51 protein-coding genes and 1 tRNA gene (1 of these 52 running past the window's edge) are annotated in these 56,818 nt (G+C 65.8%); 29 read left to right on the top strand and 23 right to left on the bottom strand.

The genetic code is table 11. From position 1 onward, the window contains the following. From atpD to ychF, 4 genes are all read left to right on the top strand, one after another. On the top strand, positions 1 to 673 hold the 3' portion of the coding sequence (atpD, locus tag BMX99_RS09800; RefSeq protein WP_093450660.1) for a F0F1 ATP synthase subunit beta. The gene continues 752 nt to the left of window position 1, outside the view; the window shows 673 of its 1,425 coding nt (coding positions 753–1,425); its start codon lies beyond the left edge, outside the window; its stop codon occupies positions 671 to 673. 11 nt (positions 674 to 684) lie between these two features. Next, the gene (locus BMX99_RS09805; RefSeq protein ID WP_093450662.1) at positions 685 to 1,104 is read left to right on the top strand and encodes a F0F1 ATP synthase subunit epsilon; all 420 of its coding nucleotides are present in this window, start codon (positions 685 to 687) and stop codon (positions 1,102 to 1,104) included. A 258-nt stretch (positions 1,105 to 1,362) separates the two neighbouring features. Further along, positions 1,363 to 1,710 (top strand): H-type lectin domain-containing protein, encoded by a 348-nt coding sequence (locus BMX99_RS09810; RefSeq protein ID WP_093450664.1) that lies wholly within the window; start codon positions 1,363 to 1,365, stop codon positions 1,708 to 1,710. A 69-nt stretch (positions 1,711 to 1,779) separates the two neighbouring features. After that, entirely contained in the window at positions 1,780 to 2,877 is a 1,098-nt protein-coding gene (gene ychF, locus BMX99_RS09815; protein ID WP_093450667.1) for a redox-regulated ATPase YchF, read from the top strand. 143 nt (positions 2,878 to 3,020) lie between these two features. Here ychF and BMX99_RS09820 read toward each other — a convergent pair whose 3' ends face one another. Beyond that, positions 3,021 to 3,749, bottom strand: coding sequence for a hypothetical protein (locus BMX99_RS09820; RefSeq protein WP_139199476.1), 729 nt, complete (start codon positions 3,747 to 3,749; stop codon positions 3,021 to 3,023). A gap of 194 nt (positions 3,750 to 3,943) precedes the next feature. Between BMX99_RS09820 and BMX99_RS09825 the strand changes: the two genes are divergently transcribed. The 3 genes from BMX99_RS09825 (at position 3,944) to BMX99_RS09835 (ending at position 7,471) form a co-directional block, all read left to right on the top strand. Further along, on the top strand, positions 3,944 to 4,633 hold the full coding sequence (locus BMX99_RS09825; protein WP_139199479.1) for a heme oxygenase-like domain-containing protein: 690 nt from the start codon (positions 3,944 to 3,946) through the stop codon (positions 4,631 to 4,633). Then, the gene (locus BMX99_RS09830) at positions 4,630 to 7,215 is read left to right on the top strand and encodes an HWE histidine kinase domain-containing protein (RefSeq protein ID WP_322788137.1); all 2,586 of its coding nucleotides are present in this window, start codon (positions 4,630 to 4,632) and stop codon (positions 7,213 to 7,215) included. Before BMX99_RS09825 ends, BMX99_RS09830 begins: the two co-directional genes overlap by 4 nt. 166 nt (positions 7,216 to 7,381) lie before the next feature. Further along, a tRNA-Ser gene (locus BMX99_RS09835) sits at positions 7,382 to 7,471 on the top strand. Between the two features lie 209 nt (positions 7,472 to 7,680). Here the strand turns inward: BMX99_RS09835 and BMX99_RS09840 are convergent. From BMX99_RS09840 to BMX99_RS09865, 6 genes are all read right to left on the bottom strand, one after another. Then, positions 7,681 to 10,746 (bottom strand): efflux RND transporter permease subunit, encoded by a 3,066-nt coding sequence (locus BMX99_RS09840; protein ID WP_093450671.1) that lies wholly within the window; start codon positions 10,744 to 10,746, stop codon positions 7,681 to 7,683. Positions 10,747 to 10,750: 4 nt separating this feature from the next. Next, entirely contained in the window at positions 10,751 to 11,794 is a 1,044-nt protein-coding gene (locus tag BMX99_RS09845; RefSeq protein WP_093450673.1) for an efflux RND transporter periplasmic adaptor subunit, read from the bottom strand. Positions 11,795 to 12,039: 245 nt separating this feature from the next. Further along, positions 12,040 to 12,705 carry a transaldolase family protein gene (locus BMX99_RS09850; RefSeq protein ID WP_093450675.1) on the bottom strand — a complete coding sequence of 222 codons (666 nt, stop codon included), beginning with the start codon at positions 12,703 to 12,705 and terminating at the stop codon, positions 12,040 to 12,042. A gap of 66 nt (positions 12,706 to 12,771) precedes the next feature. Next, the gene (locus BMX99_RS09855; protein WP_170848698.1) at positions 12,772 to 13,782 is read right to left on the bottom strand and encodes a carbohydrate kinase family protein; all 1,011 of its coding nucleotides are present in this window, start codon (positions 13,780 to 13,782) and stop codon (positions 12,772 to 12,774) included. Between the two features lie 4 nt (positions 13,783 to 13,786). Next, the gene (locus tag BMX99_RS09860; protein ID WP_093450680.1) at positions 13,787 to 15,349 is read right to left on the bottom strand and encodes an ABC transporter permease; all 1,563 of its coding nucleotides are present in this window, start codon (positions 15,347 to 15,349) and stop codon (positions 13,787 to 13,789) included. A gap of 141 nt (positions 15,350 to 15,490) precedes the next feature. Continuing rightward, positions 15,491 to 16,426, bottom strand: a complete 936-nt coding sequence (locus tag BMX99_RS09865; RefSeq protein ID WP_093450683.1) for a sugar ABC transporter substrate-binding protein — start codon at positions 16,424 to 16,426, stop codon at positions 15,491 to 15,493. A 182-nt stretch (positions 16,427 to 16,608) separates the two neighbouring features. Between BMX99_RS09865 and BMX99_RS09870 the strand changes: the two genes are divergently transcribed. The 7 genes from BMX99_RS09870 to BMX99_RS09900 all read left to right on the top strand — a co-directional run bounded on the left by BMX99_RS09870 (position 16,609) and on the right by BMX99_RS09900 (position 24,648). After that, positions 16,609 to 17,391, top strand: a complete 783-nt coding sequence (locus tag BMX99_RS09870) for an ATP-binding cassette domain-containing protein (RefSeq protein WP_093450685.1) — start codon at positions 16,609 to 16,611, stop codon at positions 17,389 to 17,391. A 190-nt stretch (positions 17,392 to 17,581) separates the two neighbouring features. Then, positions 17,582 to 18,760, top strand: a complete 1,179-nt coding sequence (locus tag BMX99_RS09875) for an ROK family transcriptional regulator (protein ID WP_093450688.1) — start codon at positions 17,582 to 17,584, stop codon at positions 18,758 to 18,760. A gap of 106 nt (positions 18,761 to 18,866) precedes the next feature. After that, positions 18,867 to 21,323 carry a heavy metal translocating P-type ATPase gene (locus BMX99_RS09880; RefSeq protein ID WP_093450691.1) on the top strand — a complete coding sequence of 819 codons (2,457 nt, stop codon included), beginning with the start codon at positions 18,867 to 18,869 and terminating at the stop codon, positions 21,321 to 21,323. A gap of 324 nt (positions 21,324 to 21,647) precedes the next feature. Next, entirely contained in the window at positions 21,648 to 22,055 is a 408-nt protein-coding gene (locus tag BMX99_RS09885; protein ID WP_093450694.1) for a MerR family transcriptional regulator, read from the top strand. Between the two features lie 9 nt (positions 22,056 to 22,064). After that, positions 22,065 to 22,385, top strand: a complete 321-nt coding sequence (locus BMX99_RS09890) for a hypothetical protein (protein ID WP_093450696.1) — start codon at positions 22,065 to 22,067, stop codon at positions 22,383 to 22,385. Positions 22,386 to 22,422: 37 nt separating this feature from the next. Beyond that, a complete protein-coding gene (locus BMX99_RS09895; RefSeq protein WP_254771998.1) occupies positions 22,423 to 22,905 on the top strand; it encodes a c-type cytochrome in 483 nt (160 codons plus the stop codon). A 144-nt stretch (positions 22,906 to 23,049) separates the two neighbouring features. After that, on the top strand, positions 23,050 to 24,648 hold the full coding sequence (locus BMX99_RS09900) for a class I adenylate-forming enzyme family protein (protein WP_093450699.1): 1,599 nt from the start codon (positions 23,050 to 23,052) through the stop codon (positions 24,646 to 24,648). Positions 24,649 to 24,685: 37 nt separating this feature from the next. Here BMX99_RS09900 and BMX99_RS09905 read toward each other — a convergent pair whose 3' ends face one another. Next, positions 24,686 to 25,318 (bottom strand): TetR/AcrR family transcriptional regulator, encoded by a 633-nt coding sequence (locus BMX99_RS09905; protein WP_093451319.1) that lies wholly within the window; start codon positions 25,316 to 25,318, stop codon positions 24,686 to 24,688. A gap of 302 nt (positions 25,319 to 25,620) precedes the next feature. Between BMX99_RS09905 and BMX99_RS09910 the strand changes: the two genes are divergently transcribed. From BMX99_RS09910 to BMX99_RS09935, 6 genes are all read left to right on the top strand, one after another. Further along, the gene (locus BMX99_RS09910) at positions 25,621 to 26,778 is read left to right on the top strand and encodes a C4-dicarboxylate TRAP transporter substrate-binding protein (RefSeq protein ID WP_093450702.1); all 1,158 of its coding nucleotides are present in this window, start codon (positions 25,621 to 25,623) and stop codon (positions 26,776 to 26,778) included. A 113-nt stretch (positions 26,779 to 26,891) separates the two neighbouring features. Further along, complete coding sequence (locus BMX99_RS09915) at positions 26,892 to 27,443, top strand: TRAP transporter small permease (protein ID WP_093450704.1); 552 nt, start codon at positions 26,892 to 26,894, stop codon at positions 27,441 to 27,443. After that, entirely contained in the window at positions 27,436 to 28,746 is a 1,311-nt protein-coding gene (locus tag BMX99_RS09920) for a TRAP transporter large permease (RefSeq protein ID WP_093450707.1), read from the top strand. Before BMX99_RS09915 ends, BMX99_RS09920 begins: the two co-directional genes overlap by 8 nt. Before the next feature lie 122 nt (positions 28,747 to 28,868). Beyond that, positions 28,869 to 29,507, top strand: coding sequence for a TetR/AcrR family transcriptional regulator (locus tag BMX99_RS09925; protein WP_093451322.1), 639 nt, complete (start codon positions 28,869 to 28,871; stop codon positions 29,505 to 29,507). Continuing rightward, positions 29,504 to 30,484, top strand: coding sequence for a zinc-binding dehydrogenase (locus BMX99_RS09930; protein WP_093450710.1), 981 nt, complete (start codon positions 29,504 to 29,506; stop codon positions 30,482 to 30,484). Before BMX99_RS09925 ends, BMX99_RS09930 begins: the two co-directional genes overlap by 4 nt. A gap of 106 nt (positions 30,485 to 30,590) precedes the next feature. After that, on the top strand, positions 30,591 to 31,235 hold the full coding sequence (locus BMX99_RS09935; protein ID WP_093450712.1) for a DsbA family oxidoreductase: 645 nt from the start codon (positions 30,591 to 30,593) through the stop codon (positions 31,233 to 31,235). 9 nt (positions 31,236 to 31,244) lie between these two features. Here BMX99_RS09935 and BMX99_RS09940 read toward each other — a convergent pair whose 3' ends face one another. Continuing rightward, positions 31,245 to 31,919 carry a TetR/AcrR family transcriptional regulator gene (locus tag BMX99_RS09940; RefSeq protein ID WP_170848699.1) on the bottom strand — a complete coding sequence of 225 codons (675 nt, stop codon included), beginning with the start codon at positions 31,917 to 31,919 and terminating at the stop codon, positions 31,245 to 31,247. Positions 31,920 to 32,129: 210 nt separating this feature from the next. After that, a complete protein-coding gene (locus BMX99_RS09945) occupies positions 32,130 to 33,752 on the bottom strand; it encodes a long-chain fatty acid--CoA ligase (RefSeq protein ID WP_093450716.1) in 1,623 nt (540 codons plus the stop codon). 428 nt (positions 33,753 to 34,180) lie between these two features. On the opposite strand from BMX99_RS09945, the gene BMX99_RS09950 reads away from it, so the two are divergent. Together BMX99_RS09950 and adh are read left to right on the top strand one after the other, a co-directional pair. After that, entirely contained in the window at positions 34,181 to 35,197 is a 1,017-nt protein-coding gene (locus BMX99_RS09950; protein ID WP_093450720.1) for a GAF domain-containing protein, read from the top strand. Between the two features lie 123 nt (positions 35,198 to 35,320). Then, positions 35,321 to 36,841: an aldehyde dehydrogenase gene (gene adh, locus BMX99_RS09955; protein ID WP_093450723.1), complete on the top strand. Its 1,521-nt coding sequence runs from the start codon at positions 35,321 to 35,323 to the stop codon at positions 36,839 to 36,841. A gap of 147 nt (positions 36,842 to 36,988) precedes the next feature. Here the strand turns inward: adh and BMX99_RS09960 are convergent, their stop codons facing one another. From BMX99_RS09960 to BMX99_RS09985, 6 genes are all read right to left on the bottom strand, one after another. Then, positions 36,989 to 38,437 carry an aldehyde dehydrogenase gene (locus BMX99_RS09960; protein ID WP_093450727.1) on the bottom strand — a complete coding sequence of 483 codons (1,449 nt, stop codon included), beginning with the start codon at positions 38,435 to 38,437 and terminating at the stop codon, positions 36,989 to 36,991. A gap of 11 nt (positions 38,438 to 38,448) precedes the next feature. Beyond that, on the bottom strand, positions 38,449 to 39,171 hold the full coding sequence (locus BMX99_RS09965) for an ABC transporter ATP-binding protein (RefSeq protein WP_093450729.1): 723 nt from the start codon (positions 39,169 to 39,171) through the stop codon (positions 38,449 to 38,451). Beyond that, the gene (locus BMX99_RS09970) at positions 39,164 to 39,892 is read right to left on the bottom strand and encodes an ABC transporter ATP-binding protein (RefSeq protein ID WP_093450731.1); all 729 of its coding nucleotides are present in this window, start codon (positions 39,890 to 39,892) and stop codon (positions 39,164 to 39,166) included. The genes BMX99_RS09965 and BMX99_RS09970 overlap by 8 nt, the downstream gene beginning before the upstream one ends. After that, entirely contained in the window at positions 39,889 to 40,815 is a 927-nt protein-coding gene (locus tag BMX99_RS09975) for a branched-chain amino acid ABC transporter permease (protein WP_093450733.1), read from the bottom strand. Before BMX99_RS09975 ends, BMX99_RS09970 begins: the two co-directional genes overlap by 4 nt. Next, positions 40,812 to 41,681, bottom strand: a complete 870-nt coding sequence (locus BMX99_RS09980) for a branched-chain amino acid ABC transporter permease (RefSeq protein WP_093450735.1) — start codon at positions 41,679 to 41,681, stop codon at positions 40,812 to 40,814. Before BMX99_RS09980 ends, BMX99_RS09975 begins: the two co-directional genes overlap by 4 nt. A 94-nt stretch (positions 41,682 to 41,775) precedes the next feature. Next, positions 41,776 to 42,993 carry an amino acid ABC transporter substrate-binding protein gene (locus tag BMX99_RS09985; protein WP_093450738.1) on the bottom strand — a complete coding sequence of 406 codons (1,218 nt, stop codon included), beginning with the start codon at positions 42,991 to 42,993 and terminating at the stop codon, positions 41,776 to 41,778. 184 nt (positions 42,994 to 43,177) lie between these two features. Between BMX99_RS09985 and BMX99_RS09990 the strand changes: the two genes are divergently transcribed. Further along, entirely contained in the window at positions 43,178 to 44,053 is an 876-nt protein-coding gene (locus BMX99_RS09990; RefSeq protein WP_139199481.1) for a helix-turn-helix domain-containing protein, read from the top strand. Positions 44,054 to 44,113: 60 nt separating this feature from the next. Here the strand turns inward: BMX99_RS09990 and BMX99_RS09995 are convergent, their stop codons facing one another. From BMX99_RS09995 to BMX99_RS10010, 4 genes are all read right to left on the bottom strand, one after another. Then, positions 44,114 to 45,094, bottom strand: coding sequence for a TRAP transporter substrate-binding protein (locus BMX99_RS09995; protein WP_093450743.1), 981 nt, complete (start codon positions 45,092 to 45,094; stop codon positions 44,114 to 44,116). A gap of 50 nt (positions 45,095 to 45,144) precedes the next feature. Next, positions 45,145 to 46,449: a TRAP transporter large permease gene (locus tag BMX99_RS10000; protein ID WP_093450746.1), complete on the bottom strand. Its 1,305-nt coding sequence runs from the start codon at positions 46,447 to 46,449 to the stop codon at positions 45,145 to 45,147. Then, complete coding sequence (locus tag BMX99_RS10005; RefSeq protein WP_093450749.1) at positions 46,449 to 46,955, bottom strand: TRAP transporter small permease; 507 nt, start codon at positions 46,953 to 46,955, stop codon at positions 46,449 to 46,451. Before BMX99_RS10005 ends, BMX99_RS10000 begins: the two co-directional genes overlap by 1 nt. Positions 46,956 to 47,122: 167 nt before the next feature. Next, complete coding sequence (locus tag BMX99_RS10010; RefSeq protein WP_093450753.1) at positions 47,123 to 48,304, bottom strand: LysR family transcriptional regulator; 1,182 nt, start codon at positions 48,302 to 48,304, stop codon at positions 47,123 to 47,125. Positions 48,305 to 48,548: 244 nt separating this feature from the next. Between BMX99_RS10010 and BMX99_RS10015 the strand changes: the two genes are divergently transcribed. Together BMX99_RS10015 and BMX99_RS10020 are read left to right on the top strand one after the other, a co-directional pair. Next, positions 48,549 to 49,508 carry a VOC family protein gene (locus BMX99_RS10015; RefSeq protein ID WP_170848700.1) on the top strand — a complete coding sequence of 320 codons (960 nt, stop codon included), beginning with the start codon at positions 48,549 to 48,551 and terminating at the stop codon, positions 49,506 to 49,508. A 61-nt stretch (positions 49,509 to 49,569) separates the two neighbouring features. After that, complete coding sequence (locus BMX99_RS10020) at positions 49,570 to 50,241, top strand: 4-carboxy-4-hydroxy-2-oxoadipate aldolase/oxaloacetate decarboxylase (protein ID WP_093450755.1); 672 nt, start codon at positions 49,570 to 49,572, stop codon at positions 50,239 to 50,241. 6 nt (positions 50,242 to 50,247) lie between these two features. Here BMX99_RS10020 and BMX99_RS10025 read toward each other — a convergent pair whose 3' ends face one another. The 3 genes from BMX99_RS10025 to BMX99_RS10035 form a co-directional block, all read right to left on the bottom strand. After that, positions 50,248 to 50,643 (bottom strand): GtrA family protein, encoded by a 396-nt coding sequence (locus BMX99_RS10025; protein WP_244525512.1) that lies wholly within the window; start codon positions 50,641 to 50,643, stop codon positions 50,248 to 50,250. Further along, a complete protein-coding gene (locus tag BMX99_RS10030; RefSeq protein ID WP_093450761.1) occupies positions 50,640 to 51,893 on the bottom strand; it encodes a UbiA family prenyltransferase in 1,254 nt (417 codons plus the stop codon). The genes BMX99_RS10025 and BMX99_RS10030 overlap by 4 nt, the downstream gene beginning before the upstream one ends. A 137-nt stretch (positions 51,894 to 52,030) precedes the next feature. Further along, positions 52,031 to 52,894 carry a MurR/RpiR family transcriptional regulator gene (locus tag BMX99_RS10035; protein WP_093450764.1) on the bottom strand — a complete coding sequence of 288 codons (864 nt, stop codon included), beginning with the start codon at positions 52,892 to 52,894 and terminating at the stop codon, positions 52,031 to 52,033. 127 nt (positions 52,895 to 53,021) lie between these two features. Between BMX99_RS10035 and BMX99_RS10040 the strand changes: the two genes are divergently transcribed. Genes BMX99_RS10040 through BMX99_RS10055 form a run of 4 tightly spaced genes read left to right on the top strand, consistent with a single transcriptional unit; the run spans position 53,022 to position 56,787 of the window. Then, positions 53,022 to 53,795 (top strand): N-formylglutamate amidohydrolase, encoded by a 774-nt coding sequence (locus BMX99_RS10040; protein ID WP_093450767.1) that lies wholly within the window; start codon positions 53,022 to 53,024, stop codon positions 53,793 to 53,795. Next, the gene (locus BMX99_RS10045; protein ID WP_093450770.1) at positions 53,792 to 54,376 is read left to right on the top strand and encodes a TRAP transporter small permease subunit; all 585 of its coding nucleotides are present in this window, start codon (positions 53,792 to 53,794) and stop codon (positions 54,374 to 54,376) included. Before BMX99_RS10040 ends, BMX99_RS10045 begins: the two co-directional genes overlap by 4 nt. Then, positions 54,366 to 55,694 (top strand): TRAP transporter large permease, encoded by a 1,329-nt coding sequence (locus BMX99_RS10050; RefSeq protein WP_093450773.1) that lies wholly within the window; start codon positions 54,366 to 54,368, stop codon positions 55,692 to 55,694. Before BMX99_RS10045 ends, BMX99_RS10050 begins: the two co-directional genes overlap by 11 nt. A gap of 55 nt (positions 55,695 to 55,749) precedes the next feature. Beyond that, positions 55,750 to 56,787, top strand: a complete 1,038-nt coding sequence (locus BMX99_RS10055; protein ID WP_093450775.1) for a TRAP transporter substrate-binding protein — start codon at positions 55,750 to 55,752, stop codon at positions 56,785 to 56,787. Positions 56,788 to 56,818: the final 31 nt, after the last annotated feature.

The following is a 56,818-nucleotide window of genomic DNA, read 5'->3' on the forward strand; positions in this document are numbered from 1 at the left end:
CGACAACATCTTCCGCTTTACCCAGGCGGGTTCGGAAATGTCGGCGCTTCTGGGTCGTATCCCCTCGGCCGTGGGCTACCAGCCGACGCTGGCCACCGACATGGGTGCGATGCAGGAACGGATCACCTCGACCAAGAACGGCTCGATCACCTCGATCCAGGCCGTCTACGTTCCCGCGGACGACCTTACCGACCCCGCACCGGCAACGACCTTTGCGCACCTTGACGCAACGACCGTTCTTAACCGTGCGATTTCGGAACTGGGCATCTACCCGGCTGTGGACCCGCTCGACTCTACCTCGCGTCTGATGGACCCGCAGGTGATCGGCGAAGAACACTACCAGGTGGCCCGTGACGTTCAGGGTATCCTTCAGCGCTACAAGTCGCTGCAGGACATCATCGCCATCCTCGGGATGGACGAACTGTCGGAAGAGGACAAGCTGACCGTTGCGCGTGCGCGTAAGATCCAGCGTTTCCTGTCCCAGCCGTTCGACGTTGCGAAGGTCTTCACCGGCTCTGACGGTGTTCAGGTTCCGCTGGAAGACACGATCTCGTCCTTCAAGGCGGTTGTGGCCGGCGAATACGACCACCTGCCCGAAGCGGCCTTCTACATGGTCGGCGGTATTGAGGACGTGAAAGCCAAGGCCGAAAAACTGGCCGCGGAAGCCGCGTAAGGGTCTGACTGATGGCAGAAACCCTCAACTTCAGCCTTGTTTCGCCGGAACGGAGCCTTGCTTCCGGTCCCGCGGCGCAGGTGCAGATCCCGGGCGCCGAAGGTGACCTGACGGCGATGGCAGGTCATGCCCCGCTGATCACGACCCTGCGTCCCGGCGTGCTGCACGTCTCGGGCCCGGACGGTGAAGACGATTACGTCGTCACCGGCGGCTTCGCCGAAATCTCGGCCGAGGGCGTTACCGTGCTGGCCGAACGTGCGCTGCACCAGAAGGAGATGACGCAAGACATCTTCAACGACTGGGTGAAAGAAGCCCGTGAGGCGCGTGATGCGGCCACGGGCGAGGCCTCGGACTCTGCCGCCAAGCTGCTGGCAGACATGGTGGCCGTGGGAACGCACATCGGGCTGGACCCGAACCAGGCGAACCTCTGATCCAGTCGTGATCCGATCTTGGAAAGGCCCCGGAGATGATCCGGGGCCTTTTCCTTTTGCGGCTTCCGGTTCCAAGGCGGGGGAGTGATCCAATAGCGCGACTGCGGCGCACGCGATCCATGGCCTGTCCACAGGACAGGCGCCGGCGCGAGAGGCGATTGTTGCGCCTGCCCGGATATTTCCCCGATTTATGTCGAATTGTTGCCGCCTTTTGGCGTCACCCTGAACCTCGGATAGAAATTGTTCAGGTTTGGTGTGATGCAGAAACTGATGAGCCATGCGGTCGGGATCGACCAGGGAGAGGCCGTATTGTTCCAGGATTTCCAGGACGGCGGGTCCATGTGGACCGGTGACGGCCACCGCGAACGGCGTCAGCGCATCCGCTTTTCCGAGAAATTCCGCAAGCGCCCCGTGGTGCATTGCTCCCTGACGCTCTGGGACGTGGACAGCAGCGCCAACGTCCGTGCCGATGTGCAAGCGGACCGGATCGGCGACGACGGGTTCGACATCGTCTTCCGCACCTGGGGCGACAGCCGGATCGCCCGCGCCCGTGTCGGCTGGATGGCCATCGGAGAGGTCGGCGCACCCGGCGACTGGGACGTGTAGCCCCCCATACTTGCGCCGCAGCCCCTTGCCGCGTATTGAGCGCGGGACACGCTAGATTTGGGGGGCCTCATGGGCTTCAAGATGGGTATCGTGGGTCTGCCGAACGTCGGCAAGTCGACCCTGTTCAACGCATTGACGAAAACCGCCGCAGCGCAGGCGGCGAACTTTCCGTTCTGCACGATCGAGCCGAACGTGGGCGAGGTCGCCGTGCCCGACGCGCGGCTGGACAAGCTGGCCGAGATCGCCAAGTCGAAAGAGGTGATCCCGACGCGGATGACCTTTGTCGACATCGCCGGGCTGGTGAAGGGCGCCTCCAAGGGGGAAGGGCTGGGCAACCAGTTCCTGGCCAACATCCGCGAGGTGGACGCCATCGCCCATGTGCTGCGCTGTTTCGAAGACGGTGACGTGACCCACGTCGAAGGCCGAGTCGATCCCGTTGCGGATGCCGAGACAATCGAGACCGAGCTGATGCTGGCCGACCTGGAATCGATCGAGAAGCGCCGCGCCAATCTGGTGCGCAAGCTGAAGGGCAACGACAAGGAAGCCCAGCAGCAGGACCGCCTTCTGGCCGCCGCCCAGGCGGTGCTGGAAGACGGCAAGCCCGCCCGCGTGGTCGAGGTCGACGCCGAGGACGCCAAGGCCTGGAAGATGCTGCAACTTCTCAGCACGAAGCCCGTGCTCTACGTCTGTAACGTCGCCGAAGAGGAATCCGTCGAAGGCAACGCCCATTCCGCCGCCGTGGCCAAGATGGCCGCCGCGCAGGGCAATTCGCACGTCATCATCAGCGCCCGGATCGAGGAAGAGATCAGCCAGCTGGACGCCGAAGAGGCCGAGATGTTCCTGGGCGAGATGGGGCTGGAAGAGCCGGGGCTGGATCGCCTGATCCGCGCCGGATACGAGCTTTTGCATCTTGAGACCTATTTCACCGTCGGCCCGAAAGAGGCCCGCGCCTGGACGATCCGCCAGGGCACCGCAGCCCCGCAGGCTGCCGGTGTGATCCATGGTGATTTCGAAAAGGGCTTCATCCGGGCCGAGACCGTGGCCTATGCCGATTTCATCGCCTGCAACGGCGAGGCGGGCGCGCGTGACGCGGGCAAGCTACGGGCGGAAGGTAAGGGCTACATCGTGCAGGACGGCGACGTCATGCACTTCCTTTTCAACGCTTGATCCCAGTGCAATACCGGTGTGATCCCCGCATGATCCCGGTGTGATCCGGGGCCGCAGGTCCCGCGCACCGGAGGCCAAGACACAAGACACTAGAAAGGCCGGCCGGGTTGCCCCGCGCCGGCCTTTTGCGTGGCCCCAAGCGATCAATAGCCCAGAAGCGCGTTCATGTCGGTGATGGAATAGCCGCGGCCGCCGACGTTCAGCGCATAGCGCTGTTGCAGCGCCTCGCGGTCGGGGTCGGCCAGCGCCTCGAGTCCCGCCTTGGACCGGTGCGAGGCGCGGTGTACCTGGTCGCCCTGAAAGTGGGGCAGGGGGGCGTCTTCGGGGACGGCAAAGGCCTCGCGGAAGGTGGCTTCGTCGGACAGCAACTGCTCCATCTTGCGGGTCGGAGCGCCGAGGCCGATGGCCAGGAAATTGAAGCTGAGCACATGGTGGCAGGCAAAGGCGTAAAGGCAGTTCGACAGGCTGCTGGGGACCTTCATCTGCACGACCTCGTTGAAGGATTGCTGCAGCACCTGCGAAAAATGCGCGGCATTGCCCGACAGCACGGATTTCGCGGCCCAGGCATAGCAGCTTTCGATCTGGGCACGGGGTTCGCGCACCAGCAGCCAATAGGTGACGCCCTGAGCATCGCAGACGGGTTTCATCAGCTGGGGCGGCAGCAGCGTATGCACGGCGACAGGGCTGCGCCCGGCCTGGGCCGAGGCCTGCATCGCCGCAACAAAGTCTTCGGGCGTCTGAGAACCCTGGCCGATCGGGTGTTTGGCGATGAAATCCTGGGATCCATGGCTGACCTCGTAGCCCGGTATGCCGCCCAGAATCTCTGAAATACTGTGCGTTGCGGCAAAGCCGATGGATTCCGCGACGATCATGCTGCCTGTCCCCTTTTTCTGCGGTTTCTTGCGGGCAATTGTGAAGAAATGGCCCCCGGAATGACAGGTCTTTTTGCGGAAGTTAAACTGGGTCATCCGCGGGTTCGAAAAAATCTGGAAATTTCGACTAAATGTGTTTTGACCTTAGGTGAGCGAAACCTAGGTAAACCAGACGTTTGTTGATTGAAGCCTGAATGACACTGCCTTTTGTACCGCCCGCCGGGTCCAGCACCCCCGGTTTCCAGCCCGTGTCGCTAAGGGCACGTTTGCGTGCCGACACGCGGGCCGCCCATGATCGGCTGGACGCGCTTTTGTCCGGTGCGGACCTGTCGCACCGCTTGGGCCTGGCGCAGTTCCTGCATGCGCAGAAGCACGGTTTCGACTGTCTGGCCCTTCTGTCCGACCCTGCCGACCCGCCGCAGACCGCCCCGGTGGTCACGGCGCTGCGCGCCAGCCTGCGGGCCGATCTGGACTTCCTGGGTCTAGGCCGGGGGCAAGGCGATCTGGTGGCTGCCGACGACCAATCCGGCGCGCCGACAAAAACCGCAAAAAAATCGTCCGGGCAAAGGAACTTACTGGCCTCGGCCGCGGTTGACTACATGGTGCTTGGTTCAGGCCTTGGTGCGGCCGTGTTGCGGAAGCGGTGGCTGCGGGCGTCGGATCCTTCCCTGCATGGCGCAGGGGGCTTTCTGACCGCAGAGCGTTCGGTAGACGATTGGAAGGCGCTTGTGACCCGGCTGGACAGCCTGCCGGGCACGGGCGCGGGTGCGGACAGGGCCGTCGCCGATGCGGCGCGGATCTTCGGGTTCTTCTCAGACGGCTGGGAAGATTTCGACAGGACAAAAGCGTCCGAAGTGGCGCAGACAGGGATAGGACTCAGGTGACCAACGGGCATCCGATGGGCGGCGCTTCTGCCGCGGCCACACAGACGGACGTGGATCTGACGAACTGCGACCGCGAAGCCATCCATCTTCTAGGCAATGTTCAGCCCTATGGCTGCCTGCTTGCCGTGTCGTCTGACTGGCTGATCCAGCACGCCTCTCGCAATATCAGCGACTTCCTGGGCTGGAAGGTCGAGGACGCCGTGGGCCATCCCCTGTCCGACGTGCTGCCCCAGGCCAGCCTTGGGCGGTTGCGGGCCAAGCTGTCCAGCCTGCGACACGAAGATGCCACCGCGCGGATCATCGATTTCGACCTGATGGCCGATGGCCGCCGCTTTGACGTTTCCCTGCATCAGTCCGGCCGGTCGCTTCTGATCGAGGCCGAGCTGAAGACCGACGAAGGGCTGGACCGAGACGACCTGGGCAGTGTTCAGGCGCTGATCCGCCGGATCGCCAACCGACCGAGCTTTGAGGACAAACTGGACCAGGCCGCGCGCGGTCTGAAGATGCTTAGCGGTTTTGACCGTGTCATGGTCTATCGCTTTGACGACGAAGGCGCGGGCGAAGTGGTCGCCGAAGCCCGTCAGCGCGACATGGAGCCCTTCCTGGGCCTCCGCTACCCCGCCAGCGACATCCCCAAGCAGGCGCGTGCGCTGTACCTGCGCAACCTGCTGCGCCTGATCGCGGACGTTGATGCCGAACCCTCGCCGATCCTGCCGCCCGCCGATCCCAATGGCGTGGTGCCGGACCTGTCGATGGCCGTGACCCGCGCGGTGTCGCCGATCCACCTGGAATACCTGCGCAACATGGGTGTTCAGGCTTCGATGTCGGTGTCTATCGTGCGCGAAGGCAAGCTGTGGGGGCTGCTGGCCTGCCATCACAACAGCCCGCGCTACATCGACTTCGAAAAGCGCACCGCGATTGAACTGTTCGCCCAGCTTTTCGCCTATGAGCTGGCGCAGCATGAATCCAACGCCGAGCGCGAAGAACTGGCCCGCGCGCAATCGCTGCATGACAAGGTCGTATCGCGGGTTTCGGACGGGGAAAACCTGGTCGATGTCTTCGATGATTTCGCGGAACAGATCGAACAGCATATCTCGTACGACGGGATCGCGATCTATTCCGACGGGGTCTATCGCGCCATCGGCCGTGCGCCGACCCATGACGAATTCGTCGGGCTCGCCCGGTTCCTGAACACGGCGCCGACCTCGCGGGTGTTCCAGACCCATGACCTGGCCGCCGCTTACCCCGGTGCCGCGCATTTTGCAGATCGGGCCGTGGGCATCATGGCCCTGCCGATTTCCCGCACCCCACGCGATTACATCGCGCTGTTCCGGGGCGAGGTGGCGAAACAGGTCACCTGGGCCGGCAATCCCGAAAAACCGGTCGAGGCCACGGGGCCGAACGGCCTTCGCCTGACCCCGCGCAAAAGCTTTGAAGCCTGGCGTCAGAAGGTCACCGGCCAGTCCGCCCCCTGGGCCACGGCCGAGCTGCGCCTGGCCGAACACCTGCGTCTGACCCTGCTCGAGGTCGTGTTGAAGGTCACCGATCAGGCCAACCTGGAAGCCAAGCGGTCGCGAGAACAGCAGGATCTGCTGATCGCGGAACTGAACCACCGGGTGCGCAACATCCTGAACCTGATCCGGGGCCTGGTGTCCCAGACGCGCGCCGATGGCGATCAGCTGGACGGCTATGTCGCGAACCTCAACGGCCGGATCCAGGCCCTGGCCCGGGCACATGATCAGCTGACCCGGCGCGACTGGTCCGCGGTGTCCCTGCGCGAGCTTCTGGATGTCGAGGTCCGGGCCTTCCTGACCGATGCCACCGACCGCGTGGTGATCAGCGGCGTGACGCCCTTCCTGTCGCCCCAGGCCTATTCCGCCGCGGCTCTGGTCTTTCACGAACTGGTCACCAATTCCGCCAAATACGGCGCGCTGTCGGATGACCGGGGCCGGGTGCACGTCGACATGAGCCGCGACCGCGATGGCACGCTGGCGATTTCCTGGAAGGAAACCGGCGGCCCCGCGGTGCGCGCCCCAACCCGCCGCGGCTTCGGGTCGGCCATCATCGAACGGTCCATCCCCCATGAACTAAGCGGCACGGCGCGGGTGGATTTCAAAGTGACAGGGTTGCAGGCCCATTTCACCATTCCCGCCCGTTTCATCGGCCCCGAAACCGAAGAGGTGCCCCCTGCGGCCGACCTGTCGGTGGTGGACGAGGTCCAGAACCTTTCCGGCCGGGCGCTGGTGGTCGAGGATTCGATGATCATCGCCATGGACGCCACCGACATGCTGCAAGAGCTGGGCTGCGACGAGGTCGATGTTGCCGGCTCCACCGCCGAGGCGATGACACTGCTGGACGCGGGCACCACCTATGACTTCGCGCTGCTTGACGTGAACCTCGGCTCCGACACCTCGGCCTCGGTCGCGCAGGTGCTGGCGGAACGCGGCGTGCCCATCGTGCTGGCCACCGGCTATGGCGAGACCGAGGCGATCAAGGAAAGCTTCCCGCCCGCCCCGGTGCTGCAAAAGCCCTATTCCTCGGACACCTTGCGGTCTGCGATCCGGTCGTCGGTCACCGGCTGACCGGGCAGGCCGCATTTCGATTGGCAGACCCGTTCGCGGGTGTCTTTCCCTTGCCCGGCCTGCATCGCGTGCTTCTGTAGCCGCGTTTGCGACGAATGCCAGTTTTGCTGCTGCTCCCTGCAATTCGGCCTTGTTCTGCCCCGCCACAGCCACTAAACGGGTCGACGGAGACGTGGCCGAGTGGTCGAAGGCGCTCCCCTGCTAAGGGAGTAGGCGGGAAACCGTCTCGAGGGTTCGAATCCCTTCGTCTCCGCCATTTTCAAGACAATTGCGAACTGTAACACCGCGCCTTCGGGCGGTGGCGGGCGGGCGTGCGTTTGACGGGTGATGTCGTCGTAACGGAGGACGTGAGCGGGCAAGGCACCGATGGCTCAGGGCGATGGCCCGCGACGCTCCCCCGAACAAAAAGACAGGCCGGAGGGCCGGCCTGTCTTTTGCTCCAATCGTCCTCTGGCGGAAATGCCGTCAGGCGCGGGCGGCCTTGCGGGCGGCGGCGTCTTCCTTCCGGGCCTTGGGGAAGAAGGAATAGTAGAACACCGGTGCCGCGATCAGCGTCAGGATCGAGGCAAAGCCAAGCCCGCCCATGATCGTCACCGCCATAGACGCGAAAAAGGCGTCCGACAGCAGCGGGATCATGCCCAGGATCGTTGTCGCCGCCGCCAGGACCACCGGCCGCAGACGCGAGGTCGAGGCGTCGAGGACTGCCTGGCGGAAGGGCACGCCCTCGGCCCGGACCAGGTCGATTTCCTCGACCAGGACGATGCCGTTCTTGATCAGCATCCCCGACAGCGACAGCAGGCCCAGCAGCGCGGTAAAGGAAAACGGCAGGCCGGTGCCCAGCAGGCCAATGGCGACGCCGTTCACGCTCATCGGGACCAGCAGCCAGATGATCACCGGCTGGCGGATCGTGCCGAACAGCAGCACCGAGATCAGCACCATGATGATCAGCGACAGCGGCAGCTGCTTGCCCAGGCTGGCCTGCGCATCGGTCGAATTCTCGTATTCGCCGCCCCATTCCATCTTGTAGCCCTCGGGCAGGGCGATCGCCTCGACCGTGGGGCGGATCTGGGTGAAGACCGTGGCCGCGTTGACCCCGGCGGGAACACCGGCCTGAACGGTGATCGTGGGCACCCGGTCGCGGCGGACCAAGAAGGTGTTCTGCGCCTCCCATTCGAAACCGTCGACGATCTGCGCCACGGGCAGATAGGCCCCGGCCGCATCGGAATAGACCGGAAGGTCCGACAGATGGGTGCCGCCCTGCACACGGGCATCGCCTGCGCGCACGATGATCGGGATCAGGCGGTCGGCCTCGCGGTAGTAACCGACCTGCATGCCGTCCGTGCCCAGCTGCAGCGCCTGGGCCAGGTCGTCGCGGCCGACACCCGCGGCCTTGGCGCGTTCATCGGCAAAGCGGGGGACGATCACCAATTCCCGCTCGCGCCAGTCGGTGCGCAGATCCTGCAGCTGGTCCGAGGCCCCGATCAAGGCGGTCTCGGCCTGTTCGGCCAGATCGCGCAGCACCACTGGGTCCGGCCCGGAGAAGCGCACCGCAATGGGCGCGCCGCCACCGGGGCCAAAGGCCAGGCGTTCGGTGCGGAATTCCCCGGATGTCAGGGTGGCGCGGCCGAAGGCCTCCAGCTCGGCCCGAAGGGGCGGGATCTGGTCCAGCCTGTCGGTGCGGATGATCAGGTGGCCGTAGGTCGGCAGGGCCTCTTCCGGGGCGTAGGTCAGCATGAAGCGTGTCGCCCCGCCGCCGATGAAGGTGGTGACCGATGCGACGTCCTCGCGGGCTGCCAGCCAGTCCTCCAGCACGGCCATGTCGTCTGAGACCTGGTTGATGCTGGCCCCCTGCGGCAGCTTGTAGTGCACGTAGAACAGGGGCGTGTTGCTGTCGGGGAAGAACTGCTGCTTGACCTGGCCGAAGCCAATGTAGCAGGCGGCAGTCACGCCGATCAGCCCAAGGATCACCAGGTGGCGCAGGGTCAGCGCGGCGGACAGCGTGGCGCGATAGGCGCGGAACAGCGGGCCGCCGTACAGATCGCCTTCGCCCTGGGTGCCGACCTTGAACAGGTAATGCGCCAGAAGCGGGGTCGCGGTGATCGCCAGCACCCAGCTGAGCAACAGTGAAATCCCGATCACCGCGAACAGCGAGAACAGGAATTCGCCCGTGGCATCCGGGGACAGGCCGATGCCGGCAAAGGCCATGATGCCGATGACGGTCGCGCCCAGCAACGGGACTTGCGTTTTCGAGGCCACGTCCTGCGCCGCATCGCCCGAGCTTTTGCCGCGCGCCATGTCGCCCTGCATGCCTTCGGCCACCACGATGGCGTTGTCGACCAGCATCCCCATGGCGATGATCAGCGCCCCGAGCGAGATGCGCTCCATCTCGATGCCGAAGATCGCCATCAGGAAGACGGTGCCGACCACGGTCAGCAGCAGCGTCGCCCCCACCACGATCGAGGCGCGCCAGCCCATGAACAGCGCCAGCACGATGACCACGATGGCCACGGACATCGCCAGGTTCCACAGGAAGGCGTTCGAGGCCTCGTCCACCACCACATGCTGCTGGTAGATCGGGTGCAGTTCCACCCCGGCGGGGACATCATGCAGGATCTCGTCCAGGCGCGCATCGACACGTTTGCCGACCTCGACGATGTTCAGGTCGGCCTTGCCCGCGACGCCCAGGGTAAAGGCGTCCTGCCCCTGAAAACGGATGATTTCCGTCGGCTCGTCAACGCGGGACCGGGTCACCGTTGCCAGGTCGAGAAGGTCGATCACCTCACCGCCGATGCCGATGGTCAGATTGGCGATCTCGTCCACCGTGTCGGAGCCTTCGGGGGCCTGGATGCGCACGTCCTGGCCGTTGCGGGTGACACTGCCGGCCTGGGTGCGGCTGTCGGTGTTCGACAGCGCCCCGGCGATGGCCTGTGGCCCGATCCCGAGGTTGGTGATGATCGAGGTGCGGGCGTCGACATAGACCGCCTCGGAGGGCAGGCCCGCGACGGCGACATCGGCGACCCCTTCGACCGCCAGCAGCTCGCGGCGCAGGTATTCGGAAATCTCGTGCACCTCGGCGTCGGTGAACCCGGGGGCGGTGACGGCGTAGAAGACGCCGAAGACGTCGCCGAAGGTGTCGTTGACGATCGGGGTTCCGGCCTCGGGCGGCAGGTTGCGCTGTGCATCGGCGACCCGGTTGCGCAGCTTGTTCCAGATCGCGGGCAGTTCGTCGCCGTCATAGGTCATGTCGATATTGACCGACACGCGGCTGACGCCCGGCTTGTTGGACGAGGTGATGAAATCGATCTCGCCCATCTTCTGGATCTCGGATTCGATCGGTTCCGAGACCTCGCGCGCCACCTGTTCGGCGCTGGCACCGGGGTATTGCGTGATGATGATGGCGTTCTTCAGGGTGAAGGCGGGGTCTTCCAGGCGGCCGATCGTGGCAAAGCCCCAGACGCCGCCCAGCAGGCAGGTCAGCATCAGAAGCCAGGTGATCAGCGCCTTTTCGATCGAGGCGCGGGCAATGGACATGGTCTTATTCCCCGATGCGGGTGAAGGGGCGCACGGCCTGGCCATCGCGCAGCTGCGAGGCCCCGGTCATGACGATCTGCGTGCCGTCGGCGGGCCCGTCGGTCATGTAAAGGTTGCCGTCCTCGGCCAGCTCCACCGTGACCGGCGTGCGGGTCAAGGTGCCGTCCTGGTAGACCATGACAAAGGGCGCGCCCTCGGGGTCATAGGTCAGCGCGGTTTCGGGCAGGATGATGCCGCCCGCAGGCAGGCCATCCGCCGTGGCATAGACCGTGACCGAGGCACCGGGAAAGACGAAGGCCCCGGGATTTTCCGCAAAGGCCAGGGTGATCGCATAGGATTGCCCGATCGAGGAGGTCTCGGTCTCGAATTCGCGCAGGGTCAGCGGGTATTGCTGCGGATCGCCGGGGAATTCGGCGGCAAAGCTGACGCCATTGCCGGCCCCGGCCTGGCGGAACAGCACCTCGGGGACCTGGATGTCGACGCGCATTTCCGACACGTCGTGCAGGCGGACCACGGGGGTGCCGGCAGCGACGGTCTGATAATTGGCGATCAGGCGACGGGCGACCAGCGCATCGAAGGGCGCGCGCAGGGTGGCGTGGCCCAGGTTGTCATTCGCATTGGCCAGGGCGATTTCCGCCAGCTTCAGCTGGGTTTCGGCGTCCTGCACCTGCACCGGCGACACAGCCTGCCCACGAAGCGAGGTCAGCCGTTCGGCATCGCGCTGCGCCTTGTTGTAATTCGCCTTGGCCTGGGCCACGGCGCGTTCATATCCCGCCACATCCAGCTGGGCGATCAGATCGCCCTGGGATTTCGCCGTGCCTTCCTCGGCGTTCAGTTCCAGCAGCTGGCCGCCGACCTGAAAGGCCAGGTCCACCGTCTGCCGCGCCGCGACCTGTCCGAAGAACTGACGTTTCAGGACCATGGGCTTGGTGGTCAGCTCCATCAACTTGACGGGTTTTGGCGGGGTGGGCGGGGGCGCATCCTGTGCCAGGGTGACGGCGGGGGCGAAAAGGGCCAGAAGGCCAAGAAGGGGCCAGGGGCTGCGCATGGGGGGACTCCTGTCGTGCGGAACTGCGACGTGGCGTTACCTAAGCAAGCTTTCGGGAAAAGCAAACCGTTTAGTTCAGTTTTGCCCGGGCCTGTTGTCGCGGGGCCGGTTTGGGGTCGGTTTCTTGCGGATCTGGCGCGCGTTTGGGCCCGCATTTCGGGCAGGGGGTAGAAGGGCAGGGCGCAGAACGGCAAACGGGCGCGGCAGGGATCGCCGCGCCCGTCTGTTGTCATTGCCGAAAGCTGTCAGAGCTTGCCGGCGGCCGCGTCTTCGAACTGGGCGACGGCGGCCAGCGACCGGTCATCGGTCAGCAGCATGTCGGCGACCGATGCGGCGATGGTGAAACAGTCGTGCCCCATTTCCGAAAGGCGGCACAGCTGGTCGGCATCGCGAAGCGAAGCGATCAGCACCCGTGTCCGGTTGCCGCGCGATTTTGTCACCGCCAGCATCTGCGTCATCGCCTCGTAGGCGGGCAGCCCGGCCTCCAGCATGCGGCCGAAGTAGGGGGCGATGTAGTCGGCCCCAAGTGCGCTGGCCACCAGCATCTGCTTGGCATCGTAGCAGGCGGTCATCAGGATCGGGCAGCCCTGCGCCTTCAGTGCGGGCACCTGGCGGATCGCGGTTTCGATCAGCGGCACCTTGACCACGGTGCGGATCCCGGCGGCCGATCCGGCCTCGAGCAGCCTGTCGGCCCAGGCGGCGTAGCTGTCCGGCGCGCCATGGACCTGGGCGTGCAATTCGGTCGCGCCCAGGTCGGCGGCCTTGCGGGCCATCAGGCCCCAGTCGATTTCCGGATAGGACAGGCCCGCGCGGGCGGCCAGCAGGGGGTTTGTGGTGATACCGACGAAGATCCCCGTAGGCATCAGGCGATCCCAGTCTGCGGTGGCGGCGCTGTCGAGATATAGATCCATGGGGCGGGTCCTTTCGGGCGTGTCCGGGCCGGGCGGGGCAATGCCCAGGGGGCCGGGCGTGTGATCTTAGGCGGTCAGGTCGGTTGTGGCGCGCAGGGCGTCGTCCAGTTCGGTCAGGGTTGGCGGGTCGCAGCCTTCCCGCTGGCAGTTCAGCGCGGCGGCCCGTGCGGCCCGGGTCAGCAGGGCCTGGGTGGTGTCGGTCGTCAGATCCTCCAGCCCCTGGGGCGACAGGTATCCGCCCGCACGCAGGGCGACAAGCAGGCTTGCCATGAATGTGTCCCCGGCGCCGACCGTATCCACCAGCGGATCGGCCGGGGGACCGGGCACGGTCAACTCGGCACCGCGCAGCCAGGCGGTCGCACCCTCGGCCCCGCGGGTCAGGACCACAAGCGGGGCAGGGGTGGCGGCCCGGATGCGGGCCAGCGCCGTTGGCTCGTCCTCATCCGGGCAAAGCGCGGCCAGGTCCTCATCGCTTAGCTTGAGGACGTGGACCTTGGCGATCATGCGGAAGATGCGGGCGCGATAGCTTCCGGGATCGGGGATGATCGACAGGCGCACGTTCGGGTCGAGGCTGGTCAGAAGCCCGCGCTGGTAGGCGGCCGCCATCGTGGCCTCCCATGCGTCGGCATCTGCGCCGTCGTTAAGGGTCAGCGATCCGGTGTGCAACGCGGCGACATCGGTGCCGATGGCGCGGGCCAGGCTGGCGGCGTCCACCGCGCGTTCGGCCGTGCCGTCGCGCTGGAACAGATAGCTGGGGTGGCCTTTCGTCAGCGTCACCTGCGCCATGGTGGTGGGGAGGTCGTTGCGCCCGCCGCCCAGGGTGACCCCGGCCTCGGTCAGACGATCCGCCAGCAGCACGCCCCAGGCATCGGTCGAGATCGGAGAGACATATCTGACAGGGGCGCTCTGACGCGCGGCGGCGACCGCGACGTTGAAGGGCGACCCGCCGGGATGAGAGACGGCAACGCCGTCGGTGATGACCTGGTCGATCAGGTTCTCTCCACCGACGGCGATCCGGGCCCCGGGAGGGGAGGGCTTATTCGATGCGGTCTTGTCCGAAGCGGGCCTATCCGACATGGAATTATTCATCGGCCCCGATGGCGCGGGCGCGTTCGAAGATGGCGAAGACAAAGGCGCTTGCCGCCAGCACCACGGCACCCAGCACCAGGAAGGGCGTCGCGGCGTGGTAGCCCAGCAGGGCCAGCACCGGGATCATCGCCACGAAGATCGCCGCCAGCGCCAGGCTGGTCACGCTGCTGCCGCGGAAGATGTTCACGCCGGCGGCCAGCACGACAAGGGTCAGCACCAGCGTCGTCAGGCCGTTGGCCGATACGGCGGCCTGCGAGGCCTCGATCGCGGCGGGGTCCATCAGACGGGCGGTGTGGCCGGGCGCAAGGGTAGTGCCGGCCTCGCGCAGGGCGCTGGCCGCGCCATGTTCGGCCAGGGCGATCTTGGCCCGCAGCCAGACTGCGCCGGGCGTCATCAGCGCCAGGAAGGCCATGAAGGTGCCGACGGCGGCCAGAAGCTTGCGCACCGCCTCGGGGTCGCGGGACTGGCGCACGATGTCGATGCCCACGGCCACCAGGATGATGCCGCCGGTCACCACCATCTGCCAGAAGGTGTTCAGCTGGGCCAGCGTCAGGCCGTTGTTGATCAGCTTGAGAAGGATGACCCCCATGAAGGTCCCCCAAAGCGACCCGCGCCCGCCGAACAGGGATGTGCCGCCGATGACCACGGCCGCGATCGCGTCCAGTTCCCACATCTGGCCATAGTCGGATTTGGCATAGGGCGCGCGGCCCAGGAACAGCAGGGCGCCAAAGGCCGCCGCGAAGGACCCGAACATGTAGGTCATCAGCGTGTAGCGGCGGGTGTTGATCCCGGCCTGGCGCGCGCCGGGTTCGTTCGACCCGATGGCATAGACGTAGCGGCCATAACGGGTGTTGGCGATGATCACGGCCAGCACGATGAAGAAGGCGATGAAGATCAGCATCGACATCTGGAAGGTGCGGAAGAAGTTCAGCCAGTTGGCATCGACAAAGCCGCCCAGGGTCTTGGCAAATCCGTCCAGCTCATCCGCGCGGTAGGCGTTGCGCAGCCCGGTGAAGGGGTTGAAACGGCCGAAATAGTCGAAGGCCTCGGGCAGTTTCGGGGTCGCCTGGGCATTGGTCGTCAAATGCCCGGTGCCGCGCCAGATCGACAGGCCCGCAAGGGTGACGATGAAGGCCGGCATGCCGAAATAGGCGACCAGCGTGCCGTTGAAGGCCCCGACCGCCAGGCCGATGCCCAGCCCGGTCATGATCGCGAAAAACGGCGGAAAGCCCCAGAAACTGGCGACATAGCCCGTCAGAGCCGCGGTCAGCCCCATGACGGATCCCACGGACAGGTCGATCCCGGCGGTCAGGATGATCAGGGTCATCCCTCCGGCGACGACGCCGATCGCGGCCGAGTTGTTCAGGATCGTCATCAGGTTCGACGGGCGGAAGAACATCGTGTCGACCGTCGCCACCTCGATCGCGAGGCCCAGGACGATGATCGCCAGCAGCGCCCCGGACCATTCGGCGCGGAAGAACCGAACAACGAGCGAGATGAGCCGATCCTGCAGCGAACGGGAAGGCAAGGTCTGGCCATGGGTGGTGTCGGTCATGACGGTCGGTCCTGTCTGGGTGCGGTCTGGGGTGGCCTTCCGGGGCCGATCTAGGCGACGGGCAAGGCTGCGGGGAAGGCGGGGTGCACGGTGGCAAAGGGGGCAGGCCCTAGAAGGAGGGCCTGCCCAGTCGGGCGTGGATCACTCCATGCCGATCATTTTTTTGTATTCGGCCGAGGTCTCGGGCGTCACCAGGAAATAGCCGGTGTCGATCCGGGGGCTGACCTCTTCACCACGCGCGGCGGCCGCGGCGGCTTTGATGCCCTGATAGCCCATCTGGTACAGCATCTGGGCGGTGTCGGCGTGGACCCAGCCTTCGTCCATGGCGACGATGGCGTCCGAGGCCCCGTCGAAACCGACAAGCTTCACGTCACCCGCGCCGTAGCCCAGGTTTTCCAGCGCCGCCTTGGCCCCCATGGTGCCGCCGTCCCAGGCGTTGACGACCATCTTGATGTCGTCGCGCGCGTTCAGGATCGCCTCGACCCCTTCCTGGGCCTGGGCGCTGTCCCATTCGGTCGGCACTTCGACGATTTCCGAATTCGGACGCGCGGCCGAGAAGGCTTCGACAAAGCCGTTGCGGCGTTCCTGGCCGGTGGACTGGGCCTGGTTGCCGGTGACATAGATCACCGCATCGCCATCCGCGACCAGCGCGGCGGCGGCGTTGCCCTGTTCCTTGGCCACGGCGTAGTTGTCGGTGGCGACGAAGGACGTGACCTCGGCCCCGGACACGCCGGTGTCGATGGCGATGATCGGGATGCCCGCGCTCATCGCGTCATTGACCGCCGGTGCGATACCCGAGCTGTCGACAGGCGCGACGCCGATGGCCTTGGCCCCCTGGGCGACAAGGTTTTCAAAGACTTCCAGCTGGCTCGACAGGTCGCCCTGAAAGGACGGGCCAACCGACACCAGCTTGACGCCTTCTTCTTCGGCGGCATCTGCGGCGCCCTGGTTGATCATCATCCAGCCGGCGTTGGTGGCCGATTTGGTGATATAGCCGATCACGTCCTGCGCCTGTGCGGCGGTGCCGGCCAGAAGGGCGGCAAGGGTTGCACCGGCAAGGGTGAATTTCACGTTCATTGGTACTCCTCCCAAATGCCACGGGCCTCCTCGCCCCGGCTCTGATGCCCCTAGAAAGATCGATTCCCCCCGTCTCTGTCAATAACTAAATCAACTTGATTTAAGTATTGACAGCCCGCCCGTCCGGATGGCTTGTAAAGGGAAGGCCGCGCAGGATCCGATCGCGCGGCAAGGGAGGGAACATGGCCGAGAACCGTAAAGTCATATTGGAAACCAAAGGGTTGACCAAACACTACGGCGGCGTCCAGGCGCTGAACGACGCGGATTTCAAGATGTTCGCGGACGAACATATCGCCATCGTCGGGGACAATGGCGCGGGCAAATCCACCTTCGTGCGGAACATCACCGGGGTCGAACAGCGCACCCGGGGCGAGGTCTTCGTGGACGGCGAACCGGTCTCCTTCGCCTCCCCCCAGGAGGCGCGCGAACATGGAATCGAAACGGTCTACCAGAACCTCGCGCTGGCCGATCACCTGGATGTGCCGGCCAATATCTTCCTGGGCCGGGAAGAGGTGAAGTTCCGCCTTGGGCCGCTGTCGTGGCTGGACAAGAAGGCGATGGCCAAACGCTCGAAAGAGCTTCTGGACGAAACCGGCATCAAGATCCCCGACCTGCGCCAGCCGGTGGCGGGCATGTCGGGCGGTCAGCGCCAGTGCGTCGCCATCAGCCGGGCGGCCGGCTGGGGGTCGAAGCTGATCATCATGGATGAACCGACCGCTGCCCTGGGCATCCAGGAAACCACGCGGGTCGAACATATCATCCGCGGCCTCAAGGAACGCGGCGTTCCGGTCATCATCATTTCCCACAACCTGCGGCAGGTCTTCAATCTTGTGGACCGGATCGTGGTGTTCCGGCAGGGGCGGATCGCCGGCGTTCTCGACGCCAAGACCGCCAGCGGCAACGATGTGGTGGCGATGATCACCGGCGTCGACCAAGGGGTCCACGAAGACGCGAGCTATATCTGATGGCCGCGTCTTGCCCGCAGGGCGAAGCCGCCGGGGCCCTTTATAGGCAGCACCTGCGCCGGGGGGGGCGGTCGGACCGGCGCCCCAGCTTGCGCCCCAGCTTGCGCCGCGACTTGCGACGGGGCCCGCGATCTGCCACAGGATCCGCCACCAGCCCGGGACGGGGCCGAACCAAGGACCGGGACCCGGCATGAGCCTGATCGAAAGCACGACCGACCCGCGACTGGCGCTGGTGCCGCGCCCCGAGAACGAACGCCTGATCCTGAGCCTGGTGCGCGAACACCGCGGGATGAGCAAGGCCGAGATCGCCCGCGCCACGGGCCTTTCGGCGCAATCGGCCACCAATATCGTCAACCGGCTGGAAGCCGAGGGGCTGCTGAGGGCCGGCAAAAGCGTGCGGGGCAAGGTCGGCCAGCCCTCGAAACCCTATCTGATCAACGCCGAAGGGGCGCTGACCATCGGGGTCAAGGTGGGCCGCCAGTCGGTCGAGATCGCCACCATGGGCTTCGACTACGAGATCATCGAACACCGGCAGTTCCGCTATGAATACCCGGTCTACGAGGCCGTGCGCGATCACATCTTCGCCGCCATGCAGGCGCTGATCGACGATCTGGGTCCCGCCCGGGCGCGGCGCATCCTGGGGGTCGGACTGGCGCTGCCCGAGGGGCTGAGCAGCTGGGAAAGCGCCATCGGTGCCCCGCGTGGCCTGATGGCCCCCTGGGACGAGGCCGATCTGAGGGCCGAGATCGAGGCCGCCTTTGGTCTGGCGGTGTCCAAGATGAACGACGCCTCGGCCGCCTGCCTGGCGGCGCTGAAGGTCGGCAAGACGACCGAGGCGCGGTCGTTCCTGTATATCTACGTCGGCACCTTTGCGGGCGGGGGCCTCGCCATCGACGGGCGCGTCTATGAAGGCATGTCGGGCAATGCCTCGGCCATCGGGTCGCTGCCGATGAAGGTCGTCGCGTCCGGGCCGGGGGATCAGCTGATCGGCTCGGCCTCTCTCCAGGTGCTGGAAGAAAAGGCGGCGCAGGCGGGGATCGATCCGCAGGTCTTCTACCAGGATGCGCCGCTTTCCGCTGCGGCCGAGGACGTGCTGACCGCCTGGGAGGCCGTGGCCGCCCCGGCGCTGGCCTTCAGCTTTGTCGCCGGCCAGGCGATCCTGGATGTCGAGGTCATGGTGCTTGATACCAGCCTGGCCCATGCCCTGCGCGCCCGGCTGGTCGATGCGACGATCGCTGCCCTGGTCCACTACGACACCCGGGGTCTTCGTCCCTTCCGCATCATCGCGGGCGACGGCGGGGTGCGGGCCCGGTCCATCGGCAGCGCGCTTCTGCCGTTTCAGGCGGTGACGGAATACGACCTGATGTGACGGATCCTGCGGGGGCGCAGAAGGGTGCAGAAAGCCTCTTGACCCTCCAGCGGCTGGAAGCCCTAGATACCTGTTCCAACGTCTTCGAGACCGGAAAGGACAGGCCATGGCGCATTCACATCAGGATACCTCTCACGCTACGGGCGCAGTGACCCGCGACCCGGTCTGCGGCATGACCGTGGACCCGGATGCCGGCAAGCCCAGCCTGACGCACGAAGGCCATGTCTATCACTTCTGCTGCGACGGCTGCCGCACCAAGTTCCAGGCCGACCCCGAGGCCTACCGCACCGCCAAGGACGTCGTCTGCGGCATGACGGTCGAACGCGCGACAGCGGCGCATATGTCGAAACACGCGGGCGAAAAATTCTATTTCTGCTCTTCCGGGTGCCAGACCAAGTTCGACGCCGCGCCCGAGGACTACATGGGCGACCGCCCCGCGCCCGAACCCATGCCCGAGGGCACCATGTACACCTGCCCGATGGACCCCGAGATCGTGCAGGACCACCCCGGAGACTGCCCGATCTGCGGCATGGCGCTGGAGCCGATGACGCCGACCCTCGACAGCGGGCCGCACCCGGAGTTCGTTGATTTCAAACGTCGTCTCTGGCTGACCGCGCCCCTGGCGCTGGCGGTCTTCGTGCTGGAAATGGGCGCGCACATGGGCCTGCCCTTTGCCGACTGGATCGGTCATCGGGCCTTTGGCTGGGTGCAGTTCGCGCTGGCCACGCCCGTGGTCTGGCTGTGCCGCATCTTCTTCAAACGCGCCTGGAATTCGCTGAAGAACCGCAGCCCCAACATGTGGACGCTGATCGGGATCGGCACCGGTGCGGCCTATCTCTTCTCGATCGTCTCGCTTCTGGCCCCCGGGCTGCTGCCCGCGCAGATGGCCGATGGCATGGGCATGACACCGGTGTATTTCGAAGCCACCGCGGTGATCTTGGTCCTCGTCCTGCTGGGCCAGGTGATGGAATTGGCCGCCCGCGAACGCACCGGCGACGCGATCCGCGCGCTGATGGATCTGGCCCCCAAGACCGCCCGCCGGGTGGCCGGCGATACCGAAGAGGACGTGCCGCTGGATGCGCTGAAAGCCGGCGACATCCTGCGGGTGCGTCCGGGCGACAGCGTGCCGGTGGATGGCGTGGTGACCGAAGGGCGCTCCTCGGTCGATGAAAGCATGATCACCGGCGAACCCGTGCCGGTTGAAAAGGTCGCGGGCGAAACGGTGACCGGCGGCACGCTGAACAAGACCGGCAGCTTCCTGATGGAGGCCCAGGTGGTGGGCGAGGGCACGACCCTGAACCGCATCGTGCAGATGGTCGCCTCGGCGCAACGCTCCCGCGCGCCGATCCAGGCGGTGGCCGACCGGGTGGCGGGCTACTTCGTGCCCGCCGTCGTGGCGGCGGCCCTGCTGGCCTTTGTCGCCTGGTGGGCCTTCGGCCCGTCGCCGGCGCTGTCCTATGCCTTTGTCGCCGCCGTCTCGGTGCTGATCATCGCCTGCCCCTGTGCGCTTGGCCTGGCGACGCCGATGTCGATCATGGTCGCCACGGGGCGCGGGGCCAATGCGGGCGTTCTGATCCGCGACGCCGAGGCGTTGGAGCGGTTCGCGAAGGTCGACGTTCTGATCGTCGACAAGACCGGCACCCTGACCGAAGGCAAGCCGACCCTGACCGATGTCGACCCCGTGGACATGGACGCTTCCTCCTTCCTCACCCTCGTTGCCGCACTTGAGCGTGGCTCGGAACATCCGCTGGCCGAGGCGATCGTGAGTGGTGCCGAAACCCGCGGGGCCGCCCGCAAAGACAGCACCGATTTCGACGCTGTCACCGGCAAGGGCGTCACCGGAACGGTCGAAGGCCACCGCGTGGCCCTTGGGAACGAGGCGCTGATGGCCGATCTCTCAGTCGACATCTCGGGGCTCTCCGACCGTGCGGCCGCCCTGCGCGCCGAAGGCAAGACCGCGATGTTCGTCGCCGTCGATGGCCAGCCCGCCGGGCTGATCGCCGTGGCCGACCGCATCAAGGAAACCACCCCTCAGGCGATCCGCGCCCTGCACGACGCGGGCCTGCGGATCATCATGGCCACCGGCGATGCCGAGGCCACCGCAAGGGCCGTCGCCCGTGACCTGCAGATTGACGAGGTCCACGCCGGCGTCTCGCCCGAGGACAAACATGCCCTGGTCAAACGCCTCAAGGACGAGGGCCTCTCGGTCGCCATGGCCGGCGACGGGGTCAACGACGCTCCCGCCCTGGCCGAGGCCGACGTGGGCATCGCCATGGGCACCGGGGCTGACGTGGCGGTGGAAAGCGCGGGCGTGACCCTGGTCAAGGGCGACCTGACCGGCATCCTGCGCGCCCGACGACTGGCCGAGGCAACGATGCGCAACATCCGTCAGAACCTCTTTTTCGCCTTCATCTACAACAGCGCCGGCGTGCCGATCGCGGCCGGGATCCTCTACCCGTTCCTCGGCATCCTGCTGTCGCCAATCTTCGCCGCCGCCGCGATGAGCCTCTCGTCCGTCTCGGTCATCGGCAACGCATTGCGCCTGCGGGCCCAGAAACTCTGACCCCCTCCCATCCTCTTGCCAGAAATATCCCGGGGGAGCGCGAGGGGGCAGGGCCCCCTCGCTTCCTTCTACGTCGGCACGCCTCCGGCGTGACGGGACAAGGCCCCCTCGCTATCCTCTACGTGGCGCGCCTCTGGCGTGACGGGCCAGCGCCCCCCCGCCACCCTCTACGTCGGCACGTCTCCGGCGTGAAGGAACACTCTCCCGCCGTCGTCACTGGCAGCCCACAAACCCTACCAGCCCCCAAACAAGGCCCCGCGTCCCTCTCCCCCCTTGACCCTCCAGTGGGGGGAGCCTTTATCTTAAGGCCAAAGGAGACCCCAGATGAACATCGGACGCGCTGCCGAGGCGACAGGCCTCTCGGTCAAGACCATCCGCTATTACGAGGAGATCGGCCTGGTTGATGCCGACCGTGCCGCCAATGGCTATCGCGACTTTGGTGAGCGCCAGATCACCCAGCTGCGCATGCTGGCACAGGCCCGGCATCTGGGCTTTGGGCTAGAGGAATGCCGCCGCCTGCTGGATCTGAACGCCGATCCCGACCGGGCCAGCCGCGACGTGCGGGCGCTGGCGCTGCGCAACCTCGACGCCGTGCGGGACAAGATTGCCCAGCTGCGCGCGCTTGAAGGGCAGCTGGAATCGCTGATCACCCAGTGCCATGGCGACGACGCGCCGGATTGCGCAATCCTCGACGGGCTCAGCAATGCGCCCGCAGCCGCGGCCAAGGGTTAAGTCCTGGTCATGCTGCCGCGGCTGATCCTGTTGATCCTTCTGGCCCTCGGCTGGGCTCTGCCGTCCGTGGGGCCGGTCGGGGCGCATGAGATGGCGCAGCATATGGACTGTCCGGCCTGTCCGGAACATGCGATGGACCATCAGACTGGGGCGGTGCCAGCCACCTCCTCGGATTGTCCGCATTCCCTGACCTGTGCGGTGGTGGCATTGCCGCTGACCATGATGGATCTGACACAGGTCTCTGCGTCCTCGGGCCTCAGCAAACATTTCCACAGCCCGGCATGGGCGTCCCAACCGCCCAAGGCGGATCCGCCGCCCCCCCGATCCTGATCGCGACACCAGTGCAAATTGCGGCTGAGGCCGCAGAATGATGACCGCGCCGGGGTCCTCCCGCGCCTTTCAGGACAAGAAGATGAAGAAGTTCCTACCCGTCGCCGCCCTGGCCCTGGCCGCCCTTGGCGGTGCCTATTACCTGACCCGTCCCCCGGTTCCCCTGACGCAGAATGACACCCAGATTGACCCGGATGACGAGTCGATCGTCGAGGTCACCCTCCCGGCCGAGCTTTCGGGCCCGGCCCAGATCGGGAAACGTGCCTTCGACGGCACCTGCGCCGCCTGTCACGGGGCGAATGCCTCCGGGCGCATCGGCTATGGTCCGCCCCTTGTTCACAAGGTCTATGAACCCGGGCACCATGGCGACATGGCCTTCTACATGGCGGTCCAGAACGGGGTGCGGGCGCATCACTGGCCCTTCGGCGATATGCCGGCGCAGAGCGGCCTGACCCGCGCGGATGTGAGCGATATCATCGCCTACGTGCGGGAAATGCAGCGGGCCAACGGGATCGACTGATCCCGCGTCAAGCTGACAGGGTGCTGGGCGTCAGTCTGCCGGGCGATGGCCCGGGCTGACGCCCCGCCTTTGCAGGAATGGCAAGTTGCGCTTTTTCGGAAACGGTTCCATCTTGCCGGCGTTTTCCGCAGGAGGAGGTGGAATATGCAGATCTGGCCCGCGCAGATCACCGATCGGATCGTGACCGAAAGCCATTTCGGTCGCGACAATCTCAAGTGTTTTGCCGATCGTCCGGCCGACATCAACATCATGGTGGACGAGGCCGTCGCCCGCAATGCCGGGGCCGAGGCGCTGGTCTGCGACGACACCCGGATCACCTATGAGGCGATGGTGGCCCGGATCGGCACCCTGGCCGCCGGGCTGCGCGATCTGGGCGTGGCTCAGGGGGACCGCGTGGCGCTTGTCATGGCGAATTGTCCCGAATTCGTGCTGTCGCTGTTTGCCGTGATCCGGCTGGGGGCCATTGCCGTGCCGATCAACGTGCGCGAAGGCACGCCCGAGCTGGCGCATATCCTGAACGACTGCGGCGCGAAGGTCCTGATCCATGACGCGGATCTGTCAGGCCATCTGCCCGGGGACGCCGAATTGCCGCTGCTGCGCCAGCGGATCAGCGTGGGCGGGCAGGCCCCGGGTGCCCTTGCGTTCGAGGATATCGGAGCAGCCGGCCACACGGCCGATCCCGTGCCGGTCCAGGAAGAAGACACGGCCGTGATCCTTTATACCTCGGGCACGACGGGCAAGCCGAAGGGCGCGATGCTGACCCATTTCAACATCGTGCATTCCTCGATGCATTTCGAATTGGCGATGGAGCTGGGGATCGGCGACAGCTCATTATTGTGCGTGCCGGCGTCGCATGTGACCGGGCTGATCGCGACGATCTTCACCATGCTGCGCACCGCCGGGACCATCGTCATCATGCGCGCCTTCGAGGCCGAGGCCTTCCTGCAGATCATCGCACGCGAACGGGTGTCGCAGACGCTGATCGTTCCGGCGATGTACAACCTTGTGCTGCTGCGCTGCGATCTCAGCGCCTATGACCTGTCGTCCTGGCGGATCGGCGGCTATGGCGGTGCGCCCATGGCAGCCTCGACCATTGCCGAGCTGTCGGAGAAGGTGCCGACCCTCAACCTGATGAACGCCTATGGCGCGACCGAACTGACGTCCCCCGCGACGATCCTGCCGATCGGTTATGGTGTCTCCCGCGCGGACAGCGTCGGCATTCCCGTACCCTGCGGCGAAATCCGGGTGCGCGACGAAGCCGGGCGCGATCTGCCCCGCAACACCCCGGGAGAGCTGTGGATCCGTGGCCCGAACGTGGTGCCCGGCTATTGGAACAATCCCGAAAAGACCGCCGCCGAATTCCACGACGGCTATTGGAAAAGCGGCGATGTCGGATCGATGGATGAGGAGGGGTTCATCACCCTGCACGACCGCCGCAAGGACATGATCATCCGGGGCGGTTACAACATCTACAGCGCCGAGATCGAGAATACGCTGATCGCCCACCCCTCGGTCATGGAATGCGCGGCCATCGGGCGGGCCGACCCGGTGCTGGGCGAGAAACTGCATGTCTTCGTGCAGACCGAAGACCCCGATCTGACGCTTGAAGTTCTTCGGGACTACTGCAAGGCGCATCTGGCCGACTACAAGCGGCCCGATTTCGCGACCTTCACCCGCGATCCGCTGCCGCGCAATGCCAACGGCAAGATCGTAAAGCGGGCGCTGCGAGAGATGGCCGGATAGGATGGCCGGATAGACTGGGCCGAACGGGCGGGGGGCGTCAGCTGCGCAACCCGTCCAGGATCGTCGCGGAAAGGGTGCGGGCGATGTGATCGCGTTCGGACTGGGGCTGATCGGGGCGAATACGGAACCAGTCGACCAGGCCGTTCAGCGCGCCGATCAGGGCCCGGCCGGCCAGTGGCACATCCGTGACCGACAGGCTGCCATCGGCCTGGCCTTCGGCCAGCACCTCGCGGAACAGATGTTCATAGCGGTTGCGCATCTCGATCAGCTCTCGAAGCACGGTGCGGTCGGCCTCGGTGGTCGAGCCCCGCAGGTAGATCTCGACGCCGATGCGGATGCTGCGCTGATAGGGCAGGGTGTCCATCATGACATGGGCGTGGGCTTCGGCCATGCGGAACAGGCGGTCTGCGGCGGGCAGGTCCTGGGCCATCAGGGGCTCGACCGCCTCGAAGCAGAAGACCATGGCCTGACGGTAGACAGCAAAGAAGACCGCGTTCTTGGAGCGGAAATGGTGATAGACCCGCCCCTTGGTCGCGCCAAGGTGGTCGGCGATGTCGGTCATCGTCGCCTTTTCCAGCCCGTGACGCATGAAGCAATGGGCGGCGGCCTCGATGATTTCCTGCTGGTTGTCCTGCTTTTTCGCGGGTTGCGCGATCTCGCCAAGCACCATCTGTCCCCTTTGCTGGTCCTTTGTCTTTTCGTCAAAGACGGGGTTGCAGTTTTCACACCGCATTTTGCGCCCTTCTTGTCAACATGTCCCGTTTCGGGGGCTTGACCTGAGCCGGGCATCCCTGACTGTATAAAACATACTACCGGGTATGATGTTTCGGGCAATTGATTTGAGCATCAGCCGTGGTCGCAGCGATTGGAGGATCCTGCCGACCCCGGCGACAGGCGGCTTTGGGGCGTTTCAGGCCCCGCCAGCCCCGTCTTCCCGGACCGAGACATACGGATCATAAAGGGAGGAAACACATGACCCGCCGTACCGTAGCCAAGGCCTCGGCCCTGGCGATTGCCGCTGCTGCCGCAACCACCGCCACCCCGCTGGCGGCCGACAACCTGAACTTTGCCTATGGCTACCCGACGAATTCCGCCGTCGGTCTGGCCGTCGACGATTATGCCGCCGCGCTGGAAGAGCGTTCGGGCGGCGATCTGAAGGTGAAAAGCTTTGCGATGTCGCTGCTGAGCCTGCCGGAAACCAGCCCTGGCGTGCGCGACGGCCTGGCCGACGTGGGCTTTGTCCTGCCGCCCTATTACGCCGCCGAATACAGCACCAACCTGTTCCTGCACGAGCTGAACCAGCTGATCAACCTGGCCGAGACCCCGAACGGGAAAGAGCCGCTGGCCTATACCGGTGCCATGCTGGAATACACCATGCAGGATTGCCCGGAATGCGTGGCGGAATTCGCCGCGCAGAACCAGGTCTATACCGGTGGCGGCGTCACCCCGCTGTACAACCTGCTGTGCAAGGACGTGGTCGTGACTTCGGTCGAGGATCTGAAAGGCAAGCGTCTGCGTGCGGGCGGTGCGGGTTTTGTCCGGTTTGCCGAACACTTCGGCGCGCAAGGCGTGCGCCTGCCGGTGAACGAAGTGTACGAGGCGCTGGATCAGGGGATCCTTGACTGTGCCATGCTCAGCGCGCCCGAACTGACGAACTACAACCTGCATGAGGTCGTGACCGATATCACCATCGGCGTGCCGGGCGGGGCCTTCGCTGGCGTGGCCTCGGCCAACGTGAACCGCGATCGCTGGACCTCGATGAGCGATGAGCAGCGTTCCGCGATGCTCTATGCCGGGACGGTGATGACCGCCGCGACGACCTGGAACTTCTACACCGATGACGCGGCGGCCATCCGCCACGCCAACGAGAAGGGGATCACCATTCACGACGCCGAACCGGAGCTGGTTGCCGCCGTGAAGGACTTCACCCGCCAGGACCTGCAGACCGTTTCGACGCTGTTCACCGAACAGTACAACGTCGCGCGCGCGGCCGAGATCGCGGCCGAATTCCCCGCGCGTCTTGAGAAGTGGTACGCACTGGTGGCCGAGATCGAAACCCAGGAGCAGCTGACCCAGCTGCTGTGGGACGAGGTCGTCTCGAAGGTCGATCCCGCCGCCTACGCCCAGTAACGCGCGACTGTCGCGCCCCCTGACGGGGCGCGGGGCCGGGAAGGCGCGGCAGGTTCCGGACCTGTCCCGCCAACCCGGCCTTTGCGCCTGTCCCCGCTGAAGAAAGCTATCCCATGAACCTCATCGGAAGGGTCATATCCGTCTTTTCCGCGGCTGCCTCTGGCGTTGCGGGGATCCTTGTCATCCTGCTGGTCTTCCACGTCGCCCTGGACGTGGTCATGCGTTATGTCTTCAACGCGCCGCTGGATGCGACCATTCTTTACGTTTCGGCCTTCTACATGGTCGCGATCGCCTTTCTGCCCCTGGCCAAGGTGGAACAGAACGACATGCACATCGGGGTCGAGCTGCTGACCGCCAGCTTCCCGCAGAAGGTGCAGGGCTTCCTGGCCTTCGTTGCCGCAGTGCTGACCGCTGGCGTGACCGCGCTGGTCGCGCTGCGCACCGGAGAGGAGGCGATGGCGAAATTCGCCACCGGTGCCTATTCGATCGAGGCCGGCGGCAAGGTCATCACCTGGCCCACCTATTTCTTCCTGCCCGTGGGCTTTGGCCTGATGTCGGTCGTGGCCGCGTGGAAGGCGCTTGCCATGCTGCTTGGCCGCCCCTCCGGGCTGAAGCCCCCGCGCATTGACGATCCCTATCTGACGAAAGATCCCGCCGATGACTGACCTTCAAACCGCAGGCGTCTTCATTGCGGTCCTGTTCTTCCTGATCCTCATCCGCATTCCGATCGGCGTGTCGCTGATCGCTGTGTCCTTTGGCGGGCTCTGGGCCATGTTCGGCTGGAACATCGCCTGGGGATCGCTGGGCATCGTGCCCTACAACTTTGCCAGCAGCTGGGTTCTCAGCTCAATCCCGGCCTTTCTGCTGATGGGCTTTGTCGCCTATCACACGCGGCTGACGACCGGGCTGTTCAACGCGGCACAGGTCTGGCTGTCGGGGCTGCCCGGCGGGCTTGCCATTGCGTCGGTTTTCGGCAGCGCGGGCTTTGCCGCTGTGACCGGATCCTCGGTCGCCTGTTCGGCTGCCATGGGCAAGATCGCCGTGCCGGAAATGGTGCGCAACCGCTACTCGCCCGAGCTGGCGACCGGCACAGTCGCGGCTGCGGGCACCATCGGGGCGCTGATCCCGCCGTCGATCCTGATGATCCTTTACGGGATCATCGCACGGGAATCCGTCAGCCAGCTGTTCCTGGGCGGGCTTGTCGTCGGGGTGATGACCCTGATCGCCTATGTGGCGCTGATCGTGGTGCGGGTGAAGCTGAACCCCGACCTGGCCCCGGCCGTCGAACGGCGCGTCACGAGGCAAGAGAAATTCCGGGCCCTGGGCGAGACATGGCCGATCCTTCTGATCGTCATCGGCGTCTTTGCCGGTCTCTTTGGCGGGGCCTTCACCCCGACCGAGGCAGGGGCCATCGGTGCGGTGCTGTCGCTGTTCGTGGCGGCGCTGAACCGGACGCTGACCTTCAGCGCCCTGCGCGCCGCCGTGACCGAGACGATCGCGACCACCGCCGGGCTTCTGATCATTGCCGTCGGGGCCAGCCTGCTGACGCGGTTCCTGGCCTTGTCGGGGATCGGGGATGCGCTGTCCTCGGCCATCCTGTCCTTCGGGATGTCGCCGCTTCTGATCATGGTCGGCATCGTGATGGTTTATCTGGTTCTTGGCATGATGCTGGAGCCTGTCGGTGCCATGTTGCTGACCCTGCCGATTGTTCTGCCGCTGGTGGACGAAAGCGGGATGAGCCTGCTGTGGTTCGGCGTGGTTCTGGTCAAGCTGCTTGAGATCGGGATGATCACCCCGCCCATGGGGATGAATGTCTTTGTCATCAAGGGCGTGATCGGCAACCTGACGACGCTGACGACGGTGTTCCGCGGTGTCTTCTGGTTCGTGGTCGTAGACCTGATCATCGTGGCGATCCTGATCGCCTTTCCGGATGTGGTGCTGTTCCTGCCGCGTCTTGTGGGGGGCTAAGACCTGCATTTTCCCGCGCCGGTCCGCACGACCGGCGCGGGGATTTCCTTGCCGCCACGGAAGGCGAAACATAAATCGGGACGATACTAGACGACCGGTCTATTCGCACCTAGATGCGGGTCATGACACAGACGACCGCCACGCCCAGCAAGTCCGAAATCACCCGCCAGACGATCCTGTCGACCGGCCGCCGTCTGGTGGCGCGCGACGGGTTCGGGGCCATGGGGCTGTCCCAGCTTCTGAAAGAGGCGGGGGTGCCCAAGGGGTCCTTCTATCACTACTTCGCCTCGAAAGAGGCCTACGGAGAGGCGATCCTCACCGACTATGTCGAGGAGTACCTGGCCCGCATCGACACGCTTCTGGCCCGGGGTGGGCAGGGCGGGGATCGGGGGGCGGATCTGCTGATGGCCTTCTGCCAGGCCTGGCTTGACCAGGATCGCAGCGAAGGGCTGGTCAGCACCTGCCTTGTGGTCAAGCTGGGGGCTGAGGTCGCCGACCTGTCCGAACCGATGCGCGCCGTTCTGGACGACGGCGTCAGCCAGCTGACCGCCCGGATCGCGCAGATGCTGAAGATCGGCGCGAAAGATGGATCGCTGGTACTTGATGCCCCCGCGCCAGACCTTGCCGGGGTCATCTATGCCCAGCTTCTGGGCGCGGCGATCCTGTCGAAACTGTCCCATTCGCAGCACCCGCTTGAACGGGCGCTGGACGAAATCAAACGCCGCGTGATGGCACGCGGCCCGGAAAGGAAATCCCAATGAAAGCCGCCGTACACGACATCTTTGGCGAACCCGTCGACGTTCTGGAAACCCGCGAGGTCGAGACCCCGAAGCCCGCCGCCGGAGAGGTCCTGGTGCGCACCCTGCTGTCGCCGATCCACAACCACGATCTTTGGACCATTCGCGGCAATTACGGCTACAAGCCGCCGCTGCCCGGGGCCATCGGCGGATCCGAGGCCGCCGGTGTGATCGAAGCCGTGGGCGAGGGCGTCGATGGCACGCTGATCGGTCAGCGTATTGCCATCGCCGGGGTGCATGGCACCTGGGCCGACCACTTCATTGCCCCGGCCGGGGGCGTTCTGCCGCTGCCGCCGCAGATCTCGGACGAGATGGGGGCGCAGCTGATCGCCATGCCCTTCTCGGCGATTTCGCTGCTTGAGATGCTGCAGGCGAAGGAAGGCGACTGGATCGTGCAGACCGCGGCCAACGGGGCCGTCGGGCGCATCATGGTGATCCTGGCCAAGGCGCGCGGCATCAACCTTCTGAACCTGGTCCGTCGCGACGACGCGGCCGAGGACCTGCGCGCGGCGGGGATCGAGAATGTCTTGTCGACCGCCGATGCGGACTGGACCAAGGCCGCGCACGACATCATCGGTTCTGGCCGCGTCGCCTCGGCCATCGATTCCGTGGGGGGCGAGATTTCGGCCGCGCTGGTGGATCTTCTGTCGGTGAACGGAGAGCTGGTGGTCTTTGGCACGGCGACCGGTGCGCCGATGCCGCTGAATTCGGGCGCGCTGATCATGAAGCAGGTCACGGTGAAGGGGTTCTGGGGCTCTCAGGTCAGTGCCGACATGGATCCGGCGCTGCGGCTCAAGCTGATCACCGAACTGGTGCAGCTGGCGGCCTCGGGGCAGATGGTGCTGGACACCGGCGGGGCCTATGGGCTGGACGATCTGAAGGGCGCGATGACCGCCGCGCTGACGCCCGGACGCGCGGGCAAGGTGATGCTGAAACCGTAATGGCGGCTGCGGGCGGGGGTGCAAAATCCCCGCCTGATCCCCATCTGTGACAGGCCGGGCCGCCCGCAAAGGGGCAGGCCCGGGCCAAGGAAGAAAGGACCAGGACATGACTGACCCGATCCGCGTGGATATCGTATCGGACGTGGTCTGCCCGTGGTGTGCCATCGGCTACTCTCAGCTGAAGCAGGCCTCGGACCAGACCGGCATCGCGATCGAGGTGCACTGGCACCCGTTCGAGCTGAACCCCGACATGGGCCCCGAGGGCGAGAACCTGCGCGACCATGTCAAACGCAAGTACGGGTCGTCGGCCGCGGATTCCGCCGCCGCGCGCGACCGTATCACCGCGATCGGCAAGGAGATCGGGTTCGACTTTGCCTTTGCCGAGGATCAGCGCATGTGGAACACCTTCCGCGCGCATCAGCTGATCGACTGGGCCGAAGGACAGGGCCGGGCGCATGATATGAAGCTGGCGCTTCTGACGGCCTATTTCGCCCAAGGGCGCAACGTCGATGACCTGGATGTGCTGGTCGATGTGGCGGAAGGCATCGGGCTGGACGCGGATCAGGCGCGCCAAGCGCTGGATAGCGGATCCCAGGCGGATCAGGTGCGCGGGAAACAGCGTTTCTGGACCCAGCAGGGGATCACCGGCGTGCCCGCCATGGTCTTCCTGCGCCAGCATCTGGTGACCGGTGCCCAGGGCACCGAGAATTACGCCCGCATCCTGCAGCATCTGGCGGCTGAAGCCGCGTAGGGCCCCGGCCTAACCTGTTGTCCCAGGCTGTAACAGCCGGGGCAACAGATTTTGCGCCCGCGCCTCGAACTGGTCCAGCGCCCGCGCGTCGCCTGCCAGAACGCCCTGAACGGCGGTCCGGAAGGTGGCATCCAGCATCAGATAGACCAGATCGGTCTTGTCCTCGCTGCCCCCCATACGCAGCACCAGTTTGCGGATCAGCCCGGAGAGGGCCGTTTCGATCTCACCTACCACCGGAAGAAAGGCGGGATCAAAGCCCGCCTGGTTGCGAATGTCGTACCAAAGCCGATGTGTCGCGGCATCCTGGCGGATCGATTGCGCCAGGCCTTGGGCAAAACGCTGGCTCAGCTCGGGCGCGCTGGCGTCCGAGGCCAGGATCGCCTCCATCTCTTCGAGAAAGCCAATCTTGTAGCGCTGGACGCAATAGGTGATCAGGTCGACCTTATCCTCGAAATAGTAATGCAGCGTGCCGACTGCGACGCCCGACATTTCGGCGATGTCGCGCAGGCTGGTGCGGGCATAGCCCAGCTGTTTCAGCGCGGCGACGGCATGGTCGGCCAGCTCGTCCTTGCGGCGGGCGCGCTTGGCGGATTTCGCCTCGGCCTGACGTTCCAGGCGGTTCAGCTTGTCCAGCCGGGGCGCGGCGTGGCCGGGGCTTGGGGATGTCGGCGCGGTCTTCGTCACCCTGAACGCTCCGGAGGTTGGGGGCCAATGTGTTGGGCCGTATTTGAGGTTGTCTTTCCGGCTGCTGACCGGCCGCCATAGCCTGGGTGGCATCACGGGCCCCGGCAAAGGGGGGGCGGGGCAGATGCCCTGGTGCCCTTTGGCCGTGGCGGGCAGTCGTTGACCGCCCGGCCAGGGTTCGGTTCCGATCAGGCCCCGGTCAGGCCCCCGTCAGGCGTCGATCAGGATCTCGCCATAGGCCTCGCGCAGCTTGTTCTTCAGAACCTTGCCGGTGGCCCCGAGGGGCAGATCCTCGACAAAGATGACGCGGTCCGGCACCTGCCAGCTGGCGACCTTGCCGTCATAGGAGGCGCGGATCTCATCCTCGGTCGGGGTGGCACCGGGGGCAGGCACGGCGATGACCACGGGGCGTTCGTCCCACTTGGGATGACGTGCGGCGATGGCGGCGGCATTGGCGATCTTGGGGTGGGCGATGGCGATGTTTTCCAGTTCGACCGTGGAAATCCATTCGCCGCCGGACTTGATGATGTCCTTCGACCGGTCGCGGATCACCATGTAGCCGTCCGCATCCAGCGTGGCGACGTCGCCGGTGTCGAACCAGCCATCCTCGGTCAGGGCGCTGGCGTCCTGGCCGAAATAGCTGTCGACGATCCAGTGGCCGCGGATCTGCAGTTCCCCCTGGGTTTCGCCGTCGCGGGGCAGTTCCTGCCCGGCCTCGTCGACGATGCGCAGGTCGACACCCCAGGGCGGACGGCCCTGGCCTTCGCGCAGGCGGGCCTGGGCGTCGGCGTCCAGCTCGCGGTGCTTTTCCAGCAGCTGGTTCAGCGTGCCAAGCGGAGAGGTTTCGGTCATGCCCCAAGCGTGGATCAGCTCTACCCCATATTTGTCGCGGAATTCGCGGATCATCGAGGGCGGCAGGGCCGATCCGCCAACCACCGTACGCTTCATCGACGTGGGCTTGATGCCGGTCTTCTCAAGCCCCGCCAGAAGGCCCATCCAGATCGTCGGCACGCCAAGCGACAGGGTCACCTGTTCGGCGTCGATCAGGCGCGCCAGGCTTTCGCCATCAAGGTTCGGCCCCGGCATCACCAGCTTGGACCCGGTGGCGGCGGCGATATAGGGCACGCCCCAGGCGTTGACGTGGAACATCGGCACCACCGGCATCACCGCGTCGCGGGCCGAGATGTTCAGCCCGTCGGGCTGGTTGCCGCCGATGGAATGCAGCACCAGGGACCGGTGCGTGTATTGCACACCCTTGGGATTGCCCGTGGTCCCCGAGGTATAGCACAGCGCGGCGGGGGCGTTTTCGTCGACATCGGGCCATTGCGTGTCAGCGTCGCCGGTTTCCAGAAGCTCGTCATAGAACAGCAGGTCTTCGACCTGGGCGGCGGCCTCTTCGTCGCGCGGGCCCATCAGGACAAAATGCTTCACCGTCTTCAGATGCGCGCCCAGCTTGGCGGCGACGGGCAGGAAGGTCCGGTCGAGGAACAGGATCTCGTCCGCGGCGTGGTTGATGATATAGATCATCTGTTCCGGCGTCAGGCGGGGGTTGATCGTGTGGGTCACGCGACCGCCGCTGCCGATGCCGAAGTACAGTTCCAGGTGGCGGGTGTTGTTCCAGGCGATGGTGGCACAGCGCGCGCCTTCGGAAATCCCCAGCTTGTCCATGGCGGACTTGAGGCGGCGGGCATTGGCCCCGACCTGGCCCCAGGTGGTGCGGGCGCGGGTGCCGTCGGTCTCGACCGAAACGATTTCCGTCCCGGCGTGGTATTTCTCGGCATGGGCAATCAAAGAGCCCGTGGTCAGGGCGTTCCACATCATCGTACCGGACATGGCAGTCCTCCTTGGTTCATGTCTTCAGACGCTTGACTGCGGTCGCTCAGGGCTTGGCGCTGGCGCAACCGGGTCCGCGCGGAATTGGCATATGTCGGGCTGGGCATGACGGGGCAGAGAGGCCGGGCGACGGATCGGTCGTGGCGGGTTCTGTGGGGTGTCATGCGTCCTCCCTGGCGGGATCTCCTCATCCCGGCGGGGGCAGTTGGACGGAATTTCTGAACGATTGTCCAGAAAATGCCCGGGGTGGGGTGCCGTGACGTGGCGGCATTTCGCCGGGCGCTTGCGCGGGCCTCTGACTTTGGTCGCATTTGCAGGGCTCGGGGGGCTGTCCTAACATGCGCCAAGGGGCGAGCCGGACCAATGCCAGCCCGGGCCCATCCTCTTTGCGGCGGGCCAAGATGCGAACGGCCGGAGGAGGGCACATCATGACAAGCATGGCGCAGCACATCGACCAGGTTCTGGCCCGGGCGAGCGATCCGGGCGCGGCGGCGCGGTCGCGGCTGGCGGCCTCGTGGCGGCGGTCGCTGGATCACCATGGGCTGGACCCGGGCCAGCGCAGCGGCGTGCGGCGGGTCACCCAGGCGGTGCTGGACGAACGGCTGGAACGGTCCGAGGGCATGTTGCGCATCGCCACGCCCAAGATCGACGCCCTGTTCCAGATGGTCGGCAGTTCCGGCTGTGGCGTGCTTCTGACCGATGACCGGGGGGTGGTGCTGGATCTGCGGGCCTCGGCCGGCGACCGCGAGGCTTTCGACAGCTGGGGGCTGGCCCCCGGTGCCGACTGGTCCGAGGCCTCGGAGGGCACCAACGGCATCGGCACCTGCATCGCCGAGGGGCGGCAGGTCATCATCCATCGTGGCGATCACTTCCACGCCCGCAACACCGCAATGAGCTGCATGGATGCGCCGATCTTCGGGCCCGAAGGCGATCTGATCGGCGCGCTCGACGTGTCCTCGGCCCGGGCGGACCAGACCGAGGCCTTCAATCAGCTGATCGCCGCCATGGTGGCCCAGACCGCCCGCCAGATCGAGGCGGATACCTTCCGCGCCACTTTCCCCGAGGCGCGGATCATCGTCGTAGACGCCGCGCCGCAGGTCGGGCTGGGGGGCGGCACGGGGGCGCAGGACAGTGCCATGCTGCTGGCGGTGGATGGCGACGACATCGTGCGCGGGGCCACGCGCGGGGCGCGGCGGGCCTTCCGACTGGCGGCCAGCGGGCCGGTGGATCCGCGCCCGGCCTCGGACCTGTTGCGCAGCGGCGAGGGGGAAGGCACGGGTGACAGCGGCCTGTCCAGCTTTGAAAAGGCGGAACGCGCGGCGGTGGTCCGGGCGCTGTCGCGGTCGGGCGGGAACGTGTCGCAGGCCGCGCGCAGCCTGAACATCGGACGCGCAACGCTGTACCGTCGCATGGGGCGCCTGGGTCTGAACGGAAAGATGGTCTGACCTGTCTCAGCGCTGAGACAGGTGGGGCACATGCCCGCCCCGCCCCCCGCTGACAGGACAGGGATTCGGGGGCAGCCTTCTGGGAACGCCGGTGGAGGACCGGGGGAACACAGGAGGACTACCATGAACGAGATGACCCAAGTAGCGGCCGAATACACGTCGCCCTTCAAGGACCGCTATGACAACTTCATCGGCGGCACCTTCGTCGCCCCGGTGAAGGACCAGTATTTCGACAACATCACCCCGATCACCGGCGCGAAGGTCTGTGAAGTGGCCCGCTCGACCGCCGAGGACGTGGAGCTTGCGCTGGACGCCGCCCATGCCGCCAAGGAAGCCTGGGGCCGCACCAGCGCGACCGAGCGCAGCAACATCCTGCTGAAGATCGCCGACCGGATCGAAGAGAACCTGGATCTGATCGCCACCGCCGAGACCTGGGACAACGGCAAGCCGATCCGCGAAACCGTGAACGCCGACATCCCGCTGGCGGTCGACCACTTCCGCTACTTCGCCGGTGTCCTGCGCGCGCAGGAAGGCAACATGTCGGAAATCGACCACGACACCGTGGCCTACCACTTCCACGAACCGCTTGGCGTTGTCGGCCAGATCATTCCCTGGAACTTCTCGGTCCTGATGGCGGCCTGGAAACTGGCCCCCGCGCTGGCGGCCGGCAACTGCATCGTGCTGAAGCCCGCGGAACAGACCCCGGCGGCGATCATGGTGCTGATGGAATGCATCGCCGACCTGCTGCCTGCCGGTGTGCTCAACATCGTCAACGGCATGGGCCCCGAGGTCGGTGGCCCGCTGGCGGAAAGCCCGCGCATCGCCAAGATCGCCTTTACCGGCTCGACCGAGACGGGGCGCATCGTGATGAAGGCCGCGACCAAGAACCTGATCCCGGTCACGCTGGAGCTGGGCGGCAAGTCCCCCAACATCTTCTTCAGCGATGTCATGGCCGAGGATGACGCTTTCCTCGACAAGGCGGTCGAAGGCTTTGTCCTGTTCGCCTTCAACCAGGGCGAGGTCTGCACCTGCCCGAGCCGCGCGCTGATCCAGGAAGACATCTACGAGGAATTCATCAAGCGCTGCATCGCGCGGGTTGAAGCCATCGTGCAGGGCGATCCCCGCGACATGAACACCATGGTCGGCGCGCAGGCATCGAAGGAACAGCAGGAGAAGATCAAATCCTACCTCACCATCGGTGTCGAGGAAGGGGCCGAGGTCCTGGCAGGCGGCGCAGAGGCGCGGTTCAACGGCGACATCGCCGGCGGCTATTACATCCAGCCGACCATCCTGAAGGGCCACAACAAGATGCGCGTCTTCCAGGAGGAAATCTTCGGCCCGGTCGTGTCGGTGACCACCTTCAAGGACGAAGCCGAGGCGCTGGCGATCGCCAATGACACCATGTACGGCCTGGGCGCCGGTGTCTGGACCCGCGACGGCACCCGTGCCTACCGCTTCGGCCGCGAGATCGAGGCCGGCCGCGTCTGGGTGAACAACTATCACGCCTATCCGGCCCATGCGGCCTTTGGCGGATACAAGCAGTCGGGCATCGGGCGTGAAACGCACAAGATGATGCTGGACCACTACCAGCAGACCAAGAACATGCTGGTGTCCTACAACCCCAACAAGCTGGGTTTCTTCTAAGGCTCCTCTCTCGGCCTTGGCCTGACGTTTCTCCCTGTCAGGCATGGGACCGGCTGCCCCCTGGGGCGGCCGGTCTTTTACTGTGCGCGGCTGTTAAGCGACGTGCCGATCCAGGCGCGGATCACCGGATCGGCCCGCGCCACAGGGTCAGATCGGGTAGTGCAGCGGTCCGTCCTGCAGGGTGATCCAGCGCAGTTCGGTGAACTCGTCGATGCCCCAGATGCCGCCGAACCGCCCATAGCCCGAGGCCTTGACGCCGCCAAAGGGCATCTGCGCCTCGTCATGGACCGTGGGGCCGTTGACGTGGCAGATGCCGCTTTCGATCCGCTTGGCCACCGACAGCGCGGCCATGGTGTCACGGCCGAAGACCGCCGCCGACAGGCCAAAGTCGCTTTCATTGGCGATGCGCACGGCCTCGTCCACGGATCCGGCGCGGATGATGGCGACGACAGGTCCAAAGCTTTCCTCGGAATAGATCCGCATCTCGGGGGTGACATGGTCCAGCGCGGCGGCGTTCAGCATCGTGGCTTCTCCGCCGCCCGCAATCAGGGTCGCGCCCTTGTCGGTGGCGTCGGCGATCAGGTCGGTGATCCGTTCCGCCGCAGCCATGTTGACCAGCGATCCAAGCGGGGTGTCGCCCTGGCGGGGATCGCCGGCGCGCAGGCTGGCGACCTTTTCGGCGAAGGCCTGGACAAAGGCATCGCCTGCCGCGCCCACGGTGATGATCCGTTCGGTCGACATGCAGATCTGGCCCTGGTTCATGTAGGCTCCGAAACCGGCGGCGGCGACGGCGGCGTCGATATCGGCATCCTCAAGCACGATCATCGGGGCCTTGCCGCCCAGTTCCAGAAGGGCAGGCTTCAAGTGCCGGCCGCAGAGTTCGCTGATGATCCGGCCGACCCGGGTCGAGCCGGTGAAATTCACCCGCCGGATCGCCGGATGTTCGATCAGCGCGGCGACGACCTGCGGCGCCTCCTCGGGGTCGTTGGAAACGGCGTTGATGACGCCTTCGGGGAAGCCCGCCTCGGCCACGGCCTCGACGATCAGGGCATGGACGCGGGGGCAAAGCTCGGACGTCTTCATGACCACGGTATTGCCGCAGGCCAGCGGCGTGGCGATGGCGCGCACGCCCAGGATCACCGGCGCGTTCCAGGGGGCCATGGCCAGCACCACGCCCGCGGGCTGACGGATCGCCATGGCGGTGGATCCGGGCCGGTTCGAGGGGATCACGTCGCCCTTGATCTGGGTGGTCAGCGATGCGGCCTCGACCAGCATGTCGGCGGCCAGCATGCAGTTGAAGCGCGCCCAGGCCTCGGTCGCGCCGATTTCGTCCTTCATCGCCTGCACGATGTCATCCGACCGGGCGATCAGGTTCTCGGACGCCGCCAGCAGCTTCTTGCGGCGTTCCCCGGGCGAGGTGGCGGACCAGGTGGCAAAGGCGCCGGCGGCGGCATCCACCGCGCGGGCCACGTCGTTCAGCGATGCGGCGGCGGCTTCGGTCACGACCTCACCGCTGATCGGGTTGGCGCGGGTGAAGGTCCGGTCGCCCTCGGCAGCCACGTAAGCGCCGTTGATATAGAGATTGAGCTTGGTCATGGGCTCTCCTGTCAGCGAGTTTCGGCCAGGGATCCGCCCAGGAAGGCGCGGATCACGGCGGGGTCGGATTTGATGTCGGCGGCGGGGCCGGACTTGGTGATGCGCCCGACCTCCATCAGGTAGGCGTCATCCGCCAGTTCCAGCGTGGCGCGGGCGTTCTGTTCGACGATCAGGATCGTCAGGCCGGTGGCGCGGATGCGGGCGAGGGCGGCGAAGACCTCTTTCACCACGATGGGGGCCAGTCCAAGCGAGGGTTCGTCCAGAAGCAGCAGGTCGGGGTTCGACATCAGCGCGCGGCCGATGGCCACCATCTGCTGTTCGCCGCCCGACATGGTGCCGGCGATCTGGCCCCTGCGTTGCGCCAGCTTGGGAAACAGGGTCAGGACCTCGTCCATCCGGGCGGCGGCCCCCTGGCCCGCGCGGGCGGGCAGGGCGCCAAGCGCCAGGTTGTCGGCCACGGTCATGGCGGGGAAGATCCCGCGCCCCTCGGGGACCAGGGCGATGCCTTCCTCGACCAGGCGATGCGAAGGCAGGCGCAGCAGCGATTTCCCGCGATAGAGGATATCGCCCGAGGCCGGGCGGATCCGCCCGCCAACTGCCCCAAGGAGCGAGGATTTGCCCGCCCCATTGGCCCCGAGGATGGCGACCATGCGGCCCTGTGTTGCGGTCAGGCTGGCGCGGTCCAGCGCGACATGCTTGCCATAGGTGATGGTCACGTCACGGATCTCAAGCATCGACCTCTCCTCCCAGGTAGGCGGTGATGACGGAGGGGTCGGACAGGGCCGCATCGGTCGCCTCGTCCGCGATCAGCTGGCCCGAGTTCATCACCACGACCCGCGGGCACAGCGCCCGCACCGCGTCGATGATGTGTTCGACCATGAGGATCGTCAGCCCGCCTTGATGCAGCTTGCGGATCAGGTCGATGCCCTCGGACAGTTCGGTCGGGTTGAGGCCGGCCAGCCATTCGTCCAGCAACAGGATCTCGGGTTCGGCGGCCAGGGCGCGGGCCAGTTCCAGGCGCTTCTGGTCGATATAGGTCAGATCGCCGGCCTGGGCCTCGGCCCGGTCGGACAGGCCGACCATCTCCAGCGCCTCGCGGGCGACCCGTTCGGCGGCGCGGCCCCAGTGGGCGTTGTGGCCGAAGACGGCGGTGATCTTGACGTTCTCGATCAGCGACAGCGACGGCAGGATGCGCACCAGCTGAAAGGTCCGGGCGACCCCGGCACGGGCGATGCGGTCGCGGCGCAGCCCGGTCAGGCGCTGGCCGTTCAACCGGATCTCTCCGGCGGTGGCGGGCAGGGCCCCCGAGACCAGGTTGATCAGCGTCGTCTTGCCCGATCCGTTCGGCCCCAGAAGGCCGACGATCTCGCCCTTCTTCAGGGTAAAGGACACGCCATCCACGGCCCTCAGCCCGCCGAACTGCTTCACGGCCCCTTTGATCGACAGGAAACTCATGTCCGTGCCTCCTTGGTCTGCGGGGCCTTGCGGGCGGTCAGGGTTTCAAGCTTGGCCAGAAGGCCGTTCGGCACCAGAAAGACGACCCCGATGAACAGAAGGCCCAGGAAGATCGGGTAGGTGTCGGGGAAGTTCGACGACAGGTATTCAAAGGCCAGGAACAGCGGCACGGCACCCAGGGCCGGGCCCCACAGCCTGTTCGCCCCGCCCAGCAGCGCCATGATCACGGTCAGGAAGCTGACGGTCGGATTGAAGACGATCGCCGGTTCCACGTAGACATAGCGAGGAGAGGTGATCGCCCCGGCCAGCGTCAGGATCATCGCCGACAGCACGAAGGCGATCAGCTTGGTCCTTGCCAGGTTGATGCCGGAATGCGCGGCCACGGTTTCATCGTCACCGATCACCCGCAAAGCCAGACCCAGGCGGGACCGGTTGATCCAGGCAGTCAGCGCGAGGGTCGCCGCCCCAAGCGCCAGCATCTGCCAGTAAATCTGCCGCGTGGTGATATCCAGGAAGATATAGCGGCCCAGGGTGCCGGTCACGTTGACCTCGTACCAGGTGATCAGCTGGCGGGTCAGCTCGGCCAGGCCGAAGCTGAAGATGACGAAATAGACGCCCTGAAGCCGCAGGGTCGACAGGCCGACCACCAGCGCCATGGCCCCGCCGATCAGCGCGGCACAGGCCAGCACGGCGGGATAGGGCAGGGCCTCGTTCAGGACGGCGACGGTGTAGGCCCCGGTGCCATAGAAGGCGACTGTGGCCAGCGAGATATAGTGCGTCTGCCCCGAAAACAGCGCCCAGGCCGATGCGAGGGTGACATAGGTCGCAGCCCCGATCAGCAGGCCCAACCCATAGTCCGAGATATAGTTGGGCAGCACGGTCAGCAGTGCCAGCCCGATCAGGGGAAGCAGGATCCGGATCATGAGCGTGCTCCGAACAGGCCCTGGGGTCGCCACAGCAGGACGGCCAGGAAGATGGCAAAGGTCGCGGCCAGGGTCAGGCCGGGGTCGATGGCGGTGGCGACGAAGGTCTCCAGCAGGCCCAGGGCAAAGCCCGCGGCCAGCGCGCCGGGCACATTGCCGACGCCGCCCATGATGACGATCACCAGTGCCTTCATGGTGAAGACCACGCCGTCGGTGGCGGAAAACGTCTGGTACATCGACACCGAGGCCCCGCCGATGGCCGCCAGGGCCGAGCCGAGGGCGAAGCCCTGGCGCGCCACGCGGTTGACGTCGATGCCGACCAGCGGGGCGGATCCGGGCGTCAGGGCGACGGCGCGCATCCGCAAGCCCCAGCTGGTGGTGCGCAGGGCGGTGACCAGCGCGGTGCCGGCAAGGATGCAGATCCCGAAGGCGATCAGCCGGTTCAGCGCGACCGACACGCCAAGGACCGACACGCCCCGGTCGAGATAGGAGATCGAGGTGAAATCGGCCCCGAAGCTGACCAGCAGCACGCCCTGGATCAGGAACAGCAAGCCGAAGGTGGCGAGGATGCTGTCGACCTCAAGCCGTCCGCTGCCGCCGGATCGGGCCACCAGCGGGCGCATCATCACCTGGTACAACAGCCAGCCCGCGCCATAGCCCGCCAGCGCGATCGCCGGCAGCGACAGCAGCGGCGACAGGCCCGCGCCCTGGAAGAAGGCCACGACCAGGAAGGCGGCGGCGAGTGTCAGCTCGCCATAGGCGAGGTTCATGATCCGTGCGATCCCGTATTGCAGCGTCAGCCCAAGCGCCAAAAGCGCATAGGTGCCACCCAGTACGAGCCCGAGGATGAGGGTCGTCATCAACATGGAGTGTCCTTGGGAAGGGCGGCCCGCACCGTTTGGCGCATCCCTTTGACGCGGGCCGTTTCATCTTGGGTCGTTTCTTTGCGGAAACGGTGGCTTACCACTCGGGCTTGGGGATCACGGGCGCGCTTGCCCCGTCCTTGTCGCCGGGGTTCACGGCGCGGAAGGCCCCGCCCTGCCACTGGCCGACCCACCACAGGTCGCGCAGCTGGTTGTCCTCCAGCTTGACCTCGCCGATCACCGTCTCGAAGGTCCCGCCCGACAGTTCAGCGGCCAGGGCCGCGTGGTCAAGGCCGACCCGTTCCACCGCCTGTTCCAGCATCTCGAGCGAGGCATAGGTGATGGCCGAGGCCCAGCTGTCCGGGGCCTTGCCGGTGAATTCGGTGTGGCGGGCAAAATAATCCTGGATCGCGGGGCTGTCGGCATTGACGCCGCCGATGGCCATCACGCCCTCGGCCTTGCCGTCGGCCACGCCGGGATAGATCGGAAAGGCACCGCCGACCGAGATGTAGAAGACCTTGGGGTTATAGCCCATGGACTGCGCCGTCTTGGTCATGCCGAAGCTGCCCGGCGGGTAGGAGAAGGCGACGAAACTGTCCGCGCCGGATCCCTGTGCCTCGCTCATGAGGGCGGCGAAATCCGAGGTGCCAAGGGGGTAAGTCTTGTCATAGACCAGTTCGAACCCGGCCTCTTCGAAGGCGGGGCGCGCGCCGTTGATCAGGTCGATGCCAAAGCCGTCCGCGACCGAGACGACGGCGACTTTGCCGTTGATCGTGCCGGCGTCGCGGGCGGCAGCCAGCACGTCGACCAGGCCCTTGGCATAATCATGCCCGCCGCCCAGCATCCAGAAGCTGCGGTCCCAACGGGCGGCGAATTCGGGTGCCTTGTCGGTCACGGCGGTCACGGCCAGCTGGGGATAGCCGAACTTGGCCATCAGGGGCGCGATCGCCAGGTTGGCGCCGGTGCCCCAGGGCGGCAGGATCAGGTCGACCTTGTCCTGGGATGCAAGCCGTTCGATGGCGCGCACCAGGTCCTGGTTGGCCGACCGGTTGTCGTATTCCACCACCTCGATCATCTTCTTGCTGCCGTCGGGCAGGGTCAGGCCGCCGGCCTTGTTCACGCTGTCGACCCAGAGTTCGTAGTTGGGGATCGTGGTGATGCCTGCGCCGGTGGCGCTTGGACCCGTGCGGGCGACGGCATAGCCGATCTTGACGGTGTCGCCCTCGGCCAGGGCCATGCCCGCGGTCAGGGCCAGCGTGGACGTCACGCCAAACGAAAGCGCGCGCAGGGCTGCGCGCCGCGAAATTCCAGTCATGGTTTCCTCCCTTTCAGCCGGTTTTGGCCGGCCAGATGCGCCTAAGGCGGTCCCCGCAGGGCGGGTCCGACTTGGCTGAGACACAGGATAGTCCCGGTCCGGCAGGGCAATAAATGCACTTGCGGGGCCAATAATTGCACTTGTGCTTGATTTTTGGTGGGCTGGGCGCAAGTCTGCGGGCATCATGCCTGTGCCCTATCGTCCCGCCCCGCCGCGCCGTCCGACCCCCGGTCTTCAGCGGATCCGTAGCCCGCTGTCGCGGGTGGCCTATGGCTTGCCCAAGGGTGCGGCGCATCTGCTGGTGCTGGAATATGGACGAGTGCATCTGGCGCTGAAGGACGGGGCCCGGATGCCCGATCACGACGGGCCCAGGCTGCTGTGGTGGGTCGGGTCCGCGCCGCGCGAACTGGTGGTTGGGGCGGGCACGCGCGGCAGTCTTCTGACCGTGCCCGAGGCGGCGCTGATGCAGGCGCTTCCGACCACGCCGATCGGTGAACAGATGCAGCGCACCCTGACGCAGGACCTGGACCTGGCGGTCGAAAGCTTTGGCAATATCCCCGACCTGCTGGACGGTTTCTCCACGGAACGCCAGGGCGGAGATCCCGGGGCCGAGATCGCCACCGCGCATTACCTGTCGCTGATCCTGTTGCAGCTGTGGCGGCGGGCGCGGAAGGACCTGGTGCACCTGGGGGGCGCGCCGCAGGGGCTGTCGGAACGGTTCATCCTGCTGGCCGCACAGCGCGCCCGCGATCACCTGCCGGTCGAGGATTACGCGCGCGAGCTGAAGGTCAGCCGCGACCGCCTTGGCTCGGCCGTCAAGCGGGCGACGGGGCTGTCGCCGCGCGCCTATCTGCACCGGTTGCTTCTGCGCGACGCGATGGAGCTTTTGGCCAATACCGGCAGCCCGGTCAGCCAGGTGGCCTTTCGCCTCGGGTTCGTCGATCCGGCCTATTTCACCCGCTTCTTCAAGCGCGAGACGGGGCAGAACCCGGCCGCCTTCCGCAAATCCTATCGCCGCAGGGAAGCCAGCGAACCGCAAAGCTTTGCCGCCTGGCCCTGAGGCACGAAAAAGGCCCCCCGCAGCGATGCGAGGGGCCGGTGCAGACCATCTTGGCCGGGCTTATTCGCCCTTCAGCGCCTTGACGTAGTCGCTGGCGGGCAGGCCGGCAGCGTCGGCCTCGGCGATGACCTTCTCGACCACGGGGGCGGAGGCTGCGTTGAACTTCGCGGCCTCATCTGCGCTTAGGGTGATGACCTCTTTGCCGTCGGTGGCCTGGAAATCGGCCAGGGCGCTTTCGGCCACGCTCATCCAGGCCTTGTTGGCGGCGATGGAGGCCTCCTTACCGGCCTCCAGCACGATCTGCTGCTGGTCGTCCGTCAGATCACCAAAGCTGTCACGGTTCATGATCATGAAGAAGGACGAAACGGTGGTGTCCATGCCCATGGTGATGTGGTTGGTGACCTCGGCCAGCTTGAAGGCCTTCAGGGTGGTGGCGTCGATCATCGCGCCGTCGATCACGCCGGTCTGCATGGCGTTGTAGATTTCAGGCGCGGGCATCGAGACGGGGGTGGCCCCCCAGGCCTCGACCACCAGGCCGGCATTGCGCGAGGGCACGCGGATCTTCAGGCCGGACAGATCCTCGAGGCTGCGGATCGGCTTTTCCGAGGTGAACAGAAGGTTGGGCGCGTTGTTCCACAGGCCGACCAGCGCGACGCGGCGGTATTCATTCGCCAGGATGTCGATGTTGTCCTGCACCGCCTGGGTGCCGGTCGCCGGGTCGATCACGCCGGGCAGTTCGGTCAGCAGCGTGGTGGGGAAGTTCGCGGCCGTATAGCCGGGCAGGCCAAAGGCGATGTCGGTCACGCCCTCGACGGTGCGGTTGTATTGTTCCACCGGGCCCGGGCCCAGTTCGCCGCCCATATAGGTCGTGACGGTCACGGCCCCGCCGGTTTTTTCGGCCAGGGTGGCGGCAAAGGGGGCATAGACCTGATCGACCACGAAATGGGTGGGCGGCTGGAAATCGGCCAGCTTCAGGTCGTCTGCCATGGCCATGGGCGCGGCCAGAACCAGCGCGGCGGCGGTGAGGGTCTTGATGAACATCCTGGGGTCCTCCTCTTTGGGATGTCGTGTGGGCCGGGCCGCGGTGCGGCCTAGCCGAACATGGTGTCGGGCAGGAACAGGGCGATGCCCGGGAAGGCGATGATCAGCAAAAGCGCCAGGATCATCGCGGCAAGGAAGGGAAAGACGCCGCGGAAGACGGTGGTCAGGGGCACATCCCCCGCCACGCCGCGCACGACGAAGACGTTCAGGCCCACGGGCGGGGTGATCATCCCCATCTCGATGACAATGACGGCGATGACGCCGAACCAGATCGGATCGAAGCCCAGGGCGATGATCACCGGGTAGACCACCGGCACCGTGATCACCAGCATCGACAGCCCGTCCATGAACATGCCCAGCACGACGTAGGCCAGGATGATGACCAGCAGCGTGCCATAGGCCCCAAGCCCAAGCGCCCCCAGCCCTTCGCCCAGGGTGGCGGGGATGCGGGTGATGGCGAAGAAGGGGTTCAGGACATTGGCCCCGATCACGATGGTGTACAGCATGGCCGAGGTCGACAGCGTGCTGAGCGCGGCCTCTTTGAAACCGTCCCAGGACAGGCGGCGGCGGACCAGCGCCAGCAGGATGGTCAGGGCCGCGCCGATGCCCGAGGCCTCGACCGGGGTGAAGACGCCCAGGTAGATGCCGCCGATGGAAATCGCGATGACGGCCAGAAGCGGCCCGGCCTCGCCCAGGGTGCGCAGCTTCTGCGGCAGGGGCACATGTGCGCCGCGCGGGCCGGCAGCAGGGTCGCGCAGCGATACCAGCCAGATTGCGCCCATGAAGAGCACGGTCAGCAGAAGCCCCGGCAGGATGCCCGCCATGAAGAGCCTGCCGATGCTTTCCTCGGTCAGGATGGCGTAAAGGACGAACCCGGTCGACGGCGGGATCAGGAAGCCAAGCGTGCCGCCCGCCGCGATCGACCCGGTGGCCAGCGAAGGCGCATAGCCCAGGCGCTTCATCTCGGGCAGGGCGACCTTGCCCAGGGTGACGGCCGTCGCGACCGAGGACCCCGAGACGGCGGCAAAGACCGCGCAGCCCAGCACCGAGGCCGAGGCCAGCCCGCCCCGGAACGCCCCGACCCAGGCGAAGGCCGCATCATAAAGCCCGCGTGAAAACCCGGCGGCCGAGGCGATATTGCCCAGCAGCACGAACATCGGCACCACGATCAGGTTGTAGTTGGCAACCGCCGAATAGCTTTCGGTCAGCAGCACGCCTCCGGCACTGCGGGCCCCTTCCAGCGCCCAGTAGCCGAAGAACCCGACGCTGAGCATGGCAAAGGCCACGGGCGTGCGCAGGATCAGCAGGACAAAGAGGATGGCAATGCCGATCAATCCGGCGGCAATCGGTGTCATCAGTCGGCCCCCCGCAGGATCAGCACCAGAAGCTGGACGGCAAAGACCAGCGCACACAGGCCCGCGCCAACCGACAGGATGGCGTAGAAGGGCCAGATCGGCATTTTCAGCATGTTCGTCGCATCGCCCCATTCCAGCGCGTCCAGCGCCTTCAGCGCGGCGCGGCGGCACAGCAGGCCCAACACCAGGGCCGAGATCACGCGCGACAGGATATCGCCAAGGAACCGGCCCCATCTGCCCAGCATGCTGTCAAAGACATCGACGGCGACATGATCGCCCTTGGCGGTGCAATAGGGCAGGGCGGACATGACCAGACCCACGGCGGTCAGCTGCACGATTTCGTTCACGCCCAGCAGCGGGGTGTTGAACAGGTATCGCATGACGATGCCCGCCGTGACGACCAGCAGTATGGCGATCAGGCACAGGGTGCCGACGACGGTCAGGGCCAGGGCGGCGCGGTTCAGCTGCCGCTGCAGGCCCTCGGAAAAGTCCAGGGCGCGGCGCATCACGCCGTTGTCCCGGCTTGGTCGGAATACAATGTCATTGGCGTCCTCTTCCCCCTTGTGCCCCCCTTGTGCGGCGCGCCTTGCGTCGCAGCCGCCAGCGGGACATGCCTAGCGGGTCGGGGCCGGAGCTGACCAATTCAAAGCCGAGGTCGCGAAATAAGCTGATGCTATAGGGTGATGTCCTGCGCCCCCTGGCGCAGCAGATCCAGAAGCAGCGCCTGCGCCTTTGTGGGAAACCAGTTTCCACGGTAGGTCAGGCCGATGGGACGGCGCGGCCAGCGGGTGGTCACATCAATTTCATGCAGCAGCCCATGGGCCAGTTCGGCCTGCGCCTGCGCCGACGAGATACAGCCCAGGTGGTCGCTTTGGGTCAGCAGTTCACGCATCAGAAGGATCGATCCCGCCTCGACGATGCTGTCGGGCAGGCCGGTTTCGGCAAAGAAGGCATCGAAATGCGCGCGGCTGGGGGCACCGATCCGGGGCACCACCCATTTCCAGCTGCGCAGATCTTCGGCGGTCAGGCCTTTGCGGTCCAGCAGCGGATGGCCCGGCCCGGCGATGATCGACAGGCGGTCGTCGAACAGCGGTTCCTGCCGGATGTCGCCGATCGGGGGCGGGCTGCGCAGGGCACCGATGATCATGTCGATCTTGCCCCGCCGCAGATCACCCAGAAGTTCGTCATAGGCCCCGTCGATCACCCGCACCGGATGGTTGGGGCGCTGGTCGCGGAACCGGGCCAGGGCGCGCGGAAGGAGGACCGAGCGCGACAGCGGCAGCGCGCCGACGACGACCCGGCCGGCCTCTCCTCCGTCCAGGTCGGCCAGGTCGGATTCGGCCTGGTCGATTTCGGTAAAGGCCAGCATCACCGCCTGGGTCAGGGCCGAGGTCGCCCGCGTCGGCACCAGCCCAAAGGCGGTGCGGTCGAACAGGGGGCGGCCGGCCTCTTTCTCAAGATGGGAAATCGCGCGGTGTACGGTCGGCTGGGCCAGGCCAAGGCGGCGGGCTGCCAGGGTGAAATTCTCGGTCTCGTGCACGGCCACCAGCGCCTGAAGCTGCGCCCAGGTCGCAGTCAGTTTCAGCCGGGGGGCGATGTCGGTCAGGGCCGGGTCCAGCCGGTCGAAGGCGCGGCGCAGACGGGCGGACATCGCCTCTCCCCTCGGGGTGGGGAAGAACCCTTGGCGGGTGCGGTCGAAAAGCGGGCCTCCGGCCTCTTTCTCAAGCTTGGTGACGGCCTGGGTCACCGCCGGCTGCGACACGTTCGCCAGCGCGGCGGATTGGGTCAGCGATCCGGTGTCGGCCACGGCCAGCAGCAGCCGGAAGTGCCGCAGGTTGCGGGACAGGGCGATCATGGGCGCAGGGCTTTGAATGGGAATGCTGTCACAGGCGTCACGTGTCTTGTTTTCAGGGCTGAAATGCCTCCGATAAGGGCGGCGAAGGCAGGTGAGTATAGCGCATACTTATGGCAAGGGACAGGCTTTCAACTTGCCGCAGGGGGATGGCGATGAAATCACCACCCCCAGGGAAACGGAGGAGAGATCGCCCGCCAAGGGCCGGTCACGCCTCCGTCAGCGCGGAGGCAACCAAGGGATCGCAATGGAACAGCCGACCAACCCCAGCATGGATCTTGCGCATCTTGGCCATGTCGAGATGCTGACCGACAAATACGAGGAAAGCCTGGATTTCTTCACCCGCGTCTACGGTCTGAAACTGTCCGGAGAGGACGAGACCAGCGCCTATCTGCGGGCCTGGGACGATTACGAATTCCACACGCTGAAATTGACCCGCGCCGAGACGACGGGCGTCGGGCATATCGGCTATCGCGCCGCCAGCCCCGAGGCGCTGGAGCGGCGCGTGGCGGTGATCGAGGCCTCAGGCTACAAGACCCACGGCTGGGTCGAAGGCGATCTGGGCCATGGCCGCGCCTTCCGGTTCGAAGACCCCTTCGGCCATGTCTTCGAGATCTACTATGACACCCGCTGGTACGAGGCCGAGGGCGAAGACCAGGCGGCACTGAAGAACACCGCCTCGTCCTTCACCGGGGCGGCCCCGCGAAGGATCGACCACCTGAACCTGCTGTCCGAGGATGTCACCGAATTCCGCCGCTTCATGGAGACCTGCCTGGGGTCGCGCGTGACGGAATACATCCAGCTGGACAACGGGCGGATCGGCGGATGCTGGTTCACGGTCAACAACAAGACCTATGACCTGGCCTGTACCGAGGAACACGGCGGCGGCGATGGCCGGTTGCATCACGTGACCTATGCCACCGACCAGCGCGAAGACATCCTGCGCGCCGCCGATATCTTCCTGCAGAACGGGGTGCATATCGAAACCGGCCCGCACAAGCACGCGATCCAGGGAACCTTCTTCCTGTATGTCTGGGAACCGGCGGGCAACCGGGTCGAACTGGCCAATGCCGGGGCGCGGCTGATCCTGGCCCCGGACTGGCAGCCGGTGAAATGGACCGAAAGCGATCGCAAGAAGGGCCAGGCCTGGGGGCTGAAGACCATTCCGTCCTTCCACACCCATGGTACGCCGCCGGTCAAAGGCTAGGCCGCCCCCCGGGGCAGTGCGTCCTGCATGGATCGGGACATCAGCAAGGAAAGTGAACAAGATGGCAGTTGTCGTACAGAACATACCCCGCGCGGAGGCACCGGTGATCGACGCCCTGGGCCGGGCCGGTGTGGCCACGGTGCACGAGGCGCAGGGGCGCAAGGGATGCCTGCAAAGCCACATGCGGCCGATCTATTCCGGCGCGCAGATCGCGGGATCGGCGGTCACCATCTCGGCCCCGCCGGGGGACAACTGGATGGTGCATGTAGCGATCGAACAGCTGCAAGAGGGCGACATCCTGGTGCTTGCCCCGACCTCGCCCTGCGACAACGGGTATTTCGGCGATCTGCTGGCCACAAGCGCCATGGCGCGCGGCTGTCGCGGGCTGGTGATCGACGCGGGCGTGCGCGACATCCGCGATCTGACGCAGATGGGCTTCCCGGTCTGGTCGCGGGCGATTTCCGCGCAGGGCACGGTGAAGGAAACGCTTGGCTCGGTGAACGTGCCGGTGGTCTGCGCCGGTCAGACGATCCAGGCGGGCGACATCATCGTGGCCGATGACGATGGTGTCTGTGTCGTTCGCCGGGACGAGGCCGAGGCGGTGCTGGAAAAGGCCGAAGCACGCCTTGCCGCCGAAGAGGCCAAGCGCCAGCGCCTGGCCAGCGGAGAGCTGGGGCTGGACATCTACGACATGCGCGGACGGCTGGCCGAGAAAGGGCTGAAGTACGTCTAACCCCCCTCAGGCGGGGGTGAAGACATAGCGTTTGTCCAGCTGGTACTTGACCACGTAGCCGATGCTCAGCCCCAGGATTGCCCCGCCTTCGCGTGCCAGGTCCGTGCCGAAGGCCAACCAGAAGGCCGTTTCGCTGCCCCAGAAGATCAGCGTCGTGACGCCGCCCATCACCGTGTAGGCGGTGAAGCGGCGGGCATGGGCGCGGGCCCCGGTGCTGCGGTCGTCAAAGATCCAGCGCTTGTCCAGGACGTATTTCACCACCAGCCCGACCAGCGTGCCTGCCGCCATGGCAAGCACCAGGCGCAGGGGCGTGTCAGCCCCGCCCAGCACAAGGCGCTGCACGCCTAGGTTGGCCAGCGTGGCGATCACGGCAAAGGCGGTGTAGCGGGCGATCAGGCTCACAACAGTGCCCCGATCAGAACGCATCCAGCGATCACCGCGAAACAGATCTGGCTGATCCGGTCGCGCAGGGCAAAGACCACCGGGTCGTCATGCATCTGCCCCCGATGGGTCAGAAGCACCGTGCGCGTGATCCAGTAGAGCAGCACCGCACAGACCGCCCAAAGGGCTGCGGGCTGGGCATAAAGTTCGACCACGTTCGGCGAATTGACGTAAAGCGCCATCACCAGGACCGAGACATAGCCCGAACACAGCGCAATCATCGAGATGATGGGCAGGTCCGCCACCTGATACCCTCGGCCCGAGGACGCCAGTGCGCCGCGCCCGGCGGCGTCCACCAGTTCGGCCTGCCGTTTGACCGCCGCCAGCGACAGGAAGATGAACAGCGCGAAGGCCAGCAGCCAGACCGACAGCGGGATCTTCGTCGCCGTGCTGCCCGCGATCATCCGCATGATGTACAGCCCCGCCAGCATGCAGATGTCGATCACCATGTGGCGTTTCAGGCTGAAGGAATAGAGCATGGTCGCGCCATAGTAGATCGCCAGCACCGCGATGAAGGTCGGGCCGAGGGGGGCTGCGACGGCCCCGCCGGCGATCAGCAGCGCCGGGGCCAGGACCGATCCATAGGACAGCGGCACCGCGCCGCTGGCAAAGGGGCGGTTGCATTTGCGCGGATGGGCGCGGTCGGCAGCAAGGTCCAGCAGATCGTTCAGCACGTAGACCGAGGAGGCAACCAGGCTGAAGCTGACAAAGGCTAGAAGGGCGGCGGCAAAGGTCGCGGCGTCCAGCTGATGCGCGGCCAGCATCGGCAGGAAGACCAGCAGGTTCTTCAGCCATTGATGCGGGCGCAGGGCGCGCAGCACGTCGCGTTTCCGGGGCGTGGCCTGGGGTGCGGCCTTTCCTTCGATGATTGTCGCGATGCCATGGTGGTCGGCGATCTGGCGGGCGATGCCCTTGGGGTATTTGGCCGATAGGGTTACGGGCGCGTCGGGGCGGCCAAGGTCTGCCACCACGTCGGGATCATAGGGCAGGGTGGCCGGATCCAGCGTGGAATGCCGGTCCAGGTGGTCGCGCAGAGCCTGCCGCCCGCGCGCCAGTGCGGCAAGGGTCGTCAGCGGTCCGGTCCAGCCCTGACCGAAGGCCTGCCAGAATTGTTCCTGGCGCAGACGGCTGCGCAGCAGCCCGCCCTCAAGCGGAATGACCCTGGTGGCATCACCCTGGGGGCTGGACGTTTGGGGCAGGGTGTCGGGCAAGGATCAGGCTCCGGTCCGGGGAAAGTGCCGGCAGTATCGGGGCGGGGCCGGGGGCGCGCAAGCGCGGGCCCCGTGGGGCGGGGCTTTTGGGTCAAGGCGTTGCGCGGGGGACTCGCCGGGGCGTGGGCGCAGGGCGATTAGGTGTTCCGGAAGATCCGGGATTCCCCCAGCATGTTCTCCAGCGCCGCGATCCGTTCGGCGCTTTGATCCGGGCCAAGGCGCTGGATCTCGGCCACCAGCGCCTCGATCAGGAAGTTGATGGCCAGGGTGCTGTCCCAGCTTGACGGCACCTCGACCATCGAGCGGAAGGTATGCGCGGCGACCTTTTCGATAGGCGATCCCCAGGCATCGGTGAACAGCACGATGCGCGCGCCCTGTTCGACGGCCAGGCGGGCCAGCTTCTCAAGCTCGCGTTCATACCGGCGGATGTCGAAGACCACGAGGACCGAGGTTTCGTTCATGTCCAGCAGCGACTGCGGCCAGACCGAGGGCGAGCTGTCCAGCAGGTGCACGTTCGGCCGGATGATCTGCAGGTGGTTGAAGAAGTAATGCGCGTTCGACCGGGTGATGCGCCCGCCCAGCAGGTAGATACGCATCGTGGGATCCGACAGCAGCTGACCAACCGCGTCGAATTCGGCAAGGTCCAGCCGGTCGAGCGTGCGGTTGATGTTCGATGACACGGTTTCGGCAAACTGCGACACGATATGGTCGCGGGCATCGGTCAGGGCGGCGTCCAGCTTGGCCAGGGGGCGTTTGATCCGTTCGGCCAGTTCTTCGCGGATGGCATTCTGCAGGTCGGGAAAGCCGTCAAAGCCCAGCTTGCGCGCCAGGCGGATCACCGTCGGGGTCGAGACCTCGGCCATCTCGGCCAGGCGGGTGATCGATTGCAGCCCGGCGACCAGCGAATCCTCTTGCAGCACGGCCGAGAGCTTGCGTTCGGACGCGGTCAGATCGGACTGCCGTTCCCGCAGCAGGTCCCGAACCAGTGGTCTGCTTTCCAAGGTGGTTCCTTTCTGTACAAACTCTGCGCGTTTGTAAAAATAGTTACAGGAATATTCTTGACAGGCCAGAAAATTCTGTAGTGATCTCTACAACAAGACGAGGGATCGGAACCGGGGGGCAAAATCCGTGCAAGACGACTGGACAGCGGTAGAGCGTTTCCGCCCGGACGGGGCTGCGCCTGTCGTGCTGGTCTGCGAACATGCGTCGCGCCACATTCCCGCCGATCTGAACGACCTGGGGCTGACGGGGGCGGCGCTGACGTCGCATGCGGCCTGGGATATCGGGGCCCTTGCCGTGGCGCGGGGCCTGGCCGAACGGCTGGACGCGCCGCTGGTGGCGGGGGCGACATCACGGCTTGTCTATGACCTCAACCGCCCGCTGGAGTCGCCCACGGCGATCCCGCCGGTCAGCGAGGTCTTTGAAATTCCGGGCAACCAGGGGCTGTCCGACACGGCGCGCCGCGACCGGTTTGACCGGCTTCATACCCCCTTCCATGACGCCCTGGCCGAAACGGTCGCGACGCAGCGGGCGCGGGTCGCGGGGCCGGTGGCGCTGATCACCGTGCACAGTTTCACCCGGATCTACCTGGGCCAGGAGCGCGCGGTCGAACTGGGCTATCTGTTCCATTCTGATGGCGCGCTGGCGCAGGCGGCCTTGCAGGTCGAACAGACCCGCGGGCAGTACGCAAGCGCGCTGAACGAACCCTACGGGGCCGGGGACGGCGTGACCTACACGCTTGAAAAACATGGCGAAAGCCAGGGTCTGCCCGCGCTGATGATCGAGGTGCAGAACGACCTGATCGAGCCGCCGGAAGGCGCGGCCGCCATGGCCGATCACCTGGCCGAGACGCTGCGCGCGATCCTGCCGCAGCCGGGACAGACACAGGAGGCCACCGCATGAAGGCGATGCGCCGCTTCATCACGGTGGTGGATGCGTTCAACTACCGCCTGGGCCGGCTGATGATGTTCGGCATCTTCGTCCTGATGGGCGTTCTGCTGTGGTCGACCTTTTCCAAGGCGGCCGGAAGCCCGTCGCTGTGGACGCTGGAAATGGCCCAGTTCATCATGGTCGGCTATTACATCCTGGGCGGGCCCTACGCGATCCAGATGGGATCGAACGTACGGATGGACCTGTTCTATGGCGATTTCTCGCCCCGCCGGAAGGCCTGGTTCGACGCGATCACCGTCTTCTTCCTGCTGGCCTACCTGGGCGTGCTGCTGTGGGGCGGGATCGAGTCGACGATCTACGCCTTCCAATACGGCGGTGAGAGGTCGTCGTCGGTCTGGCGGCCCTATATCTGGCCGATCAAGGTCATCATGTGCACGGGCATCACCTTGATGCTGCTGCAATCGCTGTCCGAGCTGTTCAAGGACATCATCTTCCTTAAAACCGGAAAGCCGATGCGCCCTGATCAGGGTGCGGGTCCGGATCAGAAAAACACAGCCTCTGCCGATCAGAAAGACGCCGCCGATGCCCTATGAGCTGATCGCCATCCTCATGTTCTCGACCATGATGGTCATGCTGTTCACCGGGCAGCGTGTCTTCGGGGCCATCGGCTTTGTCGCCGTCATCGCGGCGATCCTGCTGTGGGGCGACCGGGGCGGCTATGACATCGGGTTTTCCGCCGCGATCAAGCTGATGCGGTGGTATCCGCTGCTGACCCTGCCGATGTTCATCTTCATGGGCTACGTGATGTCGGAATCGAAGATTGCCGACGACCTGTACAAGATGTTCCACGTCTGGATGGGCGGGCTGTCGGGCGGGCTGGCCATTGGCACGATCTTCCTGATGGTGCTGATTTCCGCCATGAACGGCCTGTCGGTCGCGGGCATGGCCATCGGGGCCACCATCGCGCTGCCGGAACTGCTGAAACGCGGCTATGACAAGACAATGGTGACCGGGGTGATCCAGGCGGGGTCCTCGCTTGGGATCCTGGTGCCGCCCTCGGTCGTGCTGGTGTTGTACGCGATGATCGCGCGGCAACCCGTGGGGCAGCTGTGGCTGGCGGGCGTGCTGCCGGGGCTGATGATGGCGGCGCTTTTCGTGATCTACATCGCCGTGCGCTGCAAGCTGAACCCGGCGCTTGGCCCGGTGCTGCCCAAGGAAGAACGCGACGCCGTTCCCCTGGGCGAAAAGCTGCGGCTGCTGCGGGCGGGGCTGCTGCCGCTGGCGATCTTCTTCATCATGATGTTTCCCTTCGTGAAGGGCTATACCTCGCTTGTCGAAAGCTCGGCCATCGGGGCGCTGGCGGCCTTCCTGGCGGCGGTGCTGAAGGGCCGGATGACGCGCAGGGTGTTCGAAACCTGCATCCGCCAGACCCTGGGCATCACCTGCATGTTCATGTGGATCATCCTGGCGGCGCTGGCCTTTGGCGCGGTCTTCGACGGGCTGGGCGCGGTCAAGGCGATCGAGAGCCTCTTTACCGAACGGCTGGGCCTGAACCCCTGGGTCATCCTGATCCTGATGCAGCTGTCCTTCCTGGTGATGGGCACCTTCCTGGACGACACCGCCATGCTGGTCATCGTTGCGCCGCTTTACGTGCCGCTTGTTGGCGAGCTGGGGTTCAACCTGATCTGGTACGGTGTGCTGTATACGATCACCTGTCAGATCGCCTATATGACGCCGCCCTTCGGCTATAACCTGTTTCTGATGCGGGCCATGGCCCCGCCCGAGATCGGGCTGAAGGACATCTACCGGTCCATCATCCCCTTCGTGGGTGTCATGGTGGTGGCGCTGGTGATCGTCATGGCCTTCCCGCAGATCGCCCTTTGGCTGCCTGATCTGATCTATTCCAGATGAACCATAAGGCCGGATCAACCGGTCGCGTAATTCGAAACCAACAGGAGAGAGAGTAATGACAACAAGACGTTCCTTCCTTCGCGGCGCAGCGGCCGCGGCCCCGGCGGCGCTGGCTGCTCCGGCCGTCGTCCGGGCGCAAAGCGCAATCAAGTGGCGCTGGCAGACCTATGCCGGTGCGGCGCTTGGCGAACATGTGACCAAGCCGATCGTCGACTACATCAACAACGCCTCCAATGGTGAGCTCGAGGTCGAGCTGTTCTACGCCGATCAGATCGTCCCGACCGGAGAGCTGTTCCAGGCGCTGCAGCGTGGCACCATCGACGCGGTGCATTCGGACGACGACTCGATGGCGTCGCCGACCCCGCTGCGCCAGTTCGGCGGCTATTTCCCCTTTGCCACCAAGCACATCCTCGACGTGCCGGTGCTGTTCAACCAGTACGGCCTGAAAGAGATCTGGGAAGAGGAATACGCCAAGGTCGGCGTCAAGTGGCTGTCGGCCGCGGGTCAGGACCCGTGTAACTTCAACACCAAGAAGGAAATCACCTCGGTCGCGGATCTGGACGGGCTGAAGCTTTATACCTTCCCGACCGCGGGCCGCTTCCTGGCGCAATTCGGCGTCGTGCCGATGAACATTCCTTACGAGGATGCCGAGGTCGCGGTGCAGACCGGTGAGCTGGACGGTATGGCCTGGTCGGGCATCACCGAGGATTACACCGTCGGCTGGGCGAACGTCACCGACTACTTCCTGACCAACAACATCTCGGGGGCTTGGATCGGGTCCTACTTCGTGAACGAGAAACGTTGGGCGGACCTGCCCGAGCACCTCAAGGCCGTCGTCATGTCGGCAATCGAAGCCGGTCACACCTACCGCAACCAGTGGTACTGGGGCGGCGAGGCCAAGCTGCGCGCCACCGGCGATCAGCTGGAACTGCGCACCGTGCCGGCCGCCGAATGGGCCGAGGTCGAAAATGCCGCCAAGGCCTTCTGGGAAGAGATTGCCCAGGAAGGTGAAATCCAGCAGAAGATCGTCAACATCTTCAAGGAATACAACGGCGTCATCAACCAGGCAGGCCCGCCGTACACCAACGGCTGACCCGTCGACGATGACGATGCAGGGCGGCCCC

The organism is Pseudooceanicola nitratireducens (assembly GCF_900109195.1).
GTDB lineage: Bacteria > Pseudomonadota > Alphaproteobacteria > Rhodobacterales > Rhodobacteraceae > Pseudooceanicola > Pseudooceanicola nitratireducens.

Coding starts and splice junctions, on each gene's coding strand:
- adh (WP_093450723.1), top strand. CDS start 35,321: ATGAACGAGATGACCCAAGTAGCGGCCGAATACACGTCGCCCTTCAAG.
- BMX99_RS10050 (WP_093450773.1), top strand. CDS start 54,366: ATGCCCTATGAGCTGATCGCCATCCTCATGTTCTCGACCATGATGGTC.
- BMX99_RS10045 (WP_093450770.1), top strand. CDS start 53,792: ATGAAGGCGATGCGCCGCTTCATCACGGTGGTGGATGCGTTCAACTAC.
- BMX99_RS10015 (WP_170848700.1), top strand. CDS start 48,549: ATGGAACAGCCGACCAACCCCAGCATGGATCTTGCGCATCTTGGCCAT.
- BMX99_RS09970 (WP_093450731.1), bottom strand. CDS start 39,892: ATGAGTTTCCTGTCGATCAAAGGGGCCGTGAAGCAGTTCGGCGGGCTG.
- BMX99_RS09875 (WP_093450688.1), top strand. CDS start 17,582: ATGAGCCTGATCGAAAGCACGACCGACCCGCGACTGGCGCTGGTGCCG.
- ychF (WP_093450667.1), top strand. CDS start 1,780: ATGGGCTTCAAGATGGGTATCGTGGGTCTGCCGAACGTCGGCAAGTCG.
- BMX99_RS09945 (WP_093450716.1), bottom strand. CDS start 33,752: ATGTCCGGTACGATGATGTGGAACGCCCTGACCACGGGCTCTTTGATT.
- BMX99_RS10020 (WP_093450755.1), top strand. CDS start 49,570: ATGGCAGTTGTCGTACAGAACATACCCCGCGCGGAGGCACCGGTGATC.
- BMX99_RS09885 (WP_093450694.1), top strand. CDS start 21,648: ATGAACATCGGACGCGCTGCCGAGGCGACAGGCCTCTCGGTCAAGACC.
- BMX99_RS10010 (WP_093450753.1), bottom strand. CDS start 48,304: ATGATCGCCCTGTCCCGCAACCTGCGGCACTTCCGGCTGCTGCTGGCC.
- BMX99_RS09900 (WP_093450699.1), top strand. CDS start 23,050: ATGCAGATCTGGCCCGCGCAGATCACCGATCGGATCGTGACCGAAAGC.
- BMX99_RS09895 (WP_254771998.1), top strand. CDS start 22,423: ATGATGACCGCGCCGGGGTCCTCCCGCGCCTTTCAGGACAAGAAGATG.
- BMX99_RS10000 (WP_093450746.1), bottom strand. CDS start 46,449: ATGACACCGATTGCCGCCGGATTGATCGGCATTGCCATCCTCTTTGTC.
- BMX99_RS09990 (WP_139199481.1), top strand. CDS start 43,178: ATGCCTGTGCCCTATCGTCCCGCCCCGCCGCGCCGTCCGACCCCCGGT.
- BMX99_RS09910 (WP_093450702.1), top strand. CDS start 25,621: ATGACCCGCCGTACCGTAGCCAAGGCCTCGGCCCTGGCGATTGCCGCT.
- BMX99_RS09985 (WP_093450738.1), bottom strand. CDS start 42,993: ATGACTGGAATTTCGCGGCGCGCAGCCCTGCGCGCGCTTTCGTTTGGC.
- BMX99_RS09820 (WP_139199476.1), bottom strand. CDS start 3,749: ATGATCGTCGCGGAATCCATCGGCTTTGCCGCAACGCACAGTATTTCA.
- BMX99_RS09930 (WP_093450710.1), top strand. CDS start 29,504: ATGAAAGCCGCCGTACACGACATCTTTGGCGAACCCGTCGACGTTCTG.
- BMX99_RS09965 (WP_093450729.1), bottom strand. CDS start 39,171: ATGCTTGAGATCCGTGACGTGACCATCACCTATGGCAAGCATGTCGCG.
- BMX99_RS09860 (WP_093450680.1), bottom strand. CDS start 15,349: ATGACCGACACCACCCATGGCCAGACCTTGCCTTCCCGTTCGCTGCAG.
- BMX99_RS09855 (WP_170848698.1), bottom strand. CDS start 13,782: ATGTCGGATAGGCCCGCTTCGGACAAGACCGCATCGAATAAGCCCTCC.
- BMX99_RS09920 (WP_093450707.1), top strand. CDS start 27,436: ATGACTGACCTTCAAACCGCAGGCGTCTTCATTGCGGTCCTGTTCTTC.
- BMX99_RS09865 (WP_093450683.1), bottom strand. CDS start 16,426: ATGAACGTGAAATTCACCCTTGCCGGTGCAACCCTTGCCGCCCTTCTG.
- BMX99_RS09850 (WP_093450675.1), bottom strand. CDS start 12,705: ATGGATCTATATCTCGACAGCGCCGCCACCGCAGACTGGGATCGCCTG.
- BMX99_RS09995 (WP_093450743.1), bottom strand. CDS start 45,094: ATGTTCATCAAGACCCTCACCGCCGCCGCGCTGGTTCTGGCCGCGCCC.
- BMX99_RS09935 (WP_093450712.1), top strand. CDS start 30,591: ATGACTGACCCGATCCGCGTGGATATCGTATCGGACGTGGTCTGCCCG.
- BMX99_RS09975 (WP_093450733.1), bottom strand. CDS start 40,815: ATGATCCGGATCCTGCTTCCCCTGATCGGGCTGGCACTGCTGACCGTG.
- BMX99_RS09805 (WP_093450662.1), top strand. CDS start 685: ATGGCAGAAACCCTCAACTTCAGCCTTGTTTCGCCGGAACGGAGCCTT.
- BMX99_RS09870 (WP_093450685.1), top strand. CDS start 16,609: ATGGCCGAGAACCGTAAAGTCATATTGGAAACCAAAGGGTTGACCAAA.
- BMX99_RS09915 (WP_093450704.1), top strand. CDS start 26,892: ATGAACCTCATCGGAAGGGTCATATCCGTCTTTTCCGCGGCTGCCTCT.
- BMX99_RS09960 (WP_093450727.1), bottom strand. CDS start 38,437: ATGACCAAGCTCAATCTCTATATCAACGGCGCTTACGTGGCTGCCGAG.
- BMX99_RS09880 (WP_093450691.1), top strand. CDS start 18,867: ATGGCGCATTCACATCAGGATACCTCTCACGCTACGGGCGCAGTGACC.
- BMX99_RS09925 (WP_093451322.1), top strand. CDS start 28,869: ATGACACAGACGACCGCCACGCCCAGCAAGTCCGAAATCACCCGCCAG.
- BMX99_RS10005 (WP_093450749.1), bottom strand. CDS start 46,955: ATGCGCCGCGCCCTGGACTTTTCCGAGGGCCTGCAGCGGCAGCTGAAC.
- BMX99_RS09845 (WP_093450673.1), bottom strand. CDS start 11,794: ATGCGCAGCCCCTGGCCCCTTCTTGGCCTTCTGGCCCTTTTCGCCCCC.
- BMX99_RS09825 (WP_139199479.1), top strand. CDS start 3,944: ATGACACTGCCTTTTGTACCGCCCGCCGGGTCCAGCACCCCCGGTTTC.
- BMX99_RS09840 (WP_093450671.1), bottom strand. CDS start 10,746: ATGTCCATTGCCCGCGCCTCGATCGAAAAGGCGCTGATCACCTGGCTT.
- BMX99_RS10055 (WP_093450775.1), top strand. CDS start 55,750: ATGACAACAAGACGTTCCTTCCTTCGCGGCGCAGCGGCCGCGGCCCCG.
- BMX99_RS09905 (WP_093451319.1), bottom strand. CDS start 25,318: ATGGTGCTTGGCGAGATCGCGCAACCCGCGAAAAAGCAGGACAACCAG.
- BMX99_RS09950 (WP_093450720.1), top strand. CDS start 34,181: ATGACAAGCATGGCGCAGCACATCGACCAGGTTCTGGCCCGGGCGAGC.
- BMX99_RS09980 (WP_093450735.1), bottom strand. CDS start 41,681: ATGTTGATGACGACCCTCATCCTCGGGCTCGTACTGGGTGGCACCTAT.
- BMX99_RS09810 (WP_093450664.1), top strand. CDS start 1,363: ATGCAGAAACTGATGAGCCATGCGGTCGGGATCGACCAGGGAGAGGCC.
- BMX99_RS09890 (WP_093450696.1), top strand. CDS start 22,065: ATGCTGCCGCGGCTGATCCTGTTGATCCTTCTGGCCCTCGGCTGGGCT.